The organism is Bacillota bacterium (assembly GCA_023511835.1).
Lineage (GTDB): Bacteria > Bacillota > Sulfobacillia > JAIMAT01 > JAIMAT01 > JAIMAT01.
The window spans coordinates 1-55,250 of sequence record JAIMAT010000001.1 but is presented as its reverse complement, the minus strand read 5'-3'; the positions used below and the strand labels follow the sequence as shown (position 1 = coordinate 55,250).

The window sequence follows — 55,250 nt, the reverse complement described above, 5'->3', positions numbered from 1 at the left end:
GTGAGCGGGCGCGGCTGAACGGCGGGGGCGCGGCGTCGGTGCGCGTCGGCGGGGTCGCCCTCCGCATCCACCCGGCCTTTCTGGTCCTGCTGGCGGCGGCCGTGCTGGGCGGCCAGGGGCTGGCGGTGGCCGTGGTGCTGGCGCTTCTACTCAGCCACGAGCTGGCCCACCTGGCGCTCGCCCAGGCGACCGGCCTGCGCGTGCGGGAGGTGGAGCTGTTGCCCTTCGGCGGCGTCGCCCGCCTGGAGGGGCTGGAGACGGCGCCGGCCGCGCTGCGCGCGCTGCTGGCGCTGGCCGGACCGCTGGACAACCTGCTCCTCCTCGCCCTGGGGGTGGCGCTGCGGCAGGGCGGCTGGGCGGGCGGCCCGCTGCTCGACTTCTTCCTGGAGGGCAACCTCTCGCTGGCGCTCTTCAACCTGCTCCCGGTCCTGCCGCTGGACGGCGGCCGCCTGGCCCAACTGCTGCTGGCGCCGCGCCTGGGCGAGGCGGCGGCGGTCCGCCTGCTGCGGCGCTGGGGCGCCCGCCTGGGCGCCCTTCTCTTCGCCGGTGGCGTGGCGCTGGCGCTGGCCGGCATTCTGGTACCCAACCTGCCCGTGCTGGGGGGGTTCCTGATGTGGAGCGCGCGCCGCCCCCTTCCAGAGGAAGCCTTCCGCTCCGCGCGCGAGCTCCTCCGCCTCCGCCTGCAGGGAGCGCCGCCCGCGCCGCTTCCGGTGCGCGCCCTGGCCGTCCCGGGCGGCACCGCCCTGCTGGCCGCCGCGCGCAGCCTGGCGGGCGACGTCTACCACGTCTTCTGGGTGATCGACGCCCAGGGCCGGGTGGCGGGCACAGTCGACCAGGCCCGGCTTCTGGACGGCCTCCTCCGCCTGGGCGGCGCCGTCCCCATCGAGAGGCTCCTCGACGCCGGTCCGGGCTCCTGACCTCGCGGCCGCCTCCACTCCTGGGCGGGCGAGGGAACGGGTATGCTCAACCGGGGGCGGAAGACCCCCGGGGCAGAGCCCGTTTTCGTCCGCACGCGGACCTGACCGCCGCACCGGCTTCGGCCGGCTTTCCGGGAGGCTCGGGCATGGAGAAGCAGATCCTGGTCAGCATCGACCACGACGAGACGCAGCTCGCCGTCTTCGAGGACCGCCAGCTGGTGGAGTACGAGGTCGACCGCCCGCTCAACCAGCGCATCGTCGGCAACATCTACAAGGGCCGCGTGGAGAACGTCCTCCCCGGCATGCAGTCCGCCTTCGTCCACATCGGACTGGAGCGGAACGCCTTCCTTTTCGTCGACGACGCCTATCCGGGCGTCCCGCTGGACGGGGAGCCGCTTCCGCCTCCGGAGGCGCGCTCCATCCAGGAGATCCTGCGCCCCGGCCAGGAGGTGCTGGTGCAGGTGGTGAAGGAGCCGGTCGGCACCAAGGGGGCGCGCGTCACCCGGAAGCTGACGCTGCCGGGACGCTTCCTGGTCCTCCAGCCGGCCAGCGAGCACGTGGGCGTCTCGCGGCGCATCGCCGACGAGGCCGAGCGCGAGCGCCTGCGGGCCATCGCCCAGTCCGTCCAGGCGCCGGGCCTGGGCCTGATCGTGCGTACGGCCGCCGAGGGGCAGGAGGAGGGCGAGCTTCGCCGCGACGCGGAGTATCTGATCCGCCTCTGGGAGCGCCTCTACCAGAAGGCCAAGGAAGCGAAGCCCGGCACGCTCCTGCACAAGGAGGCCGGCCTGGTCTACCGCGTCCTGCGCGACGAGCTGGACGAGAGCGTGACGCGCATCCTGGTCGACGACCGCCGCGAGTTCGAGCGCATCCTGGAGCTGCTGGAGGTCTTCGCCCCGGCGCTCAAGCCCCGCGTCGAGCTCTACCACGACCCCGACCACCCGCTTTTCGAGCTCTACGGCGTCGACCAGGAGCTGGAGCGGGCGCTCTCGCGCCGCGTCTGGCTGAAAAGCGGCGGCTACCTGGTGATCGACCAGACCGAGGCGCTGACGGCCATCGATGTCAACACGGGGCGCTACGTGGGCTCTGACGACTTGCAGGAGACCGTCTACCACACCAACCTGGAGGCGGCGCGGGAGATCGCGCGCCAGCTGCGCCTGCGCGACATCGGCGGCATCATCGTCATCGACTTCATCGACATGGAGGTGGGCGAGCACCGCCAGGCCGTCCTCCGCGCCCTGGAGGAGGCGCTCCAGCGGGACCGGACCAAGTCCAGCGTGCTGGGCCTGACCGATCTGGGGCTGGTGGAGATGACGCGGAAGAAGAGCCGCCGCAACCTGCTGGAGGCGATGACGCGGCCCTGCCCCTACTGCTCCGGCCGCGGCCGCGTCCTCTCCGAGGAAGCCACCTCGCGCAAGATCCGGCGCGAGATCAAGCGCATCCTGCGCACCTCCGACGCCGAGGCCATCCTGCTGGAGGCCCATCCCTCGGTGGCCTCGCTCCTGATCGGCCCCGGCGGGGCCAACCTCAAGGAGCTGGAGCGGGAGACCCGGCGGACCATCTTCATCCGCGGCTCCGAGGAGTGCCACCTGGAGGAGATGAACCTGCGCGCGCTGGGCGACCGGGCCGAAGTGGAGGCCAAGGCGCTCCCCGTCCACGCCGGCCAGCGTCTGGAGGTGGAGGTGGCGGAGCCCCATGCCTCCAACCCGGCCGACGGCATCGCGCGCCTGGAGGGCTACGTCCTGGACATCGCCGGCGCCGGAGGGCTGGTGGGCCGGCGGGTCCGGGTGGAGGTGACGCGCGCCTTCCGCACCTACGCCAAGGCGCGCCTGCTGGAGCCGGTGCAGGGCTGAGCGCTTGCGGCAGGCGGCCTCCGGGGCAGGGGCGCCTTTACACCCGCCGAAACCGGATGGTAGACTCGTTCGGTGCGCACCGGCGGTGCGCTTGGCTTTCTTCTGGATTCCGGCCCGATGGCTTGCGAGCCGGCGGGAGGAACGGAGCAGGAGGGCGACGGATGTACGCCATCATCGAAGCAGGGGGCAAGCAGTACCGCGTAGGCGAGGGCGACCTCCTGGACGTCGACCGCCTGGAGGGCGAGGCCGGCGCGCAGGTCGACTTCGACCGCGTGCTGGCCCTGGCGCCCTCGGAGGGCGAGGGCGGCGACCTCCGGCTGGGCACGCCGCTCGTGGAGGGGGCGCGGGTGCGCGCCCGGATCGTCGCCCAGCTGAAGGCGCCGAAGATCATCGTCTTCAAGTTCAAGCCCAAGGTGAACTACCGGCGCAAGACGGGGCACCGTCAGCCGTTCACCCGGGTGCGCATCGAGAAGATCGAGGGCTGAGGCGGGCCCCGTGATCCGGGCGCGGGTCGGCCGCGACGGCCGCGGGAGGATCCTCCGGCTGGCCATCCGGGGCCACGCCGGCTACGCGGAGGCGGGGCGCGACGTGGTCTGCGCCGCCGTCTCGGCCATCGCCCAGACGGCCCTGCTCGGCCTGGAGGAGAGGCTGGGGCTGCGTCCGGCCGTGCGCCTCGCCAGCGGCGACTTCTGCCTGGATTTGCGGGGGCTGCCGGAGGCCGACGTGGAGCGGGCCCAGGACATCCTGGCCACGGCGGTGCTGGGCCTGGCGGCGACGGCCCGCGAGGCGGGTGCCTTTGTCCGCCTGCAGGAGGAAGTACTGGCCGGTGACGGCCGGGAGCGGGGAGGTGAGCCTGTGCGTCAGATGGATCTCCAGCTCTTCGCCCACAAGAAGGGGCTGGGCAGCTCGCGCAACGGTCGCGACTCCAATCCCCAGTACCTGGGGGTGAAGCGCTTCGACGGCCAGCAGGTCCGCGCCGGCAACATCCTGGTCCGCCAGCGGGGGACCCGGATCCTGCCGGGCGAGGGCGTGGGCGTGGGGAAGGATCACACCCTCTTCGCCCTCCGCGACGGCTACGTCCGCTTCGCCCGCCGCGGCAAGAACCGCAAGGCCGTCCACGTGCTGCCGGCGTGGCCGACAAGCGCCTAGGCGGAGCGAGGGCGGACGGCGGTGCCCGCAAGGGGCACCGCCGTCCGCGCAGAGGCGCGGGCGACGCGCGGGGGGGAGCTTGGTGCCGCAGGAGTCGGTGCCCGAAGGCGCGCGGTGGGAGAGCCGCGCCATCCTGGCCGTCGACTCGGCCGACCGTCACCGTACCCTCAACGACCTTCAGGTGATCGCAGGTTGGCTCCAGATGGGCAACGGCGAGAAGGCGTTGGCCTACATCCGCCAACTGCATGACGCCGCCGAGCGGGACCGGCTCTGGCGGCGCGGGATGCCGGAGGACCTGGTGGGCGGCATCCTGGTGGCGCGGGCCCAGGCCGAGCTGCGCGGCGCCTCGGTGCGGGTGGAGCCGGCGCCGAGGGGCTGGCTTCCTCCGGAGGCGCCCGCCTCGTTGGGCCAGGAGCTGGTCCGCGCCGTCGAGGAGCTGGAGCGCCGGCCCGGGGTGGGCGAGGTGGCCATCGTTCCCTTCCGCGAGGGCGGCGTCTCGGGCCTGGAGCTGACCGCCTGGGAGCGGCCGCATGGGGAGCCCGCCTCGCACCGGGTCTGGCGCTGGATCGGGCCCCAGGCCCGGGAGGCGGCCGCCGCCGAGCTCCCGCCGGCCTCCGCGCACTCCGAGTAGGGCGGGCGGGGGCCGGGAGAGGCTCTGACCGGGCCGGGAGCGCCGAACCGGGAGCTGGAAGGGTCGGGTCGAGGCGATGCCGTTCGTCGACGAAGCGCGCATCCACGTGCAAGCCGGCAGGGGTGGCGACGGGGCGGCCACCTTCCGGCGCGAGAAGTACGTACCGCGGGGCGGCCCGGACGGCGGGGACGGCGGGCGCGGCGGGAGCGTGCTGGTGGAGGCGGTCCCCGGCCTGACCACGCTGGCCGAGTTCCGCTTCCACCGGCGCTTCGTGGCGCAGCCGGGCGCCCCCGGTGGCCACAGCCGGGCGCGCGGCGCCGACGGCGCGGACGTGGTGGTGCGCGTACCCGTGGGGACGCTGGTCCGGGACGCTGCCACGGGCGAGCTGCTGGCCGACCTGGTGCGGCCGGGCCAGCGCGTGATGGTGGCGCGCGGCGGCCGCGGCGGGCGGGGCAACGTCCACTTCAAGAGCCCCACCTACCAGGCGCCGCACTTCGCCGAGAAGGGCGAGCCGGGGGAGAGCCGGGAGCTGGAGCTGGAGCTCCGCCTGGTGGCCGAGGTGGGCCTGACCGGGCTGCCCAACGCCGGCAAGTCGACGCTGCTCTCGCGCATCAGCGCGGCCCGCCCCAAGATCGCGGGCTACCCCTTCACCACCCTGGAACCGCAACTGGGCGTGGTCGCCCTGCGGGGCGGCGAGGAGAGCTTCGTCGTCGCCGACATCCCCGGCCTGATCGAGGGAGCGCACCGGGGTGCCGGCCTCGGCCACGAGTTCCTGCGGCACGTGGAGCGGACCCGCATCCTGGTCTACGTGGTCGACCTGGCCGGCAGCGAGGGGCGCGATCCGCTGGACGACCTGCGGGTGCTGCGCCGGGAGCTGGCCAGCTACGACCCGGGACTGGTGCGGCGGCCGGCCCTGGTGGCGGCCAACAAGTGGGACCTGCCCGAGGCGCGTCGCCGCTGGGAGGAGTTCCGGCGCGCGGTGGAGGCGGAGGGCCTGGAGGCCTGGCCGCTTTCGGCGGCCACCGGCGAGGGGGTCGAACGGCTGCTCGGACGGATCCTGGAGCTGCGCAGGCGGCTCCCGGAGGAGCCGGCCGGCGCGGGGGAGCCGCCGGGCGGCGCCGGCGCGCCGGAGGAGGCGGTCTTCCGCCTGCGGCCGCGGCCGCCGCTGGCGGTGGAGCGGGAGGGCGACGTCTTCGTCGTGCGTGGCGGCGGCGTGGAGCGGATGGTGGCCATGACCGACCTGGGCAACCCGGAGGCCGTCCGCTGGCTGATGCGCCGGCTGGCGCGGGCGGGGGTGCTGCGGAAGCTGCGCGAGGCGGGTGCCGAGCCCGGCGCCCGGGTGCGCGTGGGCGAACTGGAGTTCGAGCTGGAACAGGAGGCGGCGCCCCGCACCTGAGATCCCCGTCGCGGGAGGTGGCCACGTGCGCCTGGGCATCATGGGCGGCACCTTCGACCCCATCCACTACGGACATCTGGTGGCGGCGCAGTCGAGCTACCACCACTTCGGCCTTGAGCGGGTGGTCTTCGTGCCGGCCGGCCACCCGCCGCACAAGCGGGGGAGGCGGGTGACGCCGGGGAGGCAGCGCTTCCTGATGACGGTGCTGGCCACCATGTCCAACCCGGCCTTCGATGTCTCGGACCTGGAGGTGGAGCGGCCCGGCCCCTCCTACACCATCGACACGCTCCGCGCCTTCCGCCGCCAGCTGGGCCCGGACGGCGAGCTCTACTTCATCACCGGGGCCGACGCCACGCTGGAGATCCTGGACTGGAAGGACCCGGAGGAGCTCCTCCGGCTGGCCTGCTTCGTCGCCGCAACGCGGCCGGGCTACCCGCGCTCGGGCCTGGAGAAGGTGCGGGCGAAGCTGCCGCCGGAGGCGGCGGAGCGCATCGTCAGCATCGAGATCCCGGCGCTGGCCATCTCCTCCACCGAGATCCGCCGGCGCGTGGCCCGCGGGGCGCCCATCAAGTACCTCCTGCCCGAGCCGGTGGAGCAGTACATCATGAAGAACCGGCTCTACCTGGACGATGGGGGAGAGGGAGAGGCGCGGCCGGAAGCCGGGGAAGGGGAGCGCTAGCATGGCGGAGTGGCTGGAGTGGGCGGAGCGGCTGCGCGCCAGGGTCTCGCCACCCCGCTACTACCACAGCCTGGGTGTGGCCGACACGGCGGTGCTGCTGGCCGCCCGCTGGGGCGTCGACCCGGAGCGGGCGCGGCTGGCCGGCCTCTTGCACGACTGGGCGCGCGAGCTGACGGACGAGGAGACGGCCGCCGTGGCACGCCGCTTCGGGCTGCCCGAGCGGGCGGGCGGCTACCGGACAGCGCTCCTCCACGGGCCGGTGGCCGCCGCGCTGCTGCGCGAGGAGATGGGCTTCGAGGACGAGGCGGTGCTGGAGGCGATCGAGTTGCACACCGTCGGCCGGCCGGGGATGTCCCGTTTGGCGCGCGTCGTCTGGCTGGCCGACAGCATCGAGCCGACGCGCAGCTATCCCGGCGTGGAGGAGCTGCGGCGGCAGGCCTGCGAGTCGCTGGAGGAAGCCATGGCCTCGGCGCTCCGCTCCTCGATCCGCTTCCTGCGGAGCCAGGGCGCGCTCATCGAGGGCGACTCGCTCCGCCTGCTGGCGGAGCTGGAGGCGGGGCTGGGCAGGGAGGCGCCCGTGCTACACTGAGCACGGACGGGAGCTCGGCGCGAAGCGAGGTGGGAGTGCCGGTTGCAAGCCCTGGAGCGAGCGCGGGCGGCGGTGCGCATCCTGGAGGAGCATCGCGCCTTCGACACCGTCATCCTCGACCTGACGGGCCTGGAGGCGGTGGCCGACTACTTCGTCCTGGCCAGCGGCCGCAACCCCATCCAGTTGCGCGCCCAGGCGGACGCCCTGCGGGAGGAGCTGCCCGCCGAGCGCCCGGTCCGCCCCGAGGGCTATCAGGCGGGGCGCTGGATCTGCCTGGACTACGGCGACGTGGTGGTCCACCTCTTCACCGAGGAGGCGCGGGAGTTCTACGACCTCGATCGCCTCTGGCGGGACGCCCGGCGGGTCGAGGCGGCCGCGCCCTGAAGGGCGCGAGGCCGGTCGCGGCTTGACAGACGGGGGTCGACCGCCTAAACTCCTGGGATTGCCGGAGCTGATGGACGTCGACGTTCGGACGGTTTCCGGTGCGGATTCCGTGGGGGTATAGCTCAGCTGGGAGAGCGCGTGAATGGCATTCACGAGGCCACGGGTTCGAGTCCCGTTACCTCCACCAAAATGAGCTTGGATGGAAGCCGGAGTCGCCCGCCCCGCAAGGGAAGCGGGCGACCGGCGTTTCCTGCACGCTCCCGGAAACGCCTCGAAGCGCCCCGGGGGCCGCTCCGCCCGGGTGAAGGGGAGGGCGGGCCGGCCGGCAGGAAGTCGGTCCGGATCTCGTCGAGCGCGCGGTCTGAGCCGCCTCGTGGCGGATGCGGTGAAGCGCCGCCCCGAGGACGTGACGATCTTCCTTTCCCATGGACTCGCCAGTACGGAGGTACGGCTGCTCGAGGCCGCCTGCCTTCGCGCCGTCCGCCAAGGAGTGGGCTTCGAGATCGCCTTGTAAGCCCGGCCGGGGTGGCACGCTCCGGGATCGGCTCCGCAGCCGCCTGCCGGCCCGCTCACGCGGGCGAGGACCTCGCCTCGTAGGCCCAGATGAGCAGGAGGATCCAGATCAAAAGCGTCCACCCGAAGAAGAGATTGAGCAGGAGGATGGCGAGGCGCGGCTCCGCGCGCCGCCGGTAGGCCACGATGGCGGGGACGAAGTAGAGGGCGATCGCCGCGACGAAGACCAGCAGGAACCAGAAGGTAGCGACCACGAGTCTCATGGCCCCAGCCCCCCTCCATGGCGGAGGATCCCGCCTCCCGCCCCCGCCCCGGCGCGCGGGCGGCAGGCGGGGACGACCGCGGAGCGGGCGGCGGCCGGCGAACGGGGGAGGAGCGCGGTGCCGGACGTGCGGCAGGCGACCCTTTGGCGCAACCGCAGCTTCGTCCTGCCCTGGCTCGCCTACGTCCTGACGGGGCGCGCCGCCGCCCTCACCGTCCTGCGCTTTGTACAGTACGCGCCCAACCTCCTTCTCGGGCCGCGCGTCGGCCGCTGGCTCGACCGCTTCGGGCCCTACCGCGCGGCCCGGCGGGCCGCGCTGGCGGCGGCCGCCGAGCTCCTGCTCCTGGCCGGCCTGCTGCGGAGGTGGCCGGGCCTCCCGCTGCTCCTCTTCTTCGCCTTCGCCGTCGGTCTCTCCGCCTTCGCCCAGTGGATGGCGCTCGAGGCGCTCGTCCCCGATCTCGTCGAGCCGGCCGAGCGGGCGCGCGCCAACGCCCGGCTCAGCCTGGTCTTCGCGGCCAGCTCCGTGGCCGGGCCGGTGCTGGGCGGCTTCCTCACGCGAAGGTTCGGCGGCTCGGCCGGGCTGCTGGCCGACGCGCTCTCCTTCGTCCTCCTGGCCGCGCTCTTCCAGGGCATCCGGCCCGCGCGGCGGGCGCCCCGCCCCCCGTCGGAGACGGGTGGGCTCCTGGCGGAGCTGGCCTACGTGAGGAAGCGCCGGCTACTCTGGACGGCGACGCTGGTCACGGCCGCCTGCAACCTCTTCGGGGCCGCCGCCGGCCCGCTGGCCCTCTTCCACCTGGCCCGCGACCTGCGCCTGGGGGCGGGCGCCGCGGGCCTGGTCATGGGCGCGGCGGCGGCGGGCAACGCCCTGGCGGGCCTCCTCCTCCCGCTCCTGGCGCGGAAGCCCAGGCCGGCGACCCTCATGCCCGCCGGTATCCTGCTCTACGGCCTCGGCGTCGCCCTCTGCGGCCTGGCGCCCTCCCCCTGGTTGGCGGGCGCGGCGCTCCTGGCCAGCCGGTTCGCCACCGCCTCGCTCAACGTCCTCTTCAACACCCTCCGGCAGGAAGCGAGCGATCCCCACCACATCGGGCGCGTCTTCGCCCTCACCTCCATGCTGGCCAACGCCCCCGCCGCCGCCGCGGCCGCACTCGGCTGGCTGGGCGACCTGGCGGGCGCCGGGACGTGAGGGAAGGCGGCTGGAGGCAGGAGGAGGAGCCTTCTCCCGCGTAGCTTCCTCCCGCCGGAAGGAGCCGCGTCGGGCCGCGCCGGCGGTGCGGGGAGGCGAGCCAAGGTGGCGGGAGAGCGCATCCTGGTCCTCAACGGGCCCAACCTGAACCTGCTCGGGCGGAGGGAGCCCGCCGTCTACGGGCATGAGACGCTGGACGACATCCGCCGGCGTCTGGAGCGCCGAGCCGCGCAGCTGGAGTGCACGCTCGCCTTCGAGCAGTGGAACGGCGAGGGGGAGATGGTTGAGGCCGTCCACCGCGCCCTCGACCGGCAGCAGGGGATCCTGCTCAATCCCGGCGCCCTGACGCACTACAGCCTGGCCCTGCGCGACGCCATCACCTCGGTGGGGCTGCCCGTGGTGGAGGTCCACCTCTCGAACATCCACGCCCGCGAACCTTTCCGGCGGCGCTCGGTCATCGCGCCGGTGGCGCTGGGGACCGTCGCCGGCTTCGGCGCCTTCGGCTACGAGCTGGCACTGGAGGCGTTGGTCGACCACCTGCGCCGCCGCTGACATCCGCGTCAGCCCCCGGGACGGCGGGCCGCCGGGGCTGCTCCGTCGCATTCCTTCCAGTTATGTGAACTAATAGGAAATCTCGGCGGGTTCATAGCCTTCTCTCATGCGCCTCTCAGGTTGGATCCCGGGAGCGAGACTATCATTCCGCTGGATTGATGTGGAATCGCAGAGGCAGGGTGGGGGGAGCTCCGTGCGCAAGGGCAGCTGGTGGAAGTGGGCGCTGGCCGCGGTGATCGTGCTGGCGGTGGTGGGCGGAGCCGGGTGGTATCTCCGCGCCCGGACTCTGAGCGCCCAGTCGGACATCCGCTACACCACCGTGCCGGCCAGCCGCGGCGACATCACGGTGACGGTGCAGGCGGACGGCACGCTGGCCAGCCCGAACGCGGTCACCGTCAGTCCGCCCCAGGTGAGCGGGCAGATGGTGGTGACCGCCGTTCACGTCCAGAACGGCCAGACCGTGCATAAGGGCGATCCGCTGGTCGACCTGAGCGACTCGAACCTGGACATGGCCGTCCAGAGGGACCAGATCCAGGTCCAGCAGGACCTGGTCTCGCTGGGAAACCTGCTGAACGTGCCGCCGAGCCAGGCCATGTCGGCCACGCTGCCGGGCGAGATCTGGGTGACGGCGCCGGCGGCCGGGCGCCTCCAGTCGCTCAACGTCTCGGCCAACCAGCAGGTGAAGCCCCAGTCGGTGCTGGCGAACCTGGTGGACGACCGGACGATCCTCTTTGAGAGCCAGGTGATCCAGCCGGACATGGAGCGCATCCAGCCCGGCCAGAAGGCGACGGTGGTGGCCGACAACTTCGCCCCCGACCCGATCCCGGCCACGGTGGTGAGCGTGGACCGGACGGGGACCCCCGGCTCGCAGACCATCCTCTACACCGTCAAGCTGCGCCTGACCAACCCGGGCTTGCTGCAGGCCGGGATGACGGGCCAGGCGACGATCCAGACGGCCCAGGGGCCGCTGGTGGAGCAGGGAAGCTTCGCCGACAACGACCCGGTCCAGGTGCTGGCGCCGCAGACGGGCAGCTCCTGGACGGTGGGGACCGTCCTGGTCAGCGCCAACCAGTGGGTGAACGCCGGCCAGCGGCTCCTCTCGCTCGAGGCCAACCCCGCCGACGCCACCCAGGTGAGCCAGGCCCGTCTCAAGGCGCAGACGGACCAGTTGCAGCTCCAGGCGGACCTGGACCAGCAGGCGAAGCTGCACGTGGTGGCGCCGGTGGACGGCGTCGTCACCGACGTCGCCGTGCAGGTGGGGGAGACCGTCGGGGCCGGCGGCGTGGGCGGCTCGGGCTCCGCCGCCGCCCAGGCGGGCTCGGGCGGGCTCCTCACCATCCGACCGCAGGGCGACATGGACCTGGAGGCCAGCGTCAACGAGCTGGACATCGGCCAGGTGCACGTGGGCCAGGCGGCGACCGTCACCGTCGACGCCTTCCCGGGCAAGTTCTTCCAGGGCACGGTCACCGAGATCGCCGGGCAGGCGACCTCGCAGAACGGGGTGGCCACCTTCCCGGTCTGGATCGCCGTCCAGCAGCCCGAGGGGCTCCTGCCCGGGATGACCGGTCACGCCCAGATCGTGGTCACCCAGCGGCAGAACGTGCTCCGCGTCCCCACGGAGGCGGTGGTCCAGCCCAGCGGCGGGCTGAGCGCCACGCCCAACGGGCGCGGGCTGGTGCAGGTGCTGCAGAACGGGCAGCCGGTGCGCAGGGTGGTGCAGCTGGGCGTGGTGACGCCAGCCTGGACCGAGATCGTCTCCGGCCTCAACGAGGGCGAGCAGGTGATCGTGGCCACCAGCCAGGCTTCCTCCAACGGCGGGACGCCGCAGGCGGGCTTCCGGCCCTTCGGCTTCGGCGCCGGGCCGGGCGGCCGCGCCTTTGGCGGCTTCGGCGGCGGCTTCGACCGCGGCGGAGCGGGCGGAGGTACGCGGGCCAACACCCGCGGCGGCCAGGGCGGCGGCTTCGGCGGAGGAGCCGGCGGGGGCGGTGGGAACACGGGAGGCGCCGGCCAGTGATCATCGAGGTCGAGGACGTGAGGAAGGTCTACCACCGCGGCGGTGTGGACGTCCACGCGCTGCGCGGCGTCTCCTTCGCCGTGGAGAAGGGCGAGTTCGTGGCGCTCACCGGCCCCTCGGGCTCGGGCAAGTCGACGCTCATGCACATCCTGGGCGCCCTCGACCGGCCCACCTCGGGCGTCTATCGGCTGGACGGCACCCCCGTCCATGACCGGAGCGACGAGGAGTTGGCGCGCATCCGCAACCGGCGCATCGGCTTCGTCTTCCAGCAGTTCAATCTGCTCCCCCGCCTCACCGCCCGCCAGAACGTGGAGCTGCCGCTCCTTTACGCCGGCGTGCCGGCGCGCCAGCGGCGGGCGCGCGCGGAGGCGGCTCTGGCGGCGGTGGGCCTGGCCGAGCGGATGGACCATCGGCCCACCGAGCTCTCCGGCGGGCAGGAGCAGCGGGTCGCCATCGCCCGGGCGCTGGTCACCGAGCCCGCCATCGTTCTGGCCGACGAGCCGACGGGCAACCTGGACAGCGTCGCCGGGGCAGAGGTGCTCGAGCTCTTCGAGCGGCTCAACCGCGAGGGGATGACCGTCATCCTGGTCACCCACGACGCCGCCGTGGCCGCGCGCGCCCGGCGCCAGCTGCGCATCCGGGACGGGCGGCTGGTGGCCGACGAGCGCGTGCCGGCGGCCGCCGGCGCCGGGACGGGGGAGGGAGGCGGAGCGTGAACGGGCTCGAGGGCGTCTGGGATGCCGTGCTGCGCATCGGGGAGAACAAGCTGCGCACCTTCCTGACCATGCTCGGCATCATCATCGGGGTGACGGCCGTCATCCTGCTGGTCTCGGTGGGACAGGGCGCCTCTTCCTCGGTCACCTCCCAGCTGGAGGGGCTGGGCTCCAACCTGATCTCGGTGACGGGCGGGGGCGGCGTGCAGCTGACCGCCGCCGATGCGCAGGAGCTGGAGCAGCGGGTGCCCACCATCACCGCCGCCGTGCCGGTGCTCAACGTGCCTAACGGCACCGTCGCCAGGGGGCGGGCCAGCTACTCGACGACGGTGGAGGGGACCTGGCCGCAGTACGCGACCATCCGGGACCTGAAGATGGCGCAGGGGCGCTTCCTCCAGCCGCTGGACGAGAGCTACCGCCTGCCCGTGGCGGTCATCGGCCAGACGGTGGCCCAGGAGCTTTTCGGGGGCGGGCCGGTGATCGGCCAGAGCCTGGAGGTGAACGGCACCGAGGTGACGGTGGTGGGCGAGCTGGCGCCCATCGGTTCCAGCTTCGGCCAGAACAACGACGACGTGGTCTTTCTGCCGCTCAGCCTGGCCCAGCAGATCGCCGGCACCAACCGCGTCAACCAGATCATGGCCCAGGCGCGGAGCGCGCAGGACGCCCAGCTGGCCGCCAACCACATCGCCACCGTGATGGACCTGGAGCACGGGCAGCCGGGCGAGAGCGAGCCCCCGGTCCGCGTCTTCAACCAGACGCAGCTGCTCTCCGCGCTGGGGACGGCGACGCAGACGCTGACCATGATGCTGGCGGCCATCGCGGCCATCTCGCTGGTGGTGGGCGGCATCGGCATCATGAACATCATGCTGGTGACGGTGAGCGAGCGGACGCGCGAGATCGGCATCCGCAAGGCGCTGGGCGCGACGCGCCGCAACATCCTGGTGCAGTTCCTGACCGAGTCGGCCGTCCTCAGCCTGGCGGGCGGCGTCATCGGCATGGCCGTGGGCGTGGCCGGCTCGCTGGTCATCGACCGGCTGATGCACTTCCCACCGGTGGTCGCCTGGAGTGCCATCGTCGGCGCCTTCGTCTTCTCGGCGGCCGTCGGCCTCTTCTTCGGCGTCTACCCGGCCATGCGGGCGGCGGCGCTGGATCCGGTGGAGGCGCTCCGCTACGAATGACGGGGCCCGATGCCGGCCGGGGCTTCGTCGCCCCGGCCGGCCGGACGGGGCGCCCGCCCAGGCCGGGCTGGGCGGGCGCGTTCAGGCCGGTCGCGCCGCCCCGGTGCCGCCGGCTCCGGCCGGCCCTCCGCCCGGAGCGGCCGCCCTCGCAGCCGGCCGGGGGATGGCGGCCACGGCCAGCCGGTCCGCCTTCTCGTTGAGCGGGTCGCCGCTGTGCCCGCTCACCTTGTGCCAGGTGACGCGCCGCTCGCGCACTAGGCGCAGCAGCTCGCGCCAGAGGTCCTGGTTCTCCACCGGCTGCCCGCGGCTGTTCCGCCAGCCGCGGCGCTCCCAGCCCGAGAACCAGTCCTGCAGGAAGGCGTTGACCACGTAGGCCGAGTCGCTCCAGACGGCGACGGAGCTGCCGGGCGGCGTATGGCGCAGCGCCTCGATCACCGCCGTCAGCTCCATGCGGTTGTTGGTGGTGGCGGGGTCGCCGCCGCTCAGGCAGGTGCCGTCCCGGAAGACGGCCGCCCAGCCGCCGGGCTGGCCGCCGGGGGCCTGGTTGTTCGAGCAGGCGCCGTCGGTGTAAACCACATATTCCTCCATTTTCGCCGCTTCGCCTCCCGCCGGCCCTCTTGACTCCGGAGCGGGCTCCAGGGTGTGGAATGCGAGTGTACCACAGCGGGGAGGCGTGATCGCATGAACGGCTGGGAAGAGGGCCGCCTCGACGCGCCCGGGGACGGCAGGAGCGCTGCGGAACGGCGGCGTTTCCGCCTGCGCGTCGACGGCATGACCTGCACCGGTTGCGAGCGGCATGTGGCCGAGGCGCTGCGCTCGGCAGGCGCCGAGGAGGTGAGCGCCGACTTCCGCCGCGGCGAGGCGCTCTTCTTGTACGCCGGCCGGCCCGATCCGGCGCGGCTGGGGGAGGCGGTCGCCGCCGCCGGCTACCGCGCGGGCGAGCTGGTCGAGCTGGAGGAAGCCGAACCGGTGCCGACGGACCGGCGGGGGCACGGAAAGCCGGGCGGGGGCGGGCCGGGCGGCGGCGGGCGCTACGACCTGGTCATCCTGGGCTCGGGCAGCGCCGCCTTCGCGGCGGCCATCCGCGCCAGCCAGGCCGGCGCGCGCGTGGCCATGGTCGAGCGCGCCACCGTGGGCGGCACCTGCGTCAACGTGGGCTGCGTCCCCTCCAAGTACCTCCTCCGCGCCAGCGAGATCCACGATCTGGCCGGCCAGGGCGGCTACCCGGGGCTCGGGACGCGCGCCGAGGCCGTCGACCTGCCGGCGCTGATGGCCGGCAAGGAGGCGCTGGTGGAGGGGCTGCGCCGGGAGAAGTACACCGACCTGATCGCGGAGTACGGCTGGGAGATGGTGGAGGGCGAGGCTTCCTTCCTCGACGGGGGCCGCGTCCGGGTCCGGGGCCCGGAAGGGGAGCGCGTGCTGGAGGGGGAGCGCTTCCTGGTGGCCACCGGGGCCGTACCCGCCGTGCCTCCGCTGCCGGGGCTGGAGGAGGCCGGCTACCTCACCAGCAGCGAGGTCCTGGCCCTCGGCCGGCTGCCCCGGAGCGTGGCGGTGCTGGGCGCGGGTTACGTGGCGCTGGAACTGGGCCAGTTCTTGGCCCGCCTGGGGGCCGAGGTGACGCTGATGCAGCGCGGTCCGCGTCTCCTCCCGCGCCATGAGCCCGAGATCGGCGAGGCGTTGCGACAACTTCTGGAGGAGCAGGGGATCCGCCTCCTCGCCGGCGTCCGTCCCGAACGCGTCGAGCGCACCGCCGCCGGGCGGCTCGTCCGCTATCGCGACGCCTCCGGCCAGCCCGGCGCCGTGGAGGCGGAGGAAGTGCTGGTGGCCACGGGCCGCCGCCCCGCCACCGAGGCGCTGGCGCTGGAGCGCGCGGGCGTGGCGCTGGCGCCGGGAGGCGGGGTGGCCGTGGACGGCCGCCTGCGCAGCACGAATCCGGCCGTCTTCGCGGCCGGCGACGTCACCGGCGGCCCGCAGTACGTCTACGTGGCCGCCCACGAGGGGAAGCTGGCGGCGGAGAACGCCCTCGGGCTCGGCGCGCGCGACCTGGACCTGAGCCTGGTCCCCTCGGTCATCTTCACGCGGCCCGCCGTGGCCAGCGTCGGCCTGACCGAGGCCAGGGCCCGAGAGGCCGGCTACCCGGTGCGAAGCGCCGTCCTGCCCGCGGAGGCGCTGGCGCGCGCGCGCGTCAACGGCGCCGCGCGCGGCCTTTACAAGCTGGTGGCCGACGCCTCCGGCGGGCGCCTCCTGGGCGCCCACCTGCTGGCCGAGGAGGCGGGCGAGGTGATCTACGCCGCGGCGCTGGCGCTCCGCGGCGGTCTGACGGTGGCCGACCTGGCCGAGAGCCTGGCGCCCTACCTGACCATGGGCGAGGGGCTCCGCTTGGCCGCCCTCGCCTTCGACCAGGAAGTGAGCCGCCTCTCCTGCTGCGCCGGCTGAGGCGGGCGGGCGGCTTCCGGCGGACCGGGGCGGGTCGCGGCTAGGGGAGGCGCTTCCGCCCGCCGCGCCCGGGCGCGCCCCCCGCGGGCGCCGGCGGGCCGAGGTAGACGCAGACCTCGCGCTCGTCGCAGCGCGGATCCGGGTGCGCCTCCGCCCATTCGAGGCGGCTCCGGAGCCCGTCGCGCAGCCGCTCCAGCTCGGCCAGGCGAGCCTCCACCTCGCCCAGGCGCCGCGCCAGGAGGTCGCGCACGTGGCGGCAGGGCGGGCGTCCGCCGGCCCGGATCTCCAGGATCTCGCGGATCTCCTGCAGGCGGAGGCCCAGCTCCTGGGCGCGGCGGATGAAGCGAAGCCGCTCCAGCGCCTCCTCGTCGTAGAGGCGATAGCCGGCCTCACTCCGCTCGCGTGGCGCCAGCAGGCCGAGCTGCTCGTAATAGCGCAGGCCGTCCACGGAAAGTCGGGCCTGGGCCGCCAGCTGACCGATGCGCATCCGCATCCCAAGACCCCCTGACGGGCGGCCGCTCCCCCGGATGGGCTGCGGCCGCCCCCGCCGCTCGAATCTACCCTACCGCGGCGGCCGAATCTGCGAAACGAAATTCACTTTCAAAAAGAGTTGCTCCGCGCCGCCGCTCGTGGTAATGGTGACGGCGTACCTCGTGTACGCTTCCTTTCGCCGAGACTGCAGAGAATCGGGGGAGCGCCTTGGATCTGTCCCGCCAAGAGTCGTGGAGTCAGCCGGAGGGAAGGGCCGAGCCCGGGGGCAGGGAGGGCCTTCCCGCCGGTCAGGCCGGGCTCGCCAGCGACGAAGCGGCGCGGCGGCTGCGCCGCTGGGGCCCCAACGAGGTGGCCCGCGAGCGCAGGAAGAGCGGCTGGCGGCGGCTGCTCGACGCGCTGCGCGAACCCATGTTCTTCCTGCTCCTCATCACCGCCTCGGTCTACTTCTTTCTGGGCGACACGGGCGAGGGCCTGACCATGCTGGCCTTCGTGGTGGCGGTGGTGGCCATCACGGTGGTGCAGGAGTGGCGGACCGAGCGCGCGCTCGATTCGCTGCGGGAGCTGGCGGCGCCGCGCGCGCGCGTCCTGCGCGACGGCCGCTGGGAGTGGATCCCGGCCCGCGAGGTGGTGCCGGGCGACTTCCTGGCCCTCACCGAGGGCGAGAGGATCCCGGCGGACGTCCGGCTCTCCTCCGTCGCCGACCTCTCCGTGGACGAGTCCATGCTGACCGGCGAGTCGGAGCCGGTCTGGAAGGCGGCGGGCGACGCCTGCTACGCCGGCACGGTCGTCCTGCAGGGGCAGGGATGGGGCGAGGTGGAGGCGACGGGGGAGCGCAGCCGGCTGGGCGAGATCGGCCGCCTCATCGCCTCGGTGGAGGAGCATCCCACCCCGCTGCAGCGGCAGATCCGCTCGCTGGTGCGGCAGTTCTTCCTGGTGGGCGCGGTGCTCTGCCTGGCAGTGGGGGGGCTGGTGGCCTGGGAGGCGGTTCGCGCCGGCTCGGGCAGGGCCTGGACGGAGGCGCTCCTGGCCGGCATCTCCCTGGCCATGGCCATGATCCCCGAGGAGTTCCCGGTGGTGCTGACCGTCTTTCTCTCCCTGGGGGCCTGGCGCCTCTCCCGGCAGAAGGCGCTGGTCCGCCGGCTGCCCTCGGTGGAGACGCTGGGCGCCGTCAGCCTGCTCTGCGTGGACAAGACGGGCACGCTGACCGAGAACCGGATGAGCGTCCGCGACGCCGTCGCCTGGGCGCCGGCGGCCGTGGCGGGCGGGAGGGGCGAGGCGTCCGGGCGGGCGGGCGAGGAGGCCGGCCCCGAGGCCTGGGAGGAGCTGGTCCGGACCGCCGTCCTGGCCTGCGAGGAGGAGCCGTATGACCCCATGGACCTGGCCATCGGGCGCTGGAGCGGCGAGCGCGGCCTGGAGCCGGAGGCGGTGCGCGCCGGGCGCCGCCTGGTCCACGAGTACCCCTTCCGTCCCCAGGAGCGCTGGATGGGCCACATCTGGGAGGATCCCTCGGGTGTGGGCGAGCTGGCGGTCAAGGGAGCGCCCGAGAACGTCCTGCCCCTCTGTCGGCTGGAGCCGGAGGAGCGGCAGGCGGCGGAGGAGCGGGTGCGCGGGCTGGCCTCGCGCGGCCTGCGCGTCCTGGCCGTGGCGCGGGGGGAGGAGGGCGACCCCGGCCTCCGGGCCCCCTACCCCGAGCGCCTGGCGGACCACCGCCTCCGCCTGGTGGGCCTGCTGGGGCTGGCCGACCCGCCGCGGGAGGGCGTCCGAGAGGCGGTGGCGCTCTGCCGCGGAGCCGGCGTCGACGTGGTGATGATCACTGGCGACCATCCCGCCACGGCGGAGGCCATCGCCCGCGAGGTGGGGCTGGACGGCGGCGCGGGCACGGTGACGGGCGAGGAGTTGGACCGGTTCGGGGAGGAGGAGCTGGACCGGCTCCTGACCACGGGCCGGGGCGCGGGGGTGCGCATCTTCGCGCGCACCGTCCCCGGGCAGAAGTTGCGCCTGGTGCGCAGCTGGCGGCGGCAGGGCCGCGTGGTGGCCATGACCGGCGACGGCGTCAACGACGCCCCGGCCCTGAAGGAGGCCGACATCGGCGTCGCCATGGGCGGCCGGGGGACCGACGTGGCCCGCGACGCGGCCGACATGGTGCTGCTGGACGACAACTTCGTCACCATCGCCAACGCCCTTCGCCAGGGGCGCCACATCTACGACAACATCCGCAAGGCGGTCGCCTACATCCTGGCCATTCACGTGCCCATCGCCGGCCTGGCCCTCCTCGCCCCGCTGCTGGGCCTGCCGCTCTTTCTCTGGCCGATCCACATCGCGCTCCTGGAGCTGATCCTCGACCCCACCTGCTCCATCGTCTTCGAGACGACGCCCGAGGAGCCCGACCTGATGCGCCGCCCGCCGCGCCCGCCGGAGGCCCCGCTGGTGGACGCGAGGCTGCTCGGCCAGGCGCTCGCCCTGGGCGGTACGCTGCTGGCGGCGACGCTCCTGGTCGACCTGGTGGCGCTCCGCCAGGGCCTGGGCGAGGCGACGGCCCGCTCCATGGGGCTGGCGACGCTCCTCCTGGGGAACGTGCTGCTGGTCCTGAGCATGAGCTCGGAGCGGCGTCCGCTTCTCGCCGGCCTGCTGGGGCGGCCGTCCGACGGCGCCGGACCCGCCGGGGAGAATCCCGCCGGTCGCCGGAGCCGCTGGGTGCTGGCGGCGGGAACACTTCTGCTCCTGGCCGCCGGCCTCTACGTCCCCTCCCTGCGACCGGCGCTGGGGACCGCGCCGCTGGAGGCGCGCGGCCTCCTGGTGGCGGGCGCGGCGGCGGCGGCTGCCACCCTCTGGTGGGAAGGGGTGAAGCGGCTGCGCAGGACGGCCTAGGCGCCGGGCCGCCCGGGCCGCCCCGCGCGACGGGGGCCGGGCGGGCGGCCTACGCCTCGGGGGGCGCCATGAACTCCGGCCCCACCGGCTCCGGGATGCTCTCCGCCAGGATCCGCTCGATCTCCGCCAGCTCGCCGGCGTCCAGGCTCCAGCCCCAGACGCCGGCCACCTCCTCCACCTGCGCCGGCCGCCGGACGCCCCAGAGGCTGACCTGGACCCCGGGCTGCTGGAGCGCCCAGCGCGCGGCCAGCTGGGCCAGGGAGCGCCCGTGCCGCTCGGCCAGCGGGCGCAGGCGATCGACGGCCTCCAGGTAGTGGCGGAAGCGCTCGCCCTGGAACTTCGGGTCCTGGCGGCGCAGGTCGCCCTCGGGGAAGGTGGTGCCGGCCGTGAACTTCCCGGTCAGGAGCCCGCGCGCCAGCACGCCGTAGGTGAGCGTGGCCACGCCGTGCTCGCGGCAGTAGGGGAGGATCTCCCGCTCGGCCTCGCGCTCGAAGAGGTTGTACGGGGGCTGGGCCGTGTGCAGGGGCGCCGCCTGGCGCCAGCGCTCCATCTGCGCCACGCTGTAGTTGCTGACGCCGATAGCGCGGATCTTCCCCTCCTCGCGCAGGCGGAGCAACGTCTCGGCCGTACTCTCCACGGGCGTGGAGGGGTCGGGCCAGTGGACCTGGTAGAGGTCGATCACGTCCACGCCCAGGCGGCGGAGGCTCTCCTCCACCTCCTGGCGGATCCGCTCCGGACGCGAGTTGCGGCGGATCTCCCCGCGGGCGTTCCACTCCAGGCCGACCTTGGTGGCGATCACCAGCTCCTGCCGGTGACCGATGCGGCGCAGCGCACGGCCCACGATCTCCTCGGCGCGGCCGAAGCCGTAGACCGGGGCCGTGTCCACCAGGTTGATCCCCATCTCGAAGGCGCGCTCCACGGAGGCGACGGCGCCGGCCTCGTCGCTGCCTCCCCACATCCAGCCGCCCATGGCCCAGGTGCCGAGGCCGATGCGCGAGACCTCGCGGTCGAGACCGGGGATGCGAATGCGTTCGACTTCCGCGGACAAGACAGGTTCGCCTCCTGGGAGGAACTGGCCGGATCGCCCGGACGCCGGCGGTGGCCGGGGACGCCCGAACCCGGACGGGCAGGTCCACCCTACCCCAAGACGCGCCGGGGGGCCAACCGGGCGGCCGGCGGTCCTGCCCCGGTCCGGCGGGAGGAAGCACCGCCCCTCCGCGCCAACTCCCCTCCGGGAGGTGGGCGACTTGCGCGTCGCCATCCTCGGTGCGGGCGCCATCGGCGCCTGCCTGGCGGCGGCGCTCGTGCGCGCCGGCGAGGAGGTGCTCTTTCTGGTCCGCCCCGGCCGTGCGGCGGCCTACGGGGGGCGGCTGGTCGTGGAGGGGAGCGAGGGGGAGACGGAGGTGCGGGCGCGCTTCCTCGAGCCCGGCGACAGGCTTCCCGAGCCGGACTGGCTGGTGGTGACCGTCAAGTCCTGGGCCACCGAGGAGGCCGTGCGCGCCTGGCGGGAGGCGCTGCCGGCGGCGACGCCGGTCCTCTCGCCGCAGAACGGCGTCGACAACGAGGAGGTGCTCGGCCGGCTGCTGGGGGCGGAGCGCGTCTTCCCGGCCGTGGTCTACGGTCCGGCGCAGCAGCTGGGGCCCGGACGGGTACGCCAGGGCGGGCCCATGCGCATGACGGCGGGGCTGCCGCCGGGGCTGCCCGCCGCCCGCCAGGCGCTGGCGGAGGGGCGGCTGACGGCGCTCCAGGCCGCGCTCGGCCGCGGCGGCATCCCCCTCACCATCAGCGCCGAGATCCTGGCCGCCAAGTGGTCCAAGCTGGTCTGGAACGCGGTCTGGAACCCGCTCACCGCCCTGGCGGAGCGCGAGATCGGGGCCGTGCTGGAGGAGCCGGGCGCCCGCTCGGTGGCCGTGGCCGGCATGGGCGAGGTGGCGGCGGTGGCCGAGGCGGAGGGCTATCACCTGGCCGAGAGTGTCGTCCCCGACGGTCTCGCCCTCTCGCGCGCCATGGCCGACCAGCCCACCTCCATGCTGGCGGACCTCCGCGCCGGCCGGCGGCTGGAGATCGAGCTGGTGGAGTCGGTCGTCCGGCGGGCGCAGCGCCACGACCTGGGCACGCCGGTGCTCTCGACGCTGGCCGCGCTTCTTCGCCTCCGCTACCCGGAGCTGACCGGCTGAGGGGGGACGTCGCCAGGCTCGGGTCGCCAGAGGCTCCCCAGCGGCCGCAAGGCGGGCGGCGGCGGGCCCATCTCGCGGAGCCGTTCCAGCAGGGCCTCGCCCCCCACCGGGGGCAGGAGGAGGAGGGAGCGGACGCGCTCCCCGTAGCGGGGCGACTCCAGCGTCGCCCCGGCGCGCCGGGCGAGCGCCTGCAGGGGCTCCCAGAGCGCGTAGGAGACCTCCAGCTCCCAGGCCGGGCGGGCGACGAGGCGCACCAGGGGCGCCCGGGCGATGGCCAGCTCCGCCGCCTGCCGGTAGGCGCGGACCAGCCCCGGCGCGCCCAGCAGGATGCCGCCGAAGTGGCGGCTGACCACCAGCACCGCCTGCTCCAGGCCGTGCTGGCGGAGCGCCGCCAGGATGGGTCGGCCGGCCGTGCCCGCCGGCTCCCCGTCGTCGGAAGCGTGCTCGCTGAGCCGTCCCGCCTCCTCGACCCGCCAGGCGACGGCGTGGTGGCGCGCGTCGGGCAGACGGCGGCGGAGCTCGAGCCAGAAGCCGCGCGCCTCGGCCGGCGTGACGGCCGGCGCCAGCCGGGCGACGAAGCGGGAGCGCTTCACGTCCAGCTCGCCGCTCGCTTCCCCGGTCACGACCCGGCGCGTCGCCGCCCCGCCCGTGCGGGGCGCCTCGTCTCGCACGCCCCTGGCCATCCGGCCCCTCCCCGCCGGCGAGTGTAGCATGATGGCGTGCGGGGACGGGAAGGAGGAGCGGGCATGGCGGCCGGAAGGCTTCCGCGTGTGACCGAGCCCGACGAGGACGGACCGCTGCCGCCGCCGCGGGTCGCGCTGGCCCTGGGGTCGGGCTCGGTCCGAGGGGGTGCCCACATCGGCGTCCTCCAGGTGCTGGAGGAGCACGGTCTGGAACCCGACCTGGTCACCGGCTCCAGCGTGGGTGCGCTGGTGGGCGCGCTCTGGGCGGGCGGCCTGGAGGCCCGCGAGGTGGAACGGAGGATCGGCGGCCTCCAGGCGGCCGAAGTCCTGGACCTGAGCCGCAACCCCCTGGACCTGGCCTACGTGGGCTCGCGCGTCCTCCTGGAGGCGCTGGGCGTCCGCAGCCGCTGGGTGCGACCGGCGCCCAGCGGTCTCGCCACCGGACTCCGCCTGGAGGCCTGGCTGCGCGAGAACCTCCCCGTGGCCCGCTTCGAGGAACTGCCGCGGCGGCTGGCCGTGGTCGCCTGCGACCTGCTGGCCGGAACCACCGTGGTGCTGACCGGGAGCCGCTGGCTGGCCGGCGCCCGGCGGCTCGAGGGCGCGGCGGCCGCGGCTGGCGAGGGCCACGTGCTGGTGGCGGCGAGCGACGTGGCGGCGGCGGTGCGCGCCTCGAGCTCCATCCCCTGGATCTACACGCCCAAGCGCCTGGGCGGCCGGGTGCTGGTGGACGGCGGCGTCAGCGAGCCGGTTCCCGCTCCCTCCGCGCGGCTACTGGGAGCCCGGCGCGTCGTCGCCGTCGACCTGGGAAGCGTCGCCGAGCCGCCCGGCGAGGTGCGGGGCATCGCGCGCATCCTCGGACGCAGCGCCGAGGTGGCCGGACGTCACCTGACGCGCTGGCAGCTGGCCTCCACCGCCGACCTGGTGCTGCGGCCGCTCCTGCCCCGCGCCGGCCTGACCGAGATGGAGCGCCTGCCGGCCATGGTGGAGGCCGGCCGCCGGGAGGCCGAGCGACAGCTGGAGGCGCTGAAGGCGATCTTTCGCGAGGCCCGCGGCCGGTGAGGGAGGTACCGCCGGGCGCAGGACGGCCCGGCGGCGGCGACCCGCTCAGGAGCCGGTGCGCAGGCGGAGCTCCCGGAGGAGCGACTCGATGCGCGGGTCCGAGGGAGTGAGCCGGGCGGCCGCCTCCGCCTGCAGGAGCGCCTCGGCGTTCTGGCCCGAGGCGGCTAGCGCCTGTGCGTAGAGGAAGTGGGCGTCGGCGCTGGAGGGCTCGGACCAGGTGGCCGCCTCCAGCGCTTCCCGGGCGGCGGCCAGGTCGCCCGTATCCAGCGCCTCTCGTCCGTAGCGCAGGAGGAGGTCGTAGTAGCCGGGCCGCTGGGAGACGGGCACCAAGTCGCGGACCGCCGCCCGCAGCGGCGGGAGCGAGGCGGGGAGGAGGAGCGGGAGGAACGGCGCCGCGGCGAGCAGGCCGGCCAGCGCCATGGCCGGCCAGGCGAGGGCGGCGGGGCGCTCGCCCGGGCGCCCCATGAGCAGGCCCAGCACGACGCCCGCCAGGAGACCGCCCAGGTGGGCCCAGTTGTCGATGTTGGGCACCACCAGCCCGTAGCCCAGGATGACCAGGATCCAGATCACCATGGGAGCCAGCATCTGCTGGCGGAGGGCGCCCCGGTTGGAGGCCAGCGCCACCAGGACGGCGCCCAGGAGCGCCATGATGGCGCCGCTGGCTCCCACCGCCAGGCCGGTGGCGGGCAGCCCGACCAGGCCGGCCAGCCCGGCCACCACGGCGCCCGCCAGGTAGATGAGCAGCATGCGCCCGTGGCCGTAGGCGCCCTCCGCCAGCGGCCCGATCTGGAGAAGGGCGAAGCCGTTGAGCAGCAGGTGCAGCCAGCTGCCGTGCAGCCAGGCGTAGGCCATGAGGCGCCAGAGCTCGCCCAGCACGATGAAGGCGTTCAGCCGTGCGCCCCAGTCGACCAGGAGCGAGGTGGAGAAGGGGTCGCTGCGCGCGCCCTCCAGGACCCCCACCAGGCCGATGGCACCCAGGAGGAGGGTGGTGGCCCAGGGATCGGCCGCGCTGCCCGGCATGGCCAGCCAGCGGCCCAGCCCGCGCCGGCGGGGGAGCGGCTCGTTCTCGATGCGGCGGCGCTCCTCCGGCCCGATGGGGGCGAAGCGGCGGAGCGCCGGATGGCGGGCGGCGCGGGCGGGTCCCTCGAGGCGGCCCCGGGTCGGGTCGACGACCAGCAGGTGGAGGCTCGTCCCCCCTCCCGCCGCGAGGGTGCCGGGCGCCTGGGCGACCGGCAGCCCGTCCCCCGCTACGGCGACGGCGGCAGCCTCGACGGGCCGCCCCGACCATTCGTGCAGCCCCTGCGCCCAGGCGGCCAGCTCGCCGAGCGCCTCCTCCAGCCGCTCCGCCCCGGCCGCCACCGGCGGGGGCAGAAGGGCCAGCAGCTCCAGCCGTCCCCAGCGCTCGCGGATGAGGACGCGGTCGGCCAGCTCGGCCAGGAGCGGCGGCACGCCCTGCGCCCACTCGAAACCCTCCTCCACGATCAGCCGTTCGCCGGCGCTCTCCAGATAGAGACGGGCCGGGTCCGCGCCCTCCTCCACCCCTCTACCCCCTCGGCGAGAACTCTACCACCTCCGCCGCGCGGCCCCGCCGAGCGACCCCCGGCGCCGCCGCGCGGCGGTAGAATGCGGGAGACGGACGGCCGCACCGGCTCCCCGCCGACGATCGGCGGGCGCCGGCCGGGTCGGAAGCGCGGGGGGTCGCGGGGGTGGAGGAGCGGCGGGAAGGGGAGCCGGACGACCTTTTGCAGCGCCGCACCGGCCGCAAGGACTTCTTCCGCATCCTGCTGGCCTCGCTCGCCCAGACGGTGGAGAACTTCACCCGCCAGGCGGGAGCAGGCGGCGAGATGGAGCGGCCGCTGGAGCTGGCGGAGGCGCTGGCTGGCGGGCGCTGGGAGCGGCTCCTACCCTCGGCGGCGGTGACGGCGGAGCCGCGCCTGCGGGTGGCCGAGGGACGGGCGGTCTACGTGCTGCGCCCGGAACCCGGCGGCCCTCCCCGGGCGTTGGAGGGCGTCTGTCCCGTCGACCGACGATTCGTCCAGTGGCGCCAGGAGGAATCGCTCTTCCGCTGCCCCGGCTGCGGCGCCCTCTACGGGCCGGAAGGAGTCCGCCTGGGCGGCGGCCGGGAGCGGCTTCCAGGGCTCCGCTGCCGCGAGGAGGAGGGCTGGATCCACGTCTTCCTCCCCGGGGCGCCGCGCTCCCCGGCCGCCCCGGACGGCGGGTCAGGGTCGTCCCCGCGCGCTCAGTAAGGCGGCTGCTGAATGCCCTGGAGCGCGCTCCAGAGGTCGCCCGTGGCGAAGCCCATCTGCCAGCTGGCCACGCCGGCCAGCCGGTAGCGGCGGACCAGGTCGACGCGCGCCTGCCACGTGCGCGGCCCGTCCAGCCAGAGGCTGACCTGCGCCGCCCCCTGCCGGTAGCGGGCCACGTACTCCCCGGTGCGCGGGTCGTAGACGGGCTGCACGCCGTGTTCTGCCGCCAGCCTCCAGCCCTGGGCGGTGGAGACGGCCGTCGAGGTGAGCTTGGAGCCTCCGCCCGCCGTCGGGCTCTCCGTCCAGACGCGGGTGTAGAAGGGGACGCCCAGCAGCAGCCGCTCGGCCGGCACCTTCTGCAGCGCCTGCCGCAGCTGCGTCTCCGTCCAGTCGACCGCCGCCACCGGCCCGGCCACCGGCGAGCCGCTCCAGTACTGGTCGTAGGCCATCAGTACCAGGAAGTCGGCGCTGGCCGCCAGCTCGGCGTGCTGGAAGAAGGCCGACCAGCTGGAGGAGCCGCCCACCACCGCCACGTCCACGCTGACGGTCAGCCGCCGGGCGTGGGCCGGAGGCACCAGCTCGCGCACCAGCTGGGTGTAGAGCGGGCCGTCGGCCGCCTGCACGTTCTCGAAGTCCAGGTTGATCCCGTCCAGCCCGTAGAGCGCCGCCAGGTCGAGGAGGGCGGCGACGAAGCGCTGCCGTGCCGCCGCGCTGACCAGGAAGGCGTGGGTCCGCAGCGGGTCGAAACTGTTGGTCACCACCGCCCAGACCTGCAGGCCGGCCCGGTGGGCGGCGTTGACCACCACCACCGAGCCCAGGTTGGCCACGTCGCCGCCGGCGTCGGCCAGCTCGAACCAGGTGGGCGCCAGGACGTTGACGCCGGGCGGCGCCGCCGGGGGCAGGGCGGGCAGATCCTTCTGCGTCACCATGGCGAAGGCCAGGTTGAGCCGCTCTCCCGGCGGGATGACCGGCCCGGCCGCGGCGCCGGCGGCCGTCCCGGGCGGGTGCGGGGCCCAGGCGGGCAGCGCGGGCGGCGCGCCGCTCCCTCCCGCCGCGGCCGGGCTCTCCAGCCCCGCCGGCTGACCGGCCCGGGCGACGCGGCCGCCGCCGAGGCGGACGCGCCAGATGGGCAGCCAGCCCAGGCGGCCCTGGGGGTCGCGCACCTCAAGCCAGAGCGAGGACTGCCGCAGCACCAGCAGCGGAGTGGCCGGCGCCAGGCTGGCGTAACTGCCGCTGCGCCAAGCCGGTCGCGCCCGCAGCGGAACCGCGCCCGAGCCGCGCACCTGCCCGGCGGCGTAGGCGGCGCCGTCCGGATCCGCCACCACCGTGCGGCTCTGCGGCACCCAGGCCAGGGATGCGCCGTAGAGGCGGCGGAGGAGATCCAGCTCCATCCACGGTTGGCCGTCGTGCAGGACGACGGGGAAGCGCAGCGGCAGCCGGTAGACCGCCTGCGGACGGGTGACGATCACCTGGCCCGCGGCCGAGTCCCAGACGATGTGGGGGTCGAGCCGGCTCCGCACCCAGGCGAGGGGGAGGAAGACGCTCGCCTCCGCCCCGCTCCCCGCCACCCAGGGTTGCACCTCTGCACGCTCGCTGCCCTCCACCAGCACGGCGCCCCCCGCGGGCGCCCAGGAGAGGCGCGGCAGGGGCCAGAGGAACCAGGCGGCGAGCGCCAGGAGGAGCGCGACCGGAAGGGCCAGCCAGAGGAGGCGCGAGCGCGGCAGGGGTCGCGGCGCCGGGGCCGGAAGGCTTGTACCGGGCAGGCTCATGTACGGCTTCTTCGCCTCCGCGCGGCGCACCCCTCCCGCCGGCCCGGCGGGAGGAGCTGCCGCCGCGCGGGACGAAGCGAGGCAGGGGCGGGAGGGGGCCGTAGGCGGTGGCCGGGATGGAGGGCTTCTTGCTCCTGCTGGCGGCGGCGCTCCTGGGCTGGCTCTCGCTCCGCGGCGAGGCCCGCCTGCGCCGTCTCACGCAGGGAGGCGCGCCGCGCGGCACGCCGGGCGCGGAGGCCGACCTCCCGCGGGCGGGCCGGCTCCTCCGCTCGCCCCGCCCCGGGCGGGCGGGCCTCGTCCGCCTCGAACCCGGGGGCGAGGTCTGGAGCGCCCGCGGCACGGCGGCCGGCAACCTCGCCCCGGGCGAACGGGTGCGCGTCACCGGCCGCGCCGGCTTCTCCCTCCTGGTCGAGCCCGACGCGCCCGCGGGGAGGGGAGCCGGCCCCCGGGCGCCGGGCGCGGGCCCGCCGCCTAGCGCTCCCGGCGCGCCGGCTCGATGTTGACCGACTTGCCCCGGATCTGGTTGTCGCGCATCGCCCGGAGGACGCGGGCGGCGTGCTCCTGCGGCACCTCCACGAAGGTGAAGCGGTCGTAGATGTCGATGCGGCCGATGACGCTCCCCGGGATGCCCGACTCGCCGGCGATGGCGCCGACGATGTCGCCCGGCCGTACGCGGTCCCGGCGGCCGATGTCGATGAAGAGCCGGACCATGCCGGGCTCCGCGCCGGTATCGCCGAAGGCGGCCGGCTCCTCCTCGGCCTCCTCGTCGGCCAGCGAGCCGGCGCGCACCCCCGTGTCCAGCATGCGGAGCAGCTGGGCGACCACCCGCTCGCTCTCGTACTGCTCCAGGAGCTCGTGAGCGATGCGGGCGTAGGGCGCCAGGTCGGGCTCGCGCGGCTCTTCCCCCTCGGCCGCCTCAGCGCCGTTTTCCTGGCGCGGCTCCAGGGCGTCCAGCACCCGGTCGGCCAGCGCCCGGAAGTGGCGCTCGCGCACCTCGGCCACCGTCGGCACGGCGCGCCGCTCGATGCGCGCGCGGGTGAGCCGCTCGATCAGCCGGAGGAGACTCCGCTCGCGCGGGGTGACGAAGGTGATGGCCACGCCGCTCCGCCCCGCGCGGGCGGTCCGCCCGATGCGGTGAACGTAGACCTCCGGGTCCTGGGGGATGTCGTAGTTGAAGACGTAGTCGACGCCCTCGATGTCGAGGCCGCGCGCGGCCACGTCCGTGGCCACCAGGATCTCCACCTGGCCGGAGCGGAACTGGGCCATGACGCGGTCCCGCTCGCGCTGGCTGAGGTCGCCGTGGAGCGCCTGGGCCAGGTAGCCGCGCTCCTGCAGGTGGTCGGCCAGCTCGTCCACTCCGCGCTTGGTGCGGCAGAAGACCAGCGCCATGCCCGGGTCCTCCACGTCCAGGAAGCGGCAGAGCGCCTCCAGCTTCTCCCGGTCGCGCACCTCCACCCAGTACTGCTCGACGGCGGGCACCGTCAGCGTCGGCGCCGCCACGCGCACCCGCGCCGGATCGCGCAGGAACCGCCGCGCCAGCCTCTCGACCGCCTCCGGCACCGTCGCCGAGAAGAGCATGGTCTGCCGTTCCGACGGCGTCTCCGCCAGGATGGCCTCCACGTCGTCGATGAAGCCCATGTCCAGCATCTCGTCCGCCTCGTCCAGCACCAGGAAGCGGATCCCGTCCAGCGAGAGCGTCCCCCGCCGCAGGTGGTCCAGGAGGCGCCCCGGCGTGCCCACCACGACGGGCGGCCCCTGCCGCAGCGCGTGGATCTGCCGCTCGATGGCCTGCCCGCCGTAGACGGGGAGCGCCCGCGCCGGAAGGAAGCGGCCGATGCGCGTCAGCTCCTCGGCCACCTGGATGGTCAGCTCGCGCGTCGGGCAGAGGATGAGCGCCTGGACCGGGCGGTCAGGCTCCAGGCGCTGCAGGATGGGGATCCCGTAGGCGGCCGTCTTGCCCGTACCCGTCTGCGCCTGGCCGATCAGGTCCCGCCCCTCCAGCGCGATGGGCAGCGCCTCGGACTGGATCGGCGTCGGCGTCTCGAAGCCCATCGCCACGATGCCCTGCAAAAGCTCGGGTTTCAGGTTCAACTCGGAGAAACTCTGGATGGCCACGGGGGCGAAACCTCCTACTCATCCAAGAAGGCCGATGCCGACCTCCTCCCGGCGAGGCCCGGCACCGGTATGCTTTCACACTAGCAGTTGCCGGCGCCGCCCGCCAGCGGGGAGGGCGCCGGCGCCAAGCCCCGGGGAGGTCCGATACGGTGGATCCGGAGAACGAGCCCCACGGCCCGTGGCCCGCCGAGCGGCTGCGCAACGTGGCGCTGATCGCCCACGTGGACCACGGCAAGACGACGCTGGTGGACGCCATCCTGCGCCAGACCGGCGCCTTCCGCGAGAACCAGGCGCCTGGGGAGCGTGTGCTCGACTCCAACGAGCTGGAGCGGGAGCGCGGCATCACCATCCTGGCCAAGAACACGGCCGTCTTCTACCGCGGCCACAAGATCAACCTGGTGGACACCCCGGGCCACGCCGACTTCGGCGGGGAGGTGGAGCGGATCCTGGGCATGGTGGAGGGGGCGCTCCTCCTGGTCGACGCGATGGAGGGGGTGATGCCGCAGACCCGCTTCGTGGTCGAGAAGGCGCTCCGGGCGCACCTCGGGCTGATCCTGGTGGTCAACAAGGTCGACCGGCCCGGGGCGGAGCCTGCGCGTGCCGTCGACCAGGTGCTGGACCTGCTCATCGCCCTGGGCGCCGGCGACGAGGTGCTGGAGATTCCCGTCCTCTACGCTTCCGGACGCCTGGGTGTCGCCTTCGCCGACTGGCCGCCCCGTCCCCGCCAGGGCGCCGGCGGAGAGGGGAGGGGGGAGCTGCCGGAGGGCGACCTCCGCCCCCTTCTCGACGCCATCCTGGAGAGCGTGCCGCCGCCGGCGGGCGATCCCGAGGCGCCGCTCCAGATCCTGGTCACCACCCTCGACCGCGACGAGTACCTGGGCCGCCTCGCCATCGGGCGGATCGCCAACGGCCGCATCTCCGACGGCCAGAGCGTCGCCGTGCTGCGGGGGGACGACGGGGCGCCGCCCCGTATCGGGCGCGTCCAGCCGCTCTTCACGTTCGGCAGCCTCCGCCGCCTGCGTTGCCCGCTGGCCGAGGCGGGGGAGATCGTGGCGCTCGCCGGGCTGGAGGGGGTGACGGTGGGGGAGACGGTGACCGATCCGCTGGAGCCGCGACCGCTTCCTCCGCTTCGCGTGGACGAACCGACCATGACCATGGTCTTCATGGTCAACACCAGCCCCTTCGCCGGCCGGGAGGGGAGCTTCCTCACCTCGCGACACCTCGCCGAGCGGCTGGAACGGGAGATGGAGCGGAACGTCGGCCTGCTGGTGGAGCCGGGCGACCAGCCCGACCGCTGGCGCGTCTCGGGTCGGGGCGAGCTCCACCTCTCCGTCCTGATCGAGACCATGCGGCGCGAAGGCTACGAGTTCGCCGTCTCGCGCCCGGAGGTGATCTGGCGCGAGCGTGACGGCCGCCGGGAGGAGCCCCTGGAGCTGCTGGTGGCGGACGTGCCCGACGAGGCGGCCGGGGCGGTGCTGGAGGCGCTGGGTGCCCGCCGCGGTGAACTCCGCCAGATGGCGCCGGCGGGCGAGGGGAGGAGCCGGCTGGAGTTCCTCGTCCCCTCCCGCGGCCTGCTCGGCTTCGACAGCCAGTTCGCGGCGCTGACGCGCGGGTACGGCGTCGCCTACCACACCTTCTACGGCTACGGGCCCGACCGGGGGCCGATCCCCCTGCGCAGCCGCGGCAGCCTGGTGGCCTGGGAGCGGGGCGTCACCACGGCCTATGCCCTGGCCAACGCCGAGCAGCGGGGGACGCTCTTCGTGGGGCCCGGGACGGAGGTCTACGAGGGCCAGATCGTGGGCGAGAACGCGCGCGAGGGCGACCTGGACATCAATGTCTGCAAGAGCAAGCACCTGACGAACATGCGCTCCTCCACCGCCGACGTGGCCGTGCGCCTCACCCCGCCGCGCCAGCTCTCGCTGGAGGAGGCTCTGGAGTTCATCCGCGAGGACGAGCTGGTGGAGGTCACCCCGCGCGCCATCCGCCTGCGCAAGGCCGTCCTCGACCGCGAGGAGAGGGCGCGCCTGCGCGCCGGCCGGGTGAGCCGTATCGAGGCGGGCCGGCGCGGCTGAGCGGGGTCGCCATAGGCGGGGACGGCCCCGGGCAGGCTAGAGCGCGCGGGCCGGCGACGGCCCGCGGAGGTGGTCCGGATGACGGAAAAGGAAGCCGCCCCTGTCGGAGCGCAGCGCCCCGGCCGGGAGAGGCCCGGCCCTCGCGACGCTGCCCGCGCGCAAGGGGGGGCGCAGGCCGGGGAGGACCTGGCCACCCCCGGTTACGGCGAGCGTGCGGCCGGCGGCGAGGTGGCGCAGGCGGCCTGGGAGGCGACGGCGGCGACCGTGGCGCCCTCCGGCTCCGCCCGGCCCGCGGGGCCGACCGGCGGAGGCCGGCCGCGCTACGGCAACTCCCCCTACGACCGCGCCGGCAAGGCGGGCGCTGCCCGGGAGGGGGCGCCGGCGGGCGGGGAGGCGGCGGACGGGGAGGCCCGCTGACCGACCTCCCGCCGGCCTCCCGCCGAGCCGGGGCGCGCGCACCGGTCGGCCGGCGGTCGCGCGCTCAGAAGCCGGCGGCGAGGTTGCGGGCCTGCTCCCAGAGCTCCTCCGGCAGGCGGAGGCCGGAGGCCGAGACGTTCTCCTCCACCTGCTCGAGCCGGCTGGCGCCCACCAGCGCCGAGGAGACCTCGGGCCGGCGCAGCACCCAGGCCAGGGCGAAGCGGGCGGGGCTGAGGCCGGCCTCGGCGGCCAGGCGCGCCAGACGCCCGGCCCGCTCCAGCGCCTCGGGCTCCAGGTAGCGCGCCATGGAGCCTGCCGGGCCGCTCCGGCCCGCGCGGCTGTCGGCGGGAGGCCGCTCGCCCGGGCGGTACCGGCCGGCCAGGACCCCCTGGGCCAGCGGCGAGTAGGCGACCACGCCGACGCCCTCGCGGGCGCAGAAGGGGAGGATCTCCTCCTCGATCTCCGGCGCCAGCAGGTTGTAGTGCGGCTGGTCGGCGACGATGGGCGCCCAGCCGCGGCTGCGCTGGATGTGGAGCGCCTCGGCCATCTGCTGGGCGCTCCACTCGCTCACCCCGGCGTAGAGCACCTTGCCCTGGCGCTGCATGTCCTCCAGGGCGCGCAGCGTCTCCTCCAGCGGCGTCTCCGGGTCGAAGCGGTGGCAGTAGAAGAGGTCGACGTAGTCGACGCCCAGGCGGCGCAGGCTGCCCTCCAGCGACTCCACGAGGTGCTTGCGCGAGAGTCCGCGGTCGTTGGGGCCCTCCCCCACGGGCCAGAAGGCCTTGGTGGCCAGGACGTAGGAGGAGCGCGGCAGTCCGCGCAGTGCCTCGCCGAGCACGCGTTCGGCCTCGCCACCCTGGTAGACGTCGGCGGTGTCGAAGAAGTTGACGCCCAGCTCGTACGCACGCCGGATGCAGGCCAGGGCTTCCTGCCGGCCGGTGCTTCCTCCGTAGGTGAGCCAGGAGCCGAGGCCGATCTCGCTGACGCGCAGGCCGCTCCGGCCCAGGTGGCGATACTCCAATCGCTCTCCCTTCCCCGGGGCGTGCGGCGGCCGGGAGGATCACCCCGCCCCTGACGGTCCTCCCAACGTATCCTCGCCGCGGTACGCCTGCCAAGGCCGGGCCCGCTACTATGGGGCCGGGGGGTGGGAGGCGTGGGCGCGGCCGCGCCTGCTTCCGACGGGCGGCGCTACGCCCGGCAGGTCATCCTGCCCGAGGTGGGCCGGGAGGGGCAGGAGCGCCTGCGCCAGGCCTCTGTGCTGGTGGTGGGCGCGGGAGGGCTCGGCTCCCCGGCGGCGCTCTACCTGGCGGCGGCCGGGGTGGGGCGCATCGGGCTGGTGGACGGCGACCGGGTGGAGATCACCAACCTCCACCGGCAGATCCTGCACGCCACCGCCGACGTGGGCCGGCCCAAGGTGGAGTCGGCCCGGGAGCGGCTCAAGGCGCTCAACCCCGGCGTGGAGGTGACCGTCCACCCGGTCGCCCTCCGCCGCGAGAACGCGCTGGAGCTGCTCGCCGGCTACGACCTGGTGGTCAACGGCTCGGACAACTTCCCCACCCGCTACCTGCTCAGCGACGCCTGCGTCCTCCTCGGCAAGCCGTGGGTCGACGCCAGCGCGCTCCGCTGGGAGGGGCAGGTGACGGTCTTCCAGCCGGGGCGGGGCTGCTACCGCTGCCTCTTCCCCTCGCCGCCGCCGCCCGGCAGCGTGCCCAGCTGCGCCCAGGCCGGCGTGATGGGGGCGGTGACGGGCGTGCTGGGCAGCCTGGAGGCGGTGGAGGCGATCAAGCTGCTGCTGGGCGCTGGCCGCCCGCTGGTCTCGCGCCTCCTCCTCTACGACGCGCTGGCGGGCGACTTCGAGGAGCTGGCCTGGGAGCGGAACCCGGACTGCCCCGCCTGCGGCGACCACCCGGTCATCCGCGAGCTGGTCGACTACGAGGCGTTCTGCGGCCTGGGAGGCGGGGATGCCGACGCGCCGCCGGAGGAGGCCGGACCGGTGCCGGAGCTGGAGCCGGAGGAGGCGTGGCGCCGGCTGAGCCGGGGCGAGGCCGGGCTCCTGGACGTGCGCGAGCCGTGGGAGTTCGCCGAGATGCGCATCCCCGGGGCGCGCCTGATCCCGCTGGACGAGCTGCCCGCCCGCCTGGGCGAGCTGGAGCGCGGGCGGCCGCTGGTGGCGGCCTGCTTCACCGGCCCGCGCAGCGCCCGCGCGGTGCGGCTCCTGCGCGGCCGCGGCTTCGAGGCCTACAACCTGGCGGGAGGCCTCCTCGCCTGGGAGCTGGCCGGGCTTCCGCTGGAGCGGGAGGAGGAAGCAAGGCCGTGAGCGCGCCGGACGGCGCCGGGGCGGGGGGCGGCGCGCGCGCCGTCCTCCACTGCGACGCCGACGCCTTCTTCGCCGCCGTGGAGGTGCTGGACCGGCCGGAGCTGGCCGGCAAGCCGGTGGTGGTGGGCGGCCTGGGACCGCACGGCGTGGTGGCCACCTGCTCCTACGAGGCGCGCCGCTTCGGCGTCCGCTCCGCCATGCCCATGGCGACCGCGCGCCGGCTCTGCCCGCAGGCGGTCTTTCTGCCGGGGCGGCACGAGCGCTACCGGGAGGTCTCCGAGCGCATGTTCGCCGTCTTCCGCCGCTTCAGCCCCGTCGTCGAGCCGCTCAGCCTGGACGAGGCCTTCCTGGAGGTGCCGGCGGCGGAGGCGGAGCGGCTGGCCGCGGAGCTGCGCGCGCAGGTGCGGCGCGAGGTCGGCCTGGCGGTCTCCGTCGGCGTCGCCCCCAACAAGCTGGTGGCCAAGATCGCCTCCGACCTGGCCAAGCCCGACGGCCTGCGCGTGGTGGCCCCGGAGGAGGTGGCCGCCTTTCTGGCGCCGCTGCCGGTGGGACGCCTCTGGGGCATCGGTCCCCGCACCGCCGCCGCCCTGGAACGGGAGGGCGTCCGCACGGTGGCCGACCTGCGCTCCCGGCCCGCCGCCTGGTTCCTCGGGCGGTTCGGCCGCCGCGGCGAGGAGGTGCGCCGCTTCGCCTTCGGCGAGGACGACCGGCCCGTGGCGCCGCGCGGCGAGGCCAGGTCCATGGGCGAGGAGGAGACCTACCCCCGCGACCTGCGCCGGCGCGAGGAGCTCCTCCGCCGCCTGGCGCTCCTCAGCCAGGCCGTCGGCTCGCGCCTGCGCGCGCACGGGTTGGCCGGGCGGACGGTGACGTTGAAGCTGCGCACCGGCGACTACCGGACGCGCAGCCGCAGCCGCACGCTGCCGCAGCCGGTGGCCGGTGACGACCGCATCTACCGGGAAGCCTGCTTCCTCCTGGAGCGCGCCTGGGCGGGAGAGCCGGTCCGCCTGCTGGGCATCCAGGTGTCCGGGCTGGAGCGGCCGCGCGCCGAGCAGCTCTCCCTTACCGGGCAGGGCGGCGGCCCGGAGCGGCTCTGGCGGACGGTGGACGCGCTGCGGGCGCGCTTCGGCCCGCAGGCCGTGCGCTGGGGCGCGGCGGAGGAATCGCCTCCCCCCCGTCGTATGAAGCGGCAGCGGCGAGAGGAGGGGTGAGCGTTGGCCATGGCAGAGCTGGAGATCACCTGGCTGGGCCACGCGGCCGTGCTGGTCCGCACGCCCGGCGGCCGTCGGCTGCTCATCGATCCCTGGCTGGAGGGGAACCCGGCCTGCCCGGAGAGCTACCGGGGCTGGCGCGAGGCGGACGCGGTACTGGTCACCCACGGGCACTTCGACCACCTGGGTGACGCGCTGCGGCTGGGGCGCGAGAGCGGCGCCCCGGTGGTGGCCATCCACGAGGTGGCCACCTACCTGGGCGCGCAGGGTCTCCAGACGGCCGTGGGGATGAACAAGGGCGGCACCGTGGAGGTGGCGGGCCTGCGCGTCACCATGATCCCGGCCGAGCACTCGGGCGGCATCAGCGACGCCGACGGGCGCATCGTGGCCGGCGGCGCGGCGGCCGGCTTCGTGGTGACGCTGGAGGACGGCCGCCGGCTCCTGCACGCCGGCGACACGGCGCTCTTCTCCGAGATGCGCCTGATCGGCGAGCGGCTGCGCCCGCGGATCGGACTGCTTCCCATCGGCGACCTCTACACCATGGGGCCCGAGGATGCAGCGGTGGCGGCCGCCTGGCTGGGCCTGGAGGACGTGATCCCCATCCACTACGGAACCTTCCCGGCGTTGACCGGCACGGCCGAGGCCTTCCTGGAGGCCGCGGGGCGGGTGCCGGGCCTGCGCGTCCACGTGCTCGGCCCGGGCGAGACCTGGAAGGCTTGAGTTGGGCGGGGGCGCCGCGTATTGTCAATACGTCGCGGCGCCCGGGCCGGCCGGGCGGGTGCCGCGGGAGACCGCCGACAAGGACCCGACCACCGATCCGAGGAGGGCGCGGGATGGATCAGGAGATCTTCGACAAGCTAAAAGAAATCATCGTGGAAAATCTCGGGGTGGACGAGGAGAAGGTGACGCCGGACGCCTCCTTCGTGGAGGACCTGGGGGCCGACTCGCTCGACACCGTGGAACTGATCATGGCCTTCGAGGAGGCCTTCGGACTGGAGATCCCGGACGAGGACGCCGAGAAGATCTCCACGGTGCGCGACGCGGTGGAGTACATCAAGGCCCACCAGGAGTAGCGGGGGAGCCGGCTGCGGGAGCGGCGGCAGGCCGGCGGCGCGGCGGAGGGAGCGGACTGGAGGGAGGCCCCGGTAGGTGACCGGGGCCTTGCCTGTTACGCTGGGGGTGGATCGGACCGGCACCAGCCGGGGACGTTGGGGGGAGAGCGGTTGCTGGAGGCTCCGGAGAATCCCGCGAAGAGCCAGGCGGTGCGCTGGCGGGACCCCTTCCTGTGGAGCACGGTGGGCCTGCTGCTGGTGGCCCTCCTGGCCGGAGGCTGGGCCTGGCGGCTGCACGCCGCCCAGGCGGCGGAGGCGGTGGGCAGCGTCAACGGGCAGCCCATCAGCCAGGCCGAGCTGCTCCAGACGCTGGCGGCGCAACCCGGCGGCACGCAGCAGTTGGCCAGCGCCGTCGACCAGATCATCTCGGAGCGGCTGATCGACCAGGAAGCCCAGCGAAAGGGCATCCGGGTGACCACCCGGGAGGTGGACGACCAGCTCGCCCAGACGCGGAAGCAGTTCGCCAGCGACCAGGCCTACCAGCAGGCGCTGGCGCAGGCGGGCCTGACGGAGGACGTGCTGCGGCGGAACATCCGCATCAACCTGGAGCTGGAGAAGCTGCTGGGCGGCGACGTGAAGATCACCGACCAGCAGATGCGCGACTACTTCCAGCAGAACCACGCCCAGTTCGACCAGCCGGAGCAGGTCCAGACGCGCCACATCGTGGTGGCCACCCAGCAGGAGGCGGCCCAGGTGCGCCAGCAGCTGCTGGACGGCGCCAGCTGGAGCCGGCTGGCCAAGAGCCAGTCGCTGGACGCGGCCACCCGCGACAAGGGCGGCGAGCTGGGCTTCGTCACCTCCGGCACGCTCGACCCCGCGCTGGAGTCGGCGCTCTTCGCCCTCAAGCCGGGCGAGATCTCCGAGCCGGTCCAGACGCAGTCCGGCTGGGAGATCGTCCAGGCAGAGGCGATCCGGCCGGCCGTCCCGGCGAAGTACGAGGACGTGAAGGACCGGATCCACCGCATCCTGCTGGACCAGGCGATCCAGCAGAAGCTGCCCGCCTGGCTCGATCAGCTGCGCCAGAAGGCCAAGGTGACGAACCGCTACTCCGGAGCCTGAACCGGCGGACTTCCGGCCGGGTGCGGCGTCGGCGGCGGTTTGACAGGCGGGGAAGCCGACCCTAGAGTTCTGGCGGGAGCAGCTGGCGACTGGTGTCGCTCGCGGTCTTCAAAACCGTCGTGGGGCACGGGCTGTCCCGGGTGGGTTCGATTCCCACATGCTCCCGCCAGTTTGGGGCCTTGGAGCCCAGGGGACGTTTGCGCGGGGCGGCCGGGACGGCCGCCCCGCCCGCAAGCTCCCGCCCGCCGGGGGAGAGGCTAGGCGGGCGGAGGTGAACGGGCCGGTGAAGGCGAAGCAGGAGCGGCGACGGACCGGGGCGCGCAAGGCCGCCGCGGCCGAGAAGCCCCGGAAGGACCCCTTTGCGGGTGAGGGCCCGATGGCGCAGTTGAAGCTGGAGGTGGCGCGCGAGCTGGGCCTGGAGGAGCGGGTGCGCGCCTCCGGCTGGGGCGGCCTGACCGCCGCGGAGACCGGCCGTCTGGGCGGCTGGATGACGCGGCGCCTCAGGCAGATGCAGGCGGGCGAGGAGAGGCGGCGTGGAAGCGGGAGTCCTGCGTGAGGAGCTGGAGACGGGCCAGGAGCGGGCGTTGACCGCCTGGCTGGAGGCGGTCCGCATCGACGAGACGGGGGAGCCGCTCTGGCCGGGCTGGCGCGTACGCCAGTCGGCCGTCGGCTTCTACGCCCCCTCGGGGGAGTGCGTGCTGGTGGGCCATCGCAACCCGCCCGGCGGCGCCCATCCGGTCTTTCTGCGCGACGGGCGGGTGGTCGGTCCCGTCGGCTACACCGTGCAGGTGCCGGCCAGGGTGGGCGGAGGCGCGGCCGTCCTTCCCTACCGGAACCAGCGGACCGTCTTCCTGCCCGTCGAATGGAGCGGCGAGGGCAATCGGGAGCTGGAGGCCTTCGTCTTTCTCATCATCCACCAGGCCTTCCACGCCTGGGCGGGCCGGCTGGGCATCGCCGCCAACCCCGTCCAGCTGCTGGGCGGCGCCCCCTACCCGGTGGACGAACCGGCCAACAACGCGCTGGGGAACCTGGAAGGGCTCCTGCTGGCCGACGCCGTCCAGGGCGCGGAGGGCATGCCGCTGGAGCGCTGGGCGCGCGCCTTCGCCCTGGTGCGGCGCGAGCGCAGGGCCTGGCTTGAGGACGAGCTGGTTGCCTACGAGCAGGCCATGGAGCTGCGCGAGGGACCGGCGGGCTACGTCGAGTGGAAGGCCATGGAGCGGGTGCTCCAGGGCTACGAGCCGGCCGAAGCCTTCCGCCAGATGACGGGGCAGGACTCCTTCCAGCACGTCGCCGAGGCTCGGCTGGAGCGGCTGGCCGAGCTGCGGCGCATCAACTACCTGGGCCGCGGGGCGCTCCGCCGCCGGTTCACCTACAGCGGCCTGGGTCTGGCGCTGATCCTGGACCGCCTGGCTCCCGGCTGGCCGCGGCGCCTCCTTCGCGGCGGCCCCAGCCTGGACGACCTGTTGGAAGAGCATGTCGCCTTCGACGGCGGCGAGGGCGACGAGGCGCTGCTGCGCGAAGTGGAGATGCGCTACGACTACGACCACCGCCTCCTGGCCGAGCACGAGGCCGCGGACCTGCGCCGCCGCAGGAAGGAGGAGCTGGTCGACCGGGTGCTGCGCGCCCCCGGCACGCTCCTCATCCTGGACGTCTCGCGCCTCCGCCTCCTCTCGGCCACGCCACCGGCCGAGGGCGAGCGCATCCACGACGGCCTGACGCTCTACGCCCGGCGGGCCAGCTTCCGCTTCGACGGGGCGCGCGTCGAGGTGGAGGGGCGGCCGGTGGTCCACGACCTGCGCGCCGGCCTGCTGGAGATCCACCTGGACGGGCGGGTCCGCCTCTTCGCCGACGAGGAGGAGCTGCCGCCCCGCCAGGCGGCCCATTTCCGGGAGGGGCTGGCGCTGCGCATGGCCGGCCTGGAGGTGGAGGCGCTCGGCGGAACCGTCCAGCCGACGGCCGAGGCGCTCTACATCCGCCTCCTCCCCCCGCCCGAGGTGGCCTGAGCGGTGCTCTACTGCCCCGCCTGCGGCCGCCGCCTGCGCTGGCGCCGGCGGCCCCCCGACGACCGCGCGCGCCTCGCATGCGACGCCTGCGGCTACGTCTTCTACCTCGATCCCAAGGTCAGCGCCTGCACCATCCCCGTCCTGGGGGAGCGGATCTACCTGCTGCGGCGCGCCATCGATCCCGGGCGCGGCCGCTGGGTCTTCCCGGGCGGCTACATCGAGCGCGGGGAGACGGTGGAGGAGGCGGCGCGGCGGGAGACCGAGGAGGAGATCGGCCTGCGCGTCGACCTGGAGGGGCTGGTGGGCGTCTACTCCTACCGCGATTCGGTGGTGGTCACCGTCGTCTACGCGGGCCGGGTGCGGGCGGACGGGGGCGAGCCGCGGCCGGGACCGGAGACGCTGGAGGTGCGGGCCTTCCTGCCGGAGGAGATCCCCTGGGCGGAGCTGGCCTTCGAGAGCACGGGAGAGGCGTTGCGGGAGTGGCTCCGGAAGAGATGAGGAAGCCCCCGGGGGAGGGCTTCCTCGCGCGATCGCCGGGAGGAGTTCAGCGCCAGTCTTCGCCGCGCCCCTGGCGGTGCGCCATCACGTTCAGCTTCTCGACCCGCCGGTTGACCACGTCCCAGTCGATGTTGCGCATGAAGGCGTTGAGGTACTCCTTCCGCGCGGTGCCGTAGTCGATGAAGTAGGCGTGCTCGTAGACGTCCAGGACCAGCAGGGGGGAGGCGTCCCAGACGCCCTCCGAGTGGATGTCGGTCAGGTAGTTGTGCAGCCGGCCGTCGTCCCAGTCGAAGGCGAGCACCACCCAGCCGCGGGCCGCCATGCCCAGGGCCATGAACTCCTTCTGCCAGTTCTCGAAGGAGCCGAAGTCCTCGCTGATCAGCTGGAGGATGGGGCCGCCGGGCTGCGCCGAGCCCTTCTTCAGGTTCCCGAAGTAGCCCTCGTGAAGGCGGGCACCGTTGGTGGCGAAGACCTCTTCCTTCTTCAGCTCCCGGACGAGGCTGTAGGTGGCGTTGGCCTCGTCCAGGTTGACGCTTTTCATCTTCTCCTCGATCTCGTTGGTCTTGTTGACGTAGCCCTTGTAGAGGACGTCGAAGTGCTGGTCGATCTGTTGCTTGGAGAGCCCGTCCAGCTCCTGGGGCTTCAGCTGCTCTTTGAACTTGCGCGGCAACGCGCATCCCTCCTCACCGGTCTGTGCACTCTACCTGGCGGCCTCCCCCGCGCCAGATTGCGCAGGGGAAAGCGTCGATTGCCCGGAATCCATTATGGTCCTTCCTCCCAGCCACCTGCAAACCGGCGCCGCCCGCCCCGCGGCCGCGGGGCGCAAGAGTCGTCGGCTGGGACGAATCCTTGTCGCGGCAGGAAGCACCCCGCTGAGCGCCAACTTCCCTTCCCGGAGGAGGCGGTGGGCGTGGCCATCTACCTCACCGAGCGCGAGGTGACGGAGATCCTCACCATGGAGGACGCCCTCCAGGCGGTGGAAGAGGCCTTCCGCGCCAAGGCGGAGCGGCGGGCGGACCACCGCAGCCGCGAGCGCCTGCGCGGCGACGGCACCGTGCTCAGCGTCATGCCCGCCTCCCTTCCGGACGGCGGCGTCATGGGCCTCAAGGCCTACGCCAGCGGCGGCGGCGGCAGCCAGTTCGTCGTCCTGCTCTTCGACGCGCGGAGCGCCGAGCTCCTGGCCGTCCTCGAGGCCGACCGGCTCGGGCAGATGCGCACCGGCGCCGCCTCGGGCCTGGCCACCCGCCTCATGGCCCGCCCCGAGGCCGACCAGCTGGCCGTGCTGGGCGCGGGCTGGCAGGCGCGCTCCCAGGTCGAGGCCGTCCTCGCCGTCCGCCCCATCCGCATGGTGCGCATCTACTCGCCCAGCGCCGACCGGCGGGAGCGGATGGCGGCGGAGGTGCGCGAGCGTCACGGCGTCGAGGCGGTGGCCGAGGAGAGCGCCGAGGCTGCCGTCCGCGGAGCCGACGTGGTGGTCACCGCCACCACCGCCGTCGATCCCGTGCTCCTGGGCCGCTGGCTGAAGCCGGGCGCCCACGTCAACGCCGTCGGCTCCAACCGGGCGGACCACGCGGAGGTGGACGCGGAGGCGCTGGAGCGCGCGGCCGTGGTGGCCGTCGACGACCTGGAACAGGCCCGCCGCGAGGCCGGCGACTTCCTGCGCGCCTTCGGCCCCGACGGCGACGGCTGGAAGCGCGTCGTCGAGCTGGCCGACATCCTGGCCGGGCGGGCCAGCGGGCGCCCTTCCGCCGAGGCCGTCACCCTCTTCGAGTCGCTGGGGCTGGGCCTGGAGGACGTGGCCACGGCCGCCCGCGTCTACCGCAAGGCGACGGCGCTGGGCGCGGGCCGGCGCCTGGACTGAGGAGGCCGGCGCATCCCCGGCCCGCAGCTCAGGGCTGGCGCAGGTCGCCGGCCAGCGACTCCCACGTCTCGCCGTCCAGCACCGCCCGTTCGCGGTAGTTGGGGTGATCGATCTCCACCGCTACCCGCCCCTTCCCCTCCAGGAAGGCGCGCGTGCCCTCCTCGCCCAGGTGGAAACGCAGGTAGTGGACACTGGCCGTGGTCTCCTCCCCGCGCCGCTCCTTGCTGCGGTGCTCGTCCGGCTCGCCCTGCACGCGCCGGCCGTCGGGCAACACGAGGTAGACTGTCTCCTCGATGCCGGCGAAGCGGTGGAGCTCCTGGCGGATGAGCGACTGGTCGGGGATCTCGATGAAGAGCGTGGCGCTCAGCTCGTCGCGGTCCGGGATCAGCTGGTTGTAGGTGTCGATCTCCTCCTGGATCTTGGCCGCGTCGCGCATGCGCTCGGCGCGCATCATCTCCTGGATCTGGTAGGCCAGCGTCTCGCGGTTCTCGAAGCCCAGGGAGAGCCGGTCGCCCAGGGTGACGCGGCGCCGGCGGCGCAGCGCGATGGCCTCGCGGCGCCGCTCGTCGCGCACCTTGAGGTATTCGTCCAGGGGCTGGATGTCCTCCATGGTCAGCGGTCGCATCGAAGGGATCTCGCCTCCTCTCCGTCTTCTCCCCGCCTTGCTGCCGCCCTCAGTCTCCCCCGCCGGCGGCCCGGTTGCCCGTCCCCGGCCTCCCGCCGCCCGCGGGCGGCTCGCCGCCGGAGAGCCCGTAGGCCTCGGCCAGCAGCCGGACCGGGTGGCGCAGCTCGCGGCCCGTCCCCTCCCGGACGCGCAGGCCGGCGAGCGGGCAGTCGCCGGCCACCACCGCCTCGGGCTCCTCCTCCACGCGGCGCAGCAGCGGGCGTGCCACCTTCATGGAGAGGTCGCGGTACTGCGCCTTCAGCCCCCAGGTGCCGTCGATGCCCGAGCAGCGCTCCACCAGGGTCACCTCGGCGCCGGCCAGGCGCAGCAGGTCGCGCGACTTGTACCCGATGTTCTGCACTTTCAGGTGACAGGGCAGGTGGTAGACCACCCTTACCGGGGAGCTGCGGAAGTCGGTGGCCAGCTTGCCCTCGCGATGGAGCTCCATCAGGTACTCGCCCAGGTCGGAGGTGGCCTCGGCCACGCGCCGCGCCTCCTCCGTTCCCAGCAGCCAGGGCACCTCCTGCTTGAGCGTGTAGCTGCAGGTCGGCCCCGGCGCCACCACGCGGTAGCCCTGCCGCACCCAGGGCTCCAGCTGGGCCACGTTGTACTCGGCGTTCCGCCTGGCGCTCTCCACGTCGCCGCCGTCCAGGAAGGGCATGCCGCAGCAACGCTGGGGCGTGAGGCGCACCTCCACGCCGCTGTGCTCCAGCACCTGGACCGCGGCCACGCCGGTCTCGGGCTCGTTGTACTCCACCGTGCAGGTGGCGAAGAGGACGACGCGGCCGTTTTCGCCCGGCTCCGCCACCGGCCGGCTCCCGCCGCGCTCCGGCGGGTCGTCCGGGCGGTGCCGCTCCCACCAGAGGTGGAAGGGGCGCCGGTACTCCGGCAGCAGCGCCTGGCGCGAGACGCCCAGCTGGCGCTCCATCAGCCCGCGAACCGCCGGGTTGCGGTTGAGCGCGTTGACCACCGGCGCCAGCCGGCTGCCCAGGCGTCCCAGCCGGTCGGTGTCGCCCAGGAAGCGGTCCTGCCGCGTCACCCCCTGCTCCTTCGCCCGCACCGCGCGCGCCCAGAGGACGATGCGCGGCACGTCGATGGCGTAGCGGTGGGGCGGCGTATAGGGGCACTTGGGGTAGCAGAGGTGGCACTCGTAGCAGAGGTCGACGAACTCGTCGTAGTCGGACGGCTCGAGGGCGCTCAGGTCGCCGTCGCCCTTCTCGTCGATGCGGTCGAGGAGCGTGGTGAACGAGGGGCAGAGGTTGTAGCAGAGGCGGCAGCCGTTGCAGATGTCGAAGACCCGCTCCATCTCGGCGCGGACCGCCGACGCCTCCCAGAAGGCCGCCTCGCCCGGACCGGGCAGGCGGGCCGCCGTCTCCTCGCCCACGCCATCGCCTCCCTCCGGACCGGCGCCGGGCGCCGGTCTCGCTCTGCCGGGCGGGGCGGCCCGGGGGCCGCCCCGCCTTCCGCCCGGCGCTCTCTCAGGCCTGCTTCAGCATCTCCAGGCCCTTCTGGAAGCGGTTGGCGTGCGACTTCTCCGCCCGGGCCAGGGTCTCGAACCAGTCCGCGATCTCGTCGAAGCCCTCCTCGCGGGCCGTGCGGGCGAAGCCGGGGTACATCTCCGTGTACTCGTACGTCTCGCCCTCGATGGCCGAGTGGAGGTTCTCCTCGGTGGTGCCCACCTTCACGCCGGTCACCGGGTCGCCCCACTCCTTGAGGAAGTCGAAGTGGCCGAAGGCATGGCCCGTCTCGCCCTCCGCCACGTCGCGGAAGAGGCCGGCCACGTCCGGATGGCCCTCGATGTCCGCCTGGCGCGCGAAGTACAGGTAGCGCCGGTTGGCCTGCGACTCGCCGGCGAAGCCGGCCTTCAGGTTCTCCAGGGTCTTTGTGCCCTCCAGCTTGGGCATGTTCGGGACACCTCCTCGGAGAGTTTCACCGCTCCGCGCCGGCGCCACCTTCCGCGCCCGCCTCCGGCTCCGCCCCGGAGCCCGCGCACTCCGCGCAGAGACCGCGCAGCACCAGCTCCACGCCCTCCAGGCGGAAGCCCGCAGGAAGGGGCGGCAGGCCGGCGAGCAGGTGCGACGCCTGCCCGGCCCCGGCGTGCGCGACCGGGACGTCGTCGATGCGGCCGCAGCGGCGGCAGACGGCGTGGGCGTGGGGGGTGGTGTTCAGGTCGTAGTGGAGCCGGCCGTCGTGGAGGTCGACGGCGGAGAGGAGCCCCAGCTCCACCAGCTCGGCGAGGATCTTGTAGACCGTCGCCTCGGAGACCATGGGCTGGCGGCTGCGGACCATCTCCGCCACCTGCGGCGCCGCCGGGTGCAGCCCGCGGCTCCGCTCCAGCGCCTCCAGCACGGCCTGCCGCTGGGGCGTGAGCCGGCGGCCCGACTCCCGCAGCGCTTCCACGACGCTTTCGGACCACACAGTCAACACCACCAAATACCCGCTGCTAATCAATAGCGACTTTCGATTAGCAACCCCTAGCTAACAGGATCTCCGCGGGGATGTCAAGCCGCTCCCCCGGCGGACCGGGCGCGCTCCAGCTCCACCACCGCCCGGCCGCGCGTCGGCCGGCTGCCGTCGCCGGGATCGAGCCAGAGCTCCAGTTCCGCCTGGCCACCGCGCAGGGCGGTCACCCGTCCCCGCGCCGTCAACGGCACCCCGGGCCGGATCATGCGCGCGAAGCGGACCTCGAAGGAGCGGACCCAGCCCGCCCCGCCCAGCCACTCCCCCAGGGCGCGGCCCAGGAGGCCCATCCCCAGCATGCCGTGGATGATGACGCCTTCCAGGCCGTAGGCGCGCGCCACCTCGTCGTCCAGGTGGATGGGGTTGCGATCGCCGGAGGCCTCGGCGTAGGCGGCCAGCTGGCTCCGGCTGACCGGCCCGGCCTCCACGGGCGGCAGCTCCCGCCCGACCTCCAGCCTCTCCCACTCCACGCTCACCGGGCCTCTCCCCCCGCCGCCGGCAGCGGGCGCAGCACCAGGGTGCTGAGGGCGCGGAAGACCTCGTCCCCGCCCGGCTCCCGGCCGATGGTCTCCAGGTCGACGAAGCGCAGCACGCCCTGCGAGCCCTGCCGCTGGCGGACCCCGGCCACCCGCGTGCGCACCTCCAGCTCCTCTCCGCGGCGGAGCGGCCTCGCGTAGGTGAAGGACTGCTCACCGTGCAGGACTCGGCGCAGGTCGAGGGAGAGGCCCGGCACGGGATCCTGCAGGAGGGCGAAGACGATAGGGAAGGTCGGCGGCACCCAGCCCGGCTCCTCGCCGCGTGGGTCGCCCAGCGCCGCGGCGAAGCGGCGGACCGCCTCGGGATCGACGCGCACGCGGCGGGGCGCCGACTCGCGGCCCACCAGGGAGGCGTCGACGGCGTCGGGAGAGCCTTCCAAAGCACCACCCCCCGGGATGAGGATACCAGTTTGCTTCCGCGGGGGCGGCTTCCTAAACTGGTACGAGTCCCGTGAGGAGGGGTCGCGATGGAGGTGGACCGGGCCCGGATCGAGCGCGCGGTGCGCGAGATCCTGGAGGCCATCGGCGAGGATCCCGCGCGCGAGGGACTCCTGGAGACCCCCCGCCGCGTGGCCGACGCCTACGCGGAGCTCTTCAGCGACGTGGGCCGGGACCCCGCGGAGGAGATGACCAGCTTCTTCCACGTGGAGCGGGACGACCTGGTCATCGTCCGCGACATCCCGTTCTACTCGATGTGCGAACACCACCTGCTCCCCTTCCGGGGCAGGGCGCACGTGGCCTATATCCCGTCCGCAGGGCTGATCACGGGCATCTCCAAGCTGGCGCGGGTGGTGGAGTCGGCCGCCCGCCGCCCGCAGCTGCAGGAGCGCCTGACCGCCCAGGTGGCGGAGGTCATCGAGAGGAAGCTGCACCCCAAGGGCGTCCTGGTGGTGGTGGAGGCGGAGCATCTCTGCATGACCATGCGGGGCATCCGCAAGCCCGGGTCGGTGACCGTCACCTCGGCCGTGCGCGGTGTCTTCGCCGAGCAGGAGGCGACCCGCGGCGAGGCGCTGCGCCTTCTGCGCGCCGACGGGTGGAGCTGAGCGGAGGGGGGCGGAGCATGGAGGGGCGCCGTTCGCTGGACGAGCTCTACGCGGAGCTGGCCATGGAAGAGCCGCTCGACCTGGAGGAGTTCCTGGAGCGGGTGGCGGGCGGCGAGTGGGGGAGCTACACGCGCGCGGAGATCGGCGACTTCCTGGACGAGATGGAGGTGCGCACGGCCGCCAACATCCGGCTGAAGGCGGAGGAGGGCGGCGAGTGGGCGCACCGCGCCCGGGAGGCCGAGGAGGAGGCCATGGAGCGGCTCAGCCGGCTGCGCGCGCGCTTCGCCCCGGGCACCTAGGCGGGGGCTAGGGCCCCGGCTGCCAGCCGCCGGTCACCTCGATGACGTTGCCCGTCAGGTAGTCCGAGGCTTCCTCGCAGAGAAAGAGGACGACCCGCGCCAGGTCCTCGCCGGTCCCCGGGCGGCCGGCGGGGATCGCCTCGTCGCGGGCGCCCAGCGCCTCGGCGATGCGCCGTTCTTTCCAGGCCGGCCGGATCAGCCCCGGGGAGAGCATGTTGACGGTGATGCCGTAGGGCGCCTCGCTCCGCGCCAGCGAGCGGGTGAGCGAGGCCAGGCCGCTCTTGGCCGCCGCGTAGGCGGTGGCGCGCACGTAGGAGTTGGCCGCGCCCGAGCCGGTCATGCCGAAGTTGATGATCCGTCCCCAGCGCCGCTCGCGCATGCCGGGCAGGACGCGGCGGACCGCCCAGTAGACGCTGGAGAGGTTGCCGTCGATCATCTCCCGCCACTCCTCGGGGCTGGTCGCGGTCAGCGGCCGCTCCTCGAAGGTGAAGGGGCCGGCGGCGTTGACCAGGACGTCGACGCGCCCGAAGAACTCCAGGTACCGGTCGAAGAGCGCCTCCACCTCCTCGCGCCGCGAGACGTCCGCCGGCGCGGCCAGCGCCCGGCGCCCCAGCGCCTCGATGGAGCGGGCCAGCGCCTCGGCGCGCGCGCGGCTCTGCCGCCAGTGGACGCCCACGTCGAAGCCGGCCTCGGCCAGCGCCCGCGCCACGAAGGCGCCGATGCCGCTGGCGCTGCCGGTGACCACGGCCACCCGCCGCGCCGCCGCCCCCCCGTGCTCCCTCGCCGCCATGGCGCCATCCCCCCGCCGGCAAGATAGCCGGCGCGGGCCGCTCCGGGCAACGCGGGCGGCGCGCGGCGCCCGGCGCCCGGCACGGGCCGACCGGCGGCCTCCTCCCAGGAAGTCGCCGCCGGGCGCGGAATCGAGAGAGACGGAGTCCGCGGGCCGCCCCTTCCCGGGGCGGCCCGCCAGCGGGGGGTTACGCATGGGCGAGGGCCGTTCTGAGGGCCGTTTTGCAGGCAAGGTGGCGCTGGTCACCGGCGGTTCGCGCGGCATCGGGCGGGCGATCACGCTCCGCCTGGCGGCAGAGGGTGCCGACGTGGCCATCAACTTCTTCCGCAACCGCTCCGCGGCCGAGGAGACGGCGCGGCAGGTGGAGGCCATGGGGCGGCGGGCGCACCTGGTCAAGGCGCACGTGGGCGAGCCCGAGCGGGTGCGGGCCATGTTCGAGGAGCTGGAGGCGGTCTTCGGCCGCCTGGACATCCTGGTCAACAACGCCGCCTCCGGCTCGCTCCACCCGGTGATGGAGCTGGACGCCAAGGGCTGGGACTGGACGATGAACATCAATGCCCGCGGCGCCTTCCTCTGCTCGCAGGCGGCGGCACCGCTGATGCGGAAGGCCGGCGGCGGGCGGATCGTCAACATCACCAGCCTGGGCTCGCACCGGGTCATCCCCTTCTATGTGGCGGTGGGCGTCTCCAAGGCGGCGCTGGAGGCGCTGACCCGCTACCTGGCGGTCGACCTGGCCCCCTGGGGCATCGCCGTCAACGCCGTCTCGGGAAGCGTGGTCGATACCGACGCCATCCGCCACTTCCCCAACCGGGAGGAGCTGCTGGAGTCGGCGGAGCGCGAGACGCCGGCGGGCCGGATCCTGCGGCCCGAGGATATCGCGGCCGCGGTCGCCTGGCTTTGCTCGGACGAGGCCGAGATGGTCCGCGGCCAGGTGCTGGTGGTGGACGGCGGCTACTCGCTGCGCTGACGAAGGAGGGGAACGGTCGTGCTGCGGCTCGAGGCGGGCCGCCAGGCGCTGCGCCGGCTGGGCGCCGACGCGGTGCTGGTGGCGCCGGGCGACACCATGCGCTATCTCCTCGGCTTCTCGCCCGTCATCGACGAGCGGCCCTGCCTGCTCGCCATCACCCACGCCGGGACGGGGCTCTTCGTCCCGCAGCTGAACGAGCGGCAGTTCCGCGAGGCGCTGGGCGAGCCAGGGGAGAGGGGGCTGACCTGGGAGGTCTGGACCGACGAGCAGGACGCCGGCACCCGTGTCGGCGACTTCCTCCGGCGCATGGGCATCCACCGGACCAAGCGGGTGGCGGTGGACGGGAGCATGCCGGCGGCGACGCTGCTGCCGGTGCTGCGCCGCCTGGGCGGCGAGTTCGTCGACCTGGGACCGGCGCTGGAGCCCTTCCGGGCGGTGAAGGACGCGGAGGAGGCCGGGCGCCTCAGGCGCTCGGCCTCCCTGGCCGACGCGGCCATGGAGGCGGGCTGGGCGGCGCTCCGACCCGGGGCGAGCGAGCGTCAGGTGGCGGCCGCCATCCTGCGCGCCTTCCAGGAAGGCGGCGCCGAGCGCGTCGACTTCGCCCTGGTGGCCGCCGGGCCCAACGGCGCGCTTCCGCACCACCACACCTCTTCCCGCCCCGTGGCGCCCGGCGAGCCGGTGGTGATGGACATCGGCGCCACGCTGGACGGCTACTGCTCCGACTTGACGCGGGTGGCCGTCCTGGGCGAGCCGGAGCCCGAAGTGCTCCGCGTCCACGCCGTCGTCGAGGCGGCGGTGCAGGCGGCGTTGGCCGCCATCCGGCCGGGGGCGGTGGCGGCCGAGGTCGATCTGGCCGCCCGCCGCGTCATCGAGGAGGCGGGCTACGGGCCCTACTTCACCCACCGGCTGGGGCACGGCATCGGCCTGGCCACCCACGAGGCGCCCTGGATCCACCGCCAGAGCCGGACCCGCCTGGAGCCGGGCATGTTCTTCTCGGTGGAGCCGGGCGTCTACCTGCCCGGTCGCTGGGGGATCCGGTTGGAGGAGATCGTGGAGGTGGGCGACGAGGGTGCGCGCGTGCTCAGCCGTCTGCCGCGCGAACTGCACCGCGTCGACCCCTAGAGGGTCGGCACGGGAGCGCCGGAGGGCCATCGGGCCGGGGATTTGCCGGCGGGCCGGGCTGTGGTATCCTAGCCGGTGAAATCCTACTCACGCAGTCGGATTTACTTCCGGTTCGAGGGGTTGGAGCCATTGCCGACGCTCGAGATCCGCGACCTGCACGTCAGCGTCGAGGAGAAGGCGATCCTGAAGGGCGTCACCCTGACGGTGCGGGGCGGGGAGGTACACGCCGTCATGGGCCCCAACGGGGCGGGCAAGAGCACGCTGGCCGAGGCGCTGGCCGGTCACCCGTCCTACCGGGTGACCCGCGGCGAGGCGCTCCTGGACGGCGAGGACCTGCTCGCCATGCGCCCGGACCAGCGGGCGCGGGCGGGCCTCTTTCTGGCTTTCCAGTATCCCACCGAGGTGCCCGGCGTCACCAACGTCAACTTCCTGCGCACGGCGGTCAACGCCCGCCGGGAGAAGCCCTACACGGTGATGGAGTTCTACCGCCTGCTGCAGGAGAAGATGCGCCAGCTGGAGATGGACCCCAGCTTCGCCAACCGCTACCTGAACGAGGGCTTCTCCGGCGGCGAGAAGAAGCGCAACGAGATCCTGCAGATGGCGCTGCTCGAGCCCAAGATCGCCATCCTGGACGAGACCGACTCGGGCCTGGACATCGACGCGCTGCGCATCGTCTCGCAGGGGGTCAACGCGCTGCGCGGCCCGCAGCTGGGGATCCTCCTGATCACCCACTACCAGCGCATCCTGCGCTACATCGAACCCGACGTGGTCCACGTCATGGTGGACGGACGCATCGTCCTCTCGGGCGGTCGCGAGCTGGCCGACCGGCTGGAGGAGCGGGGTTACGGCTGGATCGAGGAGCAGTACGCGACGCCCGCGGCCGAGGGCGGGGCGGGCGCGGAGGAGGGGCGGGCATGAGCCTTCGCGCCGAGGAGAGGGCGCCCCTCGACGCCGAGGCCTTCGCACGCCGCCTGGCCGGGCGGGGCGAGCCGGAGTGGCTCCTGGAGGAGCGCCTCCGGGCCTGGGAGCGCTACCTGGCCAGCGAGCTGCCGGCGGCCAACGCCGAGGGCTGGCGCGAGACCAACCTGGCCGCGCTGGGCCTCTCGCTGGACGGCCTGGAGCCGCTGGCGCCGCCGGCCGGCACGCCTGCGGAGGCGGGGCTGCCGGAGGAGCTGGCACCGCTGGCCGAGGCGGCCGGGCGCGGCGAGGCGGCGCTCCTGCGGGAGCGCGACGGGAGGGTGGAGGCCGCGCCCGGTCCCGGGGCGCCCGCGGGGGTGCGCTTCCTGCCGCTGGCGGAGGCGGTGGCCGAGGGCGGCGAGGAGCTCCGCCCCCGTCTCTTCGGCGAGGCGTGGAGCGAGGAGAGCAAGCTGGACTTGCTGGAGCGGGCCGCCTGGAGCGGCGGCTTCTACCTGCACGTGCCGCGTGGCCTCCGAGCGGCGCAGCCCCTGCTCTACCTTGCCTGGCTCGAGCACACCGAGGCGGGTGCGGTCGCCCACAGCGTCATCGTCCTGGAGCCCGAAGCGGAGGCGACGGTGGTGGTTGTGGCGGCCGGCCGCGGGGCGGGGGAGCGGCCGGGCGTCCACCTGCACGGGGTAGAGGTCTATGCGGGCGAGCACGCCCGGCTCCGCTTCGTCGGCCTTCAGCTCCTGGGCGAGGGCGTCTTCGGCTTCGCGCGGCGGCGGGCGCGACTGGCCGCCGGCAGCTCGGTGGAGTGGATCCTGGGCGAGTTCGGCGCACGCCTCAGCCGCTCGGGCTTCCGCTCGGAGCTGCTGGGCGAGGGCGCCGTCTCGCGGGCGGCGCTGGCCTTCCTGGGCCGGGGAGGGCAGCACCTGGACTTCCCGGGCGAGATGGTCCACCGGGGGCGCCGCACCAGCAGCGAGATGGCCGTCCGGGGGGTTCTCTTCGACGAGGCGCGCTCCATCTTCCGCGGCCTGACGCATATCCTGCGCGGTGCGAAGTCGGCCAGCGCCTACCAGCGCGAGGGGACGCTCCTGATGAGCCCCGCGGCCCGCGGTGACGCCATCCCCAGCCTGGTCATCGACGAGAACGAGGTCCAGGCGGGCCACGCCGCCGCGGCGGGCAAGGTGGACGAGGAGCAGCTCTTCTACCTGGAGAGCCGCGGCATCCCGCCGGAGGAGGCGCGCCGGCTGGTGGTCTCGGGCTACTTCCAGCCGCTCCTGGAACGGCTGCCCGAGGGCGCCCTGCGCGAGAGCTTCGAGCGATCCATCCACAGGAAGCTGGGATGAGCATGGGGCTGGACGTCCAGCGCATCCGCCGGGACTTCCCCATCCTGCGGCGCCAGGTGAACGGGCGCGAGCTCGTCTACCTGGACTCGGCCGCCACCTCGCAGAAGCCGGAGGCGGTCCTGGCCGCCGTCGACCGCTACTACCGCGAGTTCAACGCCAACGTCCACCGGGCCATCCACACGCTGGGCGAGGAGGCGACCGCCGCCTACGAGCGGGCACGGGCGCACGTCGCCCGCTTCGTGGGCGCCTCCGACCCGCGCGGGCTGGTCTTCGTGCGCAACACCACGGAGGCCATCAACCTGGTGGCGCAGGGGTGGGCCCGGCAGAACCTGCGCCCGGGCGACGAGATCCTCCTGACCGAGATGGAGCACCACTCCAACATCGTCCCCTGGCAGCTGGTCGCCCGGGAGCGCGGTGCCTCGCTGGTCTGGGTCCGCCTGACACCCGACGGCGAGCTGGACTGGGCCGACTTCCGGCAGAAGCTGGGGCGGAGGACGCGGCTGGTGGCGGTGACGCACGTCTCCAACGTGCTGGGGACGGTCAACCCCGTGGACGCCATCTGCGCCGAGGCGCACCGGGCCGGGGCGCTGGTGCTGGTGGACGGCGCGCAGAGCGTCCCGCACATGCCGGTGGACGTGGGCGCGCTGGGCTGCGACTTCCTCGCCTTCTCGGGCCACAAGATGCTCGGCCCCATGGGCATCGGCGCGCTCTGGGCGCGGCCGGAGATCCTGGAGGCGACCGAGCCGCTCTTTGGCGGGGGCGAGATGATCGGCGAGGTCTACCCCGATCACTCCACCTGGAACGAGCTGCCCTGGAAGTTCGAGGCGGGCACCCCCAACGTGGCCGGCGCCATCGGGCTGGAGGCGGCGGTGGAGTACCTGGAGGGGCTGGGCATGGAGGCGGTGGCCGCCCACGAGCGCGAGCTGACGCTCTACGCCTATGAGCGCCTGGAGCGGATCGAAGGGCTGCGCATCTACGGGCCTCGGCCGCCCGCCAAGGAGCACGCCGGGGTGGTCACCTTCAACCTGCTCTCGGTCCACCCGCACGACCTCTCCATGATCCTGGACCAGCGCGCGGTGGCGGTGCGGGCGGGCCACCACTGCGCCCAGCCGCTGATGCGCTGGCTCGACGTTCCCTCGACGGCGCGCGCCAGCTTCTACATCTACACGCTGCCGGGGGAGATCGACATCCTGGCCGAGGCGCTGGAGGAGGCGCGAGAGTACTTCCGTCATGTCCTCCTTGGATGAGCTGTACAAGGCGGTGCTGCTGGACCACTACACCCACCCCCGCAACCGGGGGGTGGTGGAGGGGGGCGGCCCGGCGGTCGACCTGCGCAACCCCAGCTGCGGCGACACCATCCGTCTCTCGCTCCGCCTGGACGAGGCGGGGCGGATCGCGGAGGTCCGCTTCCTGGGGCAGGGCTGCTCCATCAGCCAGGCCTCGGCCTCCATCATGACCGAGAGCGTCAAGGGGAAGCCGGCCGCGGAGGCGTTGGCGCTGGCGGGGCGCTTCAAGGCCATGCTCCGCGGCGAGGCCGAGCTGACGCCCGAGGACGGCGACCTGCTCGCCCTGGAGGGGGTCCGCCAGTTCCCGGTGCGCGTCAAGTGTGCCACGCTGGCCTGGAACGCGCTGGAGAAGGCGGTGGCGGCCGCGCAGGGAGAGGCCGGAGAAGCGGGCCGGGCGGCCCCCCGCTAGGCGCCCGGCGGGCGCGGCCGGAGCGGCCTGCGCCTGGGCAGCTCGGGCTCGGCCTCCGCCGGCGGGACCGGCATGCGGCCCTTGCCGTCGGCCTCCGGTGGCGAGGCCCTGCCCGGCCCCGCGGAGCCGCCACGCCCGGCGGAGCCCTCCCCGTCCCCGGCGTCGGGCGGGGGCGTGGGCGGCAGCGGCGGCGTCGGTTCGCCGCCGCGGCGCAGCGCCTCCACGGCGGGGCCCAGGTTGCGCAGGACCGAGGCGACCATGCCCACCAGGGGGACGGCCACCAGGCCGCCCAGCAGGCCGGCCACCTCGAAGCCGGCGGTCAGGGCGATGAGCGCCGTCAGCGGGTGGACGCCTACGGCGTGGCCGGTGATGCGCGGCGCCAGCAGGTTCCCCTCCAGCTGCTGGACCAGCAGGAAGTAGAGCGCCACCCAGAGCGTCAGGGGGAAGGGCTGCGGCTGGAGGAGCGCCACCAGGAGGCCAGGGATGGCGCCCAGCACGGCGCCGAACATGGGCACCAGCTCGAAGAGGCCGCCCAGGACGCCGATGATGGCCGAATAGGGCAGCCCCAGCGCCCAGGCGCCCACGCCGTGCAGGAGCCCGATGATCAGCGCCAGCGTCACCTGCCCCCGGAAGTAGCCGCCCAGGGCGCGGCTCGCCTCGGCCGCCACCAGCCGCGCCAGCGGCTGCCCGCGGCGGGGGAGGCGGAGCAGAAACCCCTGCCAGATCCGCTCGCCGTAAAGCAGCCAGTAGACCATCAGCACCAGCGTCAGGACGATGTTGGCCACGGCGGAGCTGATCGCGCTGGCCACGGCGCCGGTGGCCGAGAGGATGGCCGAGGCGCTGCTCTGCAGGCGGCTGAGCAGCTCGCCCTGCAGGGTGCGCGCGTCGATGACGATCCCCTGGCGCGCCAGGAAGTCGAGCCACTGGGGGAGCTCGCGCTGCGCCCGCGCCACCCAGCCGGGCAGAGCCTCCACCAGCTGGGTCAGCTGGCGGATCAGCGGCCCGGAGAGGAGCGAGAGGCCGCCGCCG

The 55,250-nt window shown here is 74.4% G+C and carries 57 protein-coding genes and 2 tRNA genes (1 of these 59 running past the window's edge); 41 read left to right on the top strand and 18 right to left on the bottom strand.

Annotated elements, in window-relative coordinates; genetic code table 11:
- From K6U79_00295 to K6U79_00245, 11 genes are all read left to right on the top strand, one after another.
- Positions 1-18: the end of a M23 family metallopeptidase gene (locus K6U79_00295; protein ID MCL6520803.1), read on the top strand. 687 nt of this gene lie to the left of the window's left edge; only the last 18 of its 705 coding nucleotides appear in the window; its start codon lies beyond the left edge, outside the window; it ends in the stop codon at positions 16-18.
- A gap of 20 nt (positions 19-38) precedes the next feature.
- The gene (locus K6U79_00290; GenBank protein ID MCL6520802.1) at positions 39-917 is read left to right on the top strand and encodes a site-2 protease family protein; all 879 of its coding nucleotides are present in this window, start codon (positions 39-41) and stop codon (positions 915-917) included.
- A gap of 146 nt (positions 918-1,063) precedes the next feature.
- Positions 1,064-2,767 (top strand): Rne/Rng family ribonuclease, encoded by a 1,704-nt coding sequence (locus tag K6U79_00285; protein MCL6520801.1) that lies wholly within the window; start codon positions 1,064-1,066, stop codon positions 2,765-2,767.
- A 161-nt stretch (positions 2,768-2,928) separates the two neighbouring features.
- Positions 2,929-3,252, top strand: a complete 324-nt coding sequence (rplU, locus tag K6U79_00280) for a 50S ribosomal protein L21 (protein MCL6520800.1) — start codon at positions 2,929-2,931, stop codon at positions 3,250-3,252.
- A gap of 10 nt (positions 3,253-3,262) precedes the next feature.
- Positions 3,263-3,916 (top strand): 50S ribosomal protein L27, encoded by a 654-nt coding sequence (gene rpmA, locus K6U79_00275; protein MCL6520799.1) that lies wholly within the window; start codon positions 3,263-3,265, stop codon positions 3,914-3,916.
- 82 nt (positions 3,917-3,998) lie between these two features.
- Entirely contained in the window at positions 3,999-4,547 is a 549-nt protein-coding gene (locus K6U79_00270; GenBank protein MCL6520798.1) for a Spo0B domain-containing protein, read from the top strand.
- 76 nt (positions 4,548-4,623) lie between these two features.
- Positions 4,624-5,943: a GTPase ObgE gene (gene obgE / locus K6U79_00265; protein MCL6520797.1), complete on the top strand. Its 1,320-nt coding sequence runs from the start codon at positions 4,624-4,626 to the stop codon at positions 5,941-5,943.
- A 40-nt stretch (positions 5,944-5,983) separates the two neighbouring features.
- A complete protein-coding gene (gene nadD, locus K6U79_00260) occupies positions 5,984-6,622 on the top strand; it encodes a nicotinate-nucleotide adenylyltransferase (GenBank protein MCL6520796.1) in 639 nt (212 codons plus the stop codon).
- Between the two features lies 1 nt (position 6,623).
- Positions 6,624-7,211, top strand: a complete 588-nt coding sequence (yqeK, locus tag K6U79_00255) for a bis(5'-nucleosyl)-tetraphosphatase (symmetrical) YqeK (GenBank protein MCL6520795.1) — start codon at positions 6,624-6,626, stop codon at positions 7,209-7,211.
- Between the two features lie 42 nt (positions 7,212-7,253).
- The gene (rsfS, locus tag K6U79_00250) at positions 7,254-7,595 is read left to right on the top strand and encodes a ribosome silencing factor (protein ID MCL6520794.1); all 342 of its coding nucleotides are present in this window, start codon (positions 7,254-7,256) and stop codon (positions 7,593-7,595) included.
- 111 nt (positions 7,596-7,706) lie between these two features.
- Positions 7,707-7,782: transfer RNA gene (locus tag K6U79_00245), tRNA-Ala, on the top strand.
- 382 nt (positions 7,783-8,164) lie between these two features.
- On the opposite strand, the gene K6U79_00240 is transcribed toward K6U79_00245, so the two are convergent.
- On the bottom strand, positions 8,165-8,371 hold the full coding sequence (locus K6U79_00240; protein ID MCL6520793.1) for a superinfection immunity protein: 207 nt from the start codon (positions 8,369-8,371) through the stop codon (positions 8,165-8,167).
- Between the two features lie 117 nt (positions 8,372-8,488).
- Between K6U79_00240 and K6U79_00235 the strand changes: the two genes are divergently transcribed.
- The 5 genes from K6U79_00235 to K6U79_00215 all read left to right on the top strand — a co-directional run bounded on the left by K6U79_00235 (position 8,489) and on the right by K6U79_00215 (position 14,010).
- Positions 8,489-9,553, top strand: coding sequence for an MFS transporter (locus K6U79_00235; GenBank protein MCL6520792.1), 1,065 nt, complete (start codon positions 8,489-8,491; stop codon positions 9,551-9,553).
- A gap of 105 nt (positions 9,554-9,658) precedes the next feature.
- On the top strand, positions 9,659-10,105 hold the full coding sequence (gene aroQ, locus K6U79_00230) for a type II 3-dehydroquinate dehydratase (protein MCL6520791.1): 447 nt from the start codon (positions 9,659-9,661) through the stop codon (positions 10,103-10,105).
- A 193-nt stretch (positions 10,106-10,298) separates the two neighbouring features.
- On the top strand, positions 10,299-12,119 hold the full coding sequence (locus K6U79_00225; GenBank protein MCL6520790.1) for an HlyD family efflux transporter periplasmic adaptor subunit: 1,821 nt from the start codon (positions 10,299-10,301) through the stop codon (positions 12,117-12,119).
- On the top strand, positions 12,116-12,835 hold the full coding sequence (locus K6U79_00220; GenBank protein ID MCL6520789.1) for an ABC transporter ATP-binding protein: 720 nt from the start codon (positions 12,116-12,118) through the stop codon (positions 12,833-12,835). The genes K6U79_00225 and K6U79_00220 overlap by 4 nt, the downstream gene beginning before the upstream one ends.
- The gene (locus K6U79_00215; GenBank protein MCL6520788.1) at positions 12,832-14,010 is read left to right on the top strand and encodes an ABC transporter permease; all 1,179 of its coding nucleotides are present in this window, start codon (positions 12,832-12,834) and stop codon (positions 14,008-14,010) included. Before K6U79_00220 ends, K6U79_00215 begins: the two co-directional genes overlap by 4 nt.
- A gap of 81 nt (positions 14,011-14,091) precedes the next feature.
- On the opposite strand, the gene K6U79_00210 is transcribed toward K6U79_00215, so the two are convergent.
- Positions 14,092-14,598, bottom strand: coding sequence for a ribonuclease HI (locus tag K6U79_00210; GenBank protein ID MCL6520787.1), 507 nt, complete (start codon positions 14,596-14,598; stop codon positions 14,092-14,094).
- A gap of 93 nt (positions 14,599-14,691) precedes the next feature.
- Here K6U79_00210 and merA point away from each other — a divergent pair, with 93 nt between their 5' ends.
- The gene (merA, locus tag K6U79_00205; protein ID MCL6520786.1) at positions 14,692-16,446 is read left to right on the top strand and encodes a mercury(II) reductase; all 1,755 of its coding nucleotides are present in this window, start codon (positions 14,692-14,694) and stop codon (positions 16,444-16,446) included.
- Between the two features lie 40 nt (positions 16,447-16,486).
- Here merA and K6U79_00200 read toward each other — a convergent pair whose 3' ends face one another.
- Positions 16,487-16,933: a heavy metal-responsive transcriptional regulator gene (locus K6U79_00200; GenBank protein ID MCL6520785.1), complete on the bottom strand. Its 447-nt coding sequence runs from the start codon at positions 16,931-16,933 to the stop codon at positions 16,487-16,489.
- A 212-nt stretch (positions 16,934-17,145) separates the two neighbouring features.
- Here K6U79_00200 and K6U79_00195 point away from each other — a divergent pair, with 212 nt between their 5' ends.
- A complete protein-coding gene (locus K6U79_00195; GenBank protein MCL6520784.1) occupies positions 17,146-19,806 on the top strand; it encodes a cation-translocating P-type ATPase in 2,661 nt (886 codons plus the stop codon).
- A gap of 49 nt (positions 19,807-19,855) precedes the next feature.
- Here K6U79_00195 and K6U79_00190 read toward each other — a convergent pair whose 3' ends face one another.
- Positions 19,856-21,067, bottom strand: a complete 1,212-nt coding sequence (locus K6U79_00190) for an aldo/keto reductase (protein ID MCL6520783.1) — start codon at positions 21,065-21,067, stop codon at positions 19,856-19,858.
- Between K6U79_00190 and K6U79_00185 the strand changes: the two genes are divergently transcribed.
- Positions 21,054-21,983 carry a ketopantoate reductase family protein gene (locus tag K6U79_00185; GenBank protein MCL6520782.1) on the top strand — a complete coding sequence of 310 codons (930 nt, stop codon included), beginning with the start codon at positions 21,054-21,056 and terminating at the stop codon, positions 21,981-21,983. The genes K6U79_00190 and K6U79_00185 overlap by 14 nt on opposite strands.
- On the opposite strand, the gene K6U79_00180 is transcribed toward K6U79_00185, so the two are convergent.
- On the bottom strand, positions 21,962-22,666 hold the full coding sequence (locus K6U79_00180) for a YigZ family protein (GenBank protein ID MCL6520781.1): 705 nt from the start codon (positions 22,664-22,666) through the stop codon (positions 21,962-21,964). The two genes, K6U79_00185 and K6U79_00180, sit on opposite strands and share 22 nt — an antisense overlap.
- 63 nt (positions 22,667-22,729) lie before the next feature.
- Here K6U79_00180 and K6U79_00175 point away from each other — a divergent pair, with 63 nt between their 5' ends.
- On the top strand, positions 22,730-23,725 hold the full coding sequence (locus K6U79_00175) for a patatin-like phospholipase family protein (GenBank protein MCL6520780.1): 996 nt from the start codon (positions 22,730-22,732) through the stop codon (positions 23,723-23,725).
- A gap of 45 nt (positions 23,726-23,770) precedes the next feature.
- Here the strand turns inward: K6U79_00175 and K6U79_00170 are convergent, their stop codons facing one another.
- On the bottom strand, positions 23,771-25,264 hold the full coding sequence (locus K6U79_00170; GenBank protein MCL6520779.1) for a rhomboid family intramembrane serine protease: 1,494 nt from the start codon (positions 25,262-25,264) through the stop codon (positions 23,771-23,773).
- Positions 25,265-25,431: 167 nt separating this feature from the next.
- On the opposite strand from K6U79_00170, the gene K6U79_00165 reads away from it, so the two are divergent.
- The gene (locus tag K6U79_00165; protein MCL6520778.1) at positions 25,432-25,971 is read left to right on the top strand and encodes a hypothetical protein; all 540 of its coding nucleotides are present in this window, start codon (positions 25,432-25,434) and stop codon (positions 25,969-25,971) included.
- Here K6U79_00165 and K6U79_00160 read toward each other — a convergent pair.
- Positions 25,965-27,770, bottom strand: a complete 1,806-nt coding sequence (locus K6U79_00160; protein ID MCL6520777.1) for a hypothetical protein — start codon at positions 27,768-27,770, stop codon at positions 25,965-25,967. The genes K6U79_00165 and K6U79_00160 overlap by 7 nt on opposite strands.
- An 86-nt stretch (positions 27,771-27,856) precedes the next feature.
- Here K6U79_00160 and K6U79_00155 point away from each other — a divergent pair, with 86 nt between their 5' ends.
- Positions 27,857-28,243 (top strand): NfeD family protein, encoded by a 387-nt coding sequence (locus K6U79_00155; protein ID MCL6520776.1) that lies wholly within the window; start codon positions 27,857-27,859, stop codon positions 28,241-28,243.
- Here K6U79_00155 and K6U79_00150 read toward each other — a convergent pair.
- Positions 28,212-29,792, bottom strand: coding sequence for a DEAD/DEAH box helicase (locus K6U79_00150; protein ID MCL6520775.1), 1,581 nt, complete (start codon positions 29,790-29,792; stop codon positions 28,212-28,214). The genes K6U79_00155 and K6U79_00150 overlap by 32 nt on opposite strands.
- A 257-nt stretch (positions 29,793-30,049) precedes the next feature.
- Here K6U79_00150 and typA point away from each other — a divergent pair, with 257 nt between their 5' ends.
- Both typA and K6U79_00140 read left to right on the top strand, forming a co-directional pair.
- A complete protein-coding gene (gene typA / locus K6U79_00145; GenBank protein MCL6520774.1) occupies positions 30,050-31,927 on the top strand; it encodes a translational GTPase TypA in 1,878 nt (625 codons plus the stop codon).
- 78 nt (positions 31,928-32,005) lie between these two features.
- Positions 32,006-32,344 (top strand): hypothetical protein, encoded by a 339-nt coding sequence (locus tag K6U79_00140; protein ID MCL6520773.1) that lies wholly within the window; start codon positions 32,006-32,008, stop codon positions 32,342-32,344.
- Between the two features lie 64 nt (positions 32,345-32,408).
- On the opposite strand, the gene K6U79_00135 is transcribed toward K6U79_00140, so the two are convergent.
- Positions 32,409-33,362 (bottom strand): aldo/keto reductase family protein, encoded by a 954-nt coding sequence (locus K6U79_00135; protein ID MCL6520772.1) that lies wholly within the window; start codon positions 33,360-33,362, stop codon positions 32,409-32,411.
- Between the two features lie 110 nt (positions 33,363-33,472).
- On the opposite strand from K6U79_00135, the gene K6U79_00130 reads away from it, so the two are divergent.
- From K6U79_00130 to K6U79_00095, 8 genes are all read left to right on the top strand, one after another.
- Complete coding sequence (locus tag K6U79_00130; GenBank protein ID MCL6520771.1) at positions 33,473-35,866, top strand: DNA polymerase IV; 2,394 nt, start codon at positions 33,473-33,475, stop codon at positions 35,864-35,866.
- An 18-nt stretch (positions 35,867-35,884) separates the two neighbouring features.
- Positions 35,885-36,586 carry a metal-dependent hydrolase gene (locus tag K6U79_00125; protein MCL6520770.1) on the top strand — a complete coding sequence of 234 codons (702 nt, stop codon included), beginning with the start codon at positions 35,885-35,887 and terminating at the stop codon, positions 36,584-36,586.
- 113 nt (positions 36,587-36,699) lie between these two features.
- Positions 36,700-36,939 (top strand): acyl carrier protein, encoded by a 240-nt coding sequence (locus K6U79_00120; protein ID MCL6520769.1) that lies wholly within the window; start codon positions 36,700-36,702, stop codon positions 36,937-36,939.
- A gap of 150 nt (positions 36,940-37,089) precedes the next feature.
- Complete coding sequence (locus K6U79_00115) at positions 37,090-38,037, top strand: peptidyl-prolyl cis-trans isomerase (protein ID MCL6520768.1); 948 nt, start codon at positions 37,090-37,092, stop codon at positions 38,035-38,037.
- A gap of 74 nt (positions 38,038-38,111) precedes the next feature.
- A tRNA-Sec gene (locus K6U79_00110) sits at positions 38,112-38,206 on the top strand.
- 207 nt (positions 38,207-38,413) lie between these two features.
- The gene (locus K6U79_00105; GenBank protein ID MCL6520767.1) at positions 38,414-38,593 is read left to right on the top strand and encodes an alpha/beta-type small acid-soluble spore protein; all 180 of its coding nucleotides are present in this window, start codon (positions 38,414-38,416) and stop codon (positions 38,591-38,593) included.
- Positions 38,571-40,040, top strand: a complete 1,470-nt coding sequence (locus K6U79_00100) for a hypothetical protein (GenBank protein ID MCL6520766.1) — start codon at positions 38,571-38,573, stop codon at positions 40,038-40,040. The genes K6U79_00105 and K6U79_00100 overlap by 23 nt, the downstream gene beginning before the upstream one ends.
- Positions 40,041-40,043: 3 nt before the next feature.
- A complete protein-coding gene (locus tag K6U79_00095) occupies positions 40,044-40,538 on the top strand; it encodes an NUDIX domain-containing protein (GenBank protein ID MCL6520765.1) in 495 nt (164 codons plus the stop codon).
- A gap of 46 nt (positions 40,539-40,584) precedes the next feature.
- Here K6U79_00095 and K6U79_00090 read toward each other — a convergent pair whose 3' ends face one another.
- Positions 40,585-41,169, bottom strand: coding sequence for a Fe-Mn family superoxide dismutase (locus K6U79_00090; GenBank protein ID MCL6520764.1), 585 nt, complete (start codon positions 41,167-41,169; stop codon positions 40,585-40,587).
- 279 nt (positions 41,170-41,448) lie between these two features.
- Between K6U79_00090 and K6U79_00085 the strand changes: the two genes are divergently transcribed.
- Positions 41,449-42,399, top strand: a complete 951-nt coding sequence (locus tag K6U79_00085) for an ornithine cyclodeaminase family protein (protein MCL6520763.1) — start codon at positions 41,449-41,451, stop codon at positions 42,397-42,399.
- Positions 42,400-42,427: 28 nt separating this feature from the next.
- Here the strand turns inward: K6U79_00085 and K6U79_00080 are convergent, their stop codons facing one another.
- From K6U79_00080 to K6U79_00055, 6 genes are all read right to left on the bottom strand, one after another.
- Positions 42,428-43,024, bottom strand: a complete 597-nt coding sequence (locus K6U79_00080; protein ID MCL6520762.1) for a DUF3501 family protein — start codon at positions 43,022-43,024, stop codon at positions 42,428-42,430.
- A 49-nt stretch (positions 43,025-43,073) separates the two neighbouring features.
- Entirely contained in the window at positions 43,074-44,447 is a 1,374-nt protein-coding gene (locus K6U79_00075) for a 4Fe-4S dicluster domain-containing protein (protein MCL6520761.1), read from the bottom strand.
- Between the two features lie 94 nt (positions 44,448-44,541).
- Positions 44,542-44,967 (bottom strand): rubrerythrin family protein, encoded by a 426-nt coding sequence (locus tag K6U79_00070; protein MCL6520760.1) that lies wholly within the window; start codon positions 44,965-44,967, stop codon positions 44,542-44,544.
- 25 nt (positions 44,968-44,992) lie between these two features.
- The gene (locus K6U79_00065) at positions 44,993-45,481 is read right to left on the bottom strand and encodes a transcriptional repressor (protein ID MCL6520759.1); all 489 of its coding nucleotides are present in this window, start codon (positions 45,479-45,481) and stop codon (positions 44,993-44,995) included.
- Between the two features lie 83 nt (positions 45,482-45,564).
- A complete protein-coding gene (locus K6U79_00060) occupies positions 45,565-45,999 on the bottom strand; it encodes a MaoC family dehydratase N-terminal domain-containing protein (GenBank protein MCL6520758.1) in 435 nt (144 codons plus the stop codon).
- Complete coding sequence (locus K6U79_00055; GenBank protein ID MCL6520757.1) at positions 45,996-46,439, bottom strand: MaoC family dehydratase N-terminal domain-containing protein; 444 nt, start codon at positions 46,437-46,439, stop codon at positions 45,996-45,998. The genes K6U79_00060 and K6U79_00055 overlap by 4 nt, the downstream gene beginning before the upstream one ends.
- A gap of 87 nt (positions 46,440-46,526) precedes the next feature.
- Between K6U79_00055 and folE the strand changes: the two genes are divergently transcribed.
- Both folE and K6U79_00045 read left to right on the top strand, forming a co-directional pair.
- Complete coding sequence (gene folE, locus K6U79_00050) at positions 46,527-47,102, top strand: GTP cyclohydrolase I FolE (protein ID MCL6520756.1); 576 nt, start codon at positions 46,527-46,529, stop codon at positions 47,100-47,102.
- Positions 47,103-47,119: 17 nt separating this feature from the next.
- Entirely contained in the window at positions 47,120-47,401 is a 282-nt protein-coding gene (locus K6U79_00045; GenBank protein ID MCL6520755.1) for a hypothetical protein, read from the top strand.
- 7 nt (positions 47,402-47,408) lie between these two features.
- Here the strand turns inward: K6U79_00045 and K6U79_00040 are convergent, their stop codons facing one another.
- Positions 47,409-48,191, bottom strand: coding sequence for an SDR family oxidoreductase (locus tag K6U79_00040; GenBank protein ID MCL6520754.1), 783 nt, complete (start codon positions 48,189-48,191; stop codon positions 47,409-47,411).
- A 193-nt stretch (positions 48,192-48,384) separates the two neighbouring features.
- Between K6U79_00040 and fabL the strand changes: the two genes are divergently transcribed.
- From fabL to K6U79_00010, 6 genes are all read left to right on the top strand, one after another.
- Positions 48,385-49,158, top strand: a complete 774-nt coding sequence (fabL, locus tag K6U79_00035) for an enoyl-[acyl-carrier-protein] reductase FabL (GenBank protein MCL6520753.1) — start codon at positions 48,385-48,387, stop codon at positions 49,156-49,158.
- Between the two features lie 18 nt (positions 49,159-49,176).
- Entirely contained in the window at positions 49,177-50,280 is a 1,104-nt protein-coding gene (locus tag K6U79_00030; GenBank protein MCL6520752.1) for a Xaa-Pro peptidase family protein, read from the top strand.
- Positions 50,281-50,400: 120 nt separating this feature from the next.
- Positions 50,401-51,198: a Fe-S cluster assembly ATPase SufC gene (gene sufC / locus K6U79_00025; protein MCL6520751.1), complete on the top strand. Its 798-nt coding sequence runs from the start codon at positions 50,401-50,403 to the stop codon at positions 51,196-51,198.
- Positions 51,195-52,526, top strand: a complete 1,332-nt coding sequence (locus K6U79_00020; protein ID MCL6520750.1) for a SufD family Fe-S cluster assembly protein — start codon at positions 51,195-51,197, stop codon at positions 52,524-52,526. Before sufC ends, K6U79_00020 begins: the two co-directional genes overlap by 4 nt.
- 8 nt (positions 52,527-52,534) lie before the next feature.
- Positions 52,535-53,773 (top strand): cysteine desulfurase, encoded by a 1,239-nt coding sequence (locus K6U79_00015; GenBank protein MCL6520749.1) that lies wholly within the window; start codon positions 52,535-52,537, stop codon positions 53,771-53,773.
- The gene (locus K6U79_00010; protein ID MCL6520748.1) at positions 53,757-54,221 is read left to right on the top strand and encodes an SUF system NifU family Fe-S cluster assembly protein; all 465 of its coding nucleotides are present in this window, start codon (positions 53,757-53,759) and stop codon (positions 54,219-54,221) included. Before K6U79_00015 ends, K6U79_00010 begins: the two co-directional genes overlap by 17 nt.
- Here the strand turns inward: K6U79_00010 and K6U79_00005 are convergent.
- Positions 54,218-55,250 (bottom strand): AI-2E family transporter (locus K6U79_00005; GenBank protein ID MCL6520747.1); only part of this gene is annotated, 1,033 nt, incomplete at its 5' end. The two genes, K6U79_00010 and K6U79_00005, sit on opposite strands and share 4 nt — an antisense overlap.

What these genes read in the sequence shown, in the direction of transcription:
- K6U79_00285 (MCL6520801.1), top strand. Translation starts at nt 1,064, where the DNA reads ATGGAGAAGCAGATCCTGGTCAGCATCGACCACGACGAGACGCAGCTC.
- rplU (MCL6520800.1), top strand. Translation starts at nt 2,929, where the DNA reads ATGTACGCCATCATCGAAGCAGGGGGCAAGCAGTACCGCGTAGGCGAG.
- obgE (MCL6520797.1), top strand. Translation starts at nt 4,624, where the DNA reads ATGCCGTTCGTCGACGAAGCGCGCATCCACGTGCAAGCCGGCAGGGGT.
- nadD (MCL6520796.1), top strand. Translation starts at nt 5,984, where the DNA reads ATGGGCGGCACCTTCGACCCCATCCACTACGGACATCTGGTGGCGGCG.
- yqeK (MCL6520795.1), top strand. Translation starts at nt 6,624, where the DNA reads ATGGCGGAGTGGCTGGAGTGGGCGGAGCGGCTGCGCGCCAGGGTCTCG.
- K6U79_00240 (MCL6520793.1), bottom strand. Translation starts at nt 8,371, where the DNA reads ATGAGACTCGTGGTCGCTACCTTCTGGTTCCTGCTGGTCTTCGTCGCG.
- K6U79_00210 (MCL6520787.1), bottom strand. Translation starts at nt 14,598, where the DNA reads ATGGAGGAATATGTGGTTTACACCGACGGCGCCTGCTCGAACAACCAG.
- merA (MCL6520786.1), top strand. Translation starts at nt 14,692, where the DNA reads ATGAACGGCTGGGAAGAGGGCCGCCTCGACGCGCCCGGGGACGGCAGG.
- K6U79_00200 (MCL6520785.1), bottom strand. Translation starts at nt 16,933, where the DNA reads ATGCGCATCGGTCAGCTGGCGGCCCAGGCCCGACTTTCCGTGGACGGC.
- K6U79_00190 (MCL6520783.1), bottom strand. Translation starts at nt 21,067, where the DNA reads ATGGCGACGCGCAAGTCGCCCACCTCCCGGAGGGGAGTTGGCGCGGAG.
- K6U79_00180 (MCL6520781.1), bottom strand. Translation starts at nt 22,666, where the DNA reads ATGGCCAGGGGCGTGCGAGACGAGGCGCCCCGCACGGGCGGGGCGGCG.
- K6U79_00175 (MCL6520780.1), top strand. Translation starts at nt 22,730, where the DNA reads ATGGCGGCCGGAAGGCTTCCGCGTGTGACCGAGCCCGACGAGGACGGA.
- K6U79_00155 (MCL6520776.1), top strand. Translation starts at nt 27,857, where the DNA reads ATGGAGGGCTTCTTGCTCCTGCTGGCGGCGGCGCTCCTGGGCTGGCTC.
- K6U79_00150 (MCL6520775.1), bottom strand. Translation starts at nt 29,792, where the DNA reads ATGGGCTTCGAGACGCCGACGCCGATCCAGTCCGAGGCGCTGCCCATC.
- K6U79_00140 (MCL6520773.1), top strand. Translation starts at nt 32,006, where the DNA reads ATGACGGAAAAGGAAGCCGCCCCTGTCGGAGCGCAGCGCCCCGGCCGG.
- K6U79_00130 (MCL6520771.1), top strand. Translation starts at nt 33,473, where the DNA reads ATGGGGCCGGGGGGTGGGAGGCGTGGGCGCGGCCGCGCCTGCTTCCGA.
- K6U79_00120 (MCL6520769.1), top strand. Translation starts at nt 36,700, where the DNA reads ATGGATCAGGAGATCTTCGACAAGCTAAAAGAAATCATCGTGGAAAAT.
- K6U79_00105 (MCL6520767.1), top strand. Translation starts at nt 38,414, where the DNA reads ATGGCGCAGTTGAAGCTGGAGGTGGCGCGCGAGCTGGGCCTGGAGGAG.
- K6U79_00080 (MCL6520762.1), bottom strand. Translation starts at nt 43,024, where the DNA reads ATGCGACCGCTGACCATGGAGGACATCCAGCCCCTGGACGAATACCTC.
- K6U79_00070 (MCL6520760.1), bottom strand. Translation starts at nt 44,967, where the DNA reads ATGCCCAAGCTGGAGGGCACAAAGACCCTGGAGAACCTGAAGGCCGGC.
- folE (MCL6520756.1), top strand. Translation starts at nt 46,527, where the DNA reads ATGGAGGTGGACCGGGCCCGGATCGAGCGCGCGGTGCGCGAGATCCTG.
- K6U79_00045 (MCL6520755.1), top strand. Translation starts at nt 47,120, where the DNA reads ATGGAGGGGCGCCGTTCGCTGGACGAGCTCTACGCGGAGCTGGCCATG.
- K6U79_00040 (MCL6520754.1), bottom strand. Translation starts at nt 48,191, where the DNA reads ATGGCGGCGAGGGAGCACGGGGGGGCGGCGGCGCGGCGGGTGGCCGTG.
- fabL (MCL6520753.1), top strand. Translation starts at nt 48,385, where the DNA reads ATGGGCGAGGGCCGTTCTGAGGGCCGTTTTGCAGGCAAGGTGGCGCTG.
- K6U79_00020 (MCL6520750.1), top strand. Translation starts at nt 51,195, where the DNA reads ATGAGCCTTCGCGCCGAGGAGAGGGCGCCCCTCGACGCCGAGGCCTTC.
- K6U79_00010 (MCL6520748.1), top strand. Translation starts at nt 53,757, where the DNA reads ATGTCCTCCTTGGATGAGCTGTACAAGGCGGTGCTGCTGGACCACTAC.